The sequence below is a fragment of the Streptomyces sp. NPDC097107 genome, assembly GCF_044762405.1.
GTDB classification, from domain to species: Bacteria; Actinomycetota; Actinomycetes; order Streptomycetales; family Streptomycetaceae; genus Streptomyces; species Streptomyces thinghirensis.
This window is the reverse complement of record NZ_JBIWEF010000007.1, coordinates 237,051-292,026: the sequence shown is the minus strand read 5'-3', so window position 1 is coordinate 292,026 and position 54,976 is coordinate 237,051. Positions and strand designations below refer to the sequence as shown.

The window sequence follows — 54,976 nt, the reverse complement described above, 5'->3', positions numbered from 1 at the left end:
GATCTCGTTCTTGATCTGGCGCAGGTGGCGGACGGCCTCGACGACGTTGCCGGTACCGGCCTCGCCCTTGGAGCGGATCATCGCGGCGCCCTCGGCGATGCGGCGCAGGGCCTCACCGAGGTTGGTGGCGCCGCAGACGAAGGGGGTGGTGAAGGCGAACTTGTCGCTGTGGTTGACCTCGTCGGCCGGGGTGAGGACCTCGGACTCGTCGATGTAGTCGACGCCGAGGGACTGCAGGACCTGGGCCTCGACGAAGTGGCCGATGCGGGACTTGGCCATCACCGGGATGGAGACCGCGCCGATGATGCCCTCGATCATGTCCGGGTCGGACATCCGGGCCACGCCGCCGTCCTTGCGGATGTCGGCCGGGACCCGCTCCAGGGCCATGACGGCGACGGCGCCCGCGTCCTCGGCGATCTTCGCCTGCTCCGGCGTGACGACGTCCATGATCACGCCGCCCTTGAGCTGCTCGGCCATGCCGCGCTTCACGCGGGCGGTGCCGGTCTCGGGGGTCTGGTTCTCGGAGAGCGTGCTGGACACGGGTACCTCACTGAAGGAAGGGGGTCTGTGCAGCTCCGAGGAAACGCGAACGGACCAGGCCACAGCAAGGGCCAATGGACAGCCGGTGGATCCTTTTGGACGGACCGGGGCGTGGAGCGCCGGCCGGGGCGGCGGGGGACGTCGGCTCTACGCCGCCCTGTCCACCAGGGCCGCCGGCGACTCGTCGTCCATCTCGAAGGCCGGCGGGAAGGGAGCGTGGCCGGCGAGCCGGAACCAGCGGACCTTGCGGTGCTCGCGCAGCCTGCGCGCGGCTCCCACCGCGTCGTTGTGGAAACGCCGGGCCATCGGGACGCGCCGTACGGCCTCGGCCAGCTCGTGGATCGCCTCCTCTCCCCCGGGCGCCTCGCGCAGGACGTCCACCTGCTGCGGGTCGGCGAACACCGCCCGCAGTGCCTGGCTCAGCTCGCTCTCGGCGACCTCCCGGTGCTCCTCCTCGGCCTGCCGGGCGGCGTGCGCGGCCTCGTACAGGACGATGGAGGCGGCCGGGTCGAGCACGCCGGAGGTGGCGAGTTCCTGGGCCACGGACGCCCTGCGCAGCAGCTGCGCGTCGAGGGCGGCGCGGGCGGCGTCGATCCGGGCGTGCAGCCGGTCCAGCCGCCCCGCCGTCCAGCTCAGGTACAGGCCGATCGCCACGAGGACGACCAGGATCCAGATGAGGGTTGCGGTCACGGGGCGCAACCCTACGGGAGCGCTCCGCCGGGTCGGCGGGGTACCTCACGGTGACCGTCGCTGGGGGCTGCCGCCCCCAGGCACCCGCTTCGGCCTGGACGGCCTCGTCCTCGAACACGGGCTGAGGATGTCGGCTGAAGGCCCGGCCTCAGTCCCGCGCCAGGCCGAAGCGTGCCCTCAGTCCCGTCGCCCGGTCGTCCGTCGCCACCGCTGCCGCACCCGCCGTGACCGTCTCGTAGACCGACAGGATGTCCGCGCCGACCGTGGACCAGTCGAAGCGCCGTACGTGGGCGCTGCCCCGTTCCCGCAGGGCGGTGCGGCGCTGTGGGTCCGCGAGGAGCCGTACCGCCGCGTCGGCCAGGGCGTCGGCGTCCTCGTTGGGGAACAGCTCGCCGGCCGCCCCCCGGTCGAGGACCTGGGCGAAGGCGTCCAAATCCGAGGCGAGTACGGGGGCCCCGGCCGACATGGCCTCGACCAGGATGATGCCGAAGCTCTCGCCGCCGGTGTTGGGGGCCACGTACAGGTCGACGCTGCGCAGGAAGCGGGCCTTGTCCTCGTCGCTGACCATGCCGAGGAACTCCACCCGGGAGCGCAGCTCGGCGGGCAGGGAGGCGACGGCCTCCTTCTCGTCGCCGCGCCCGGCGACCACCAGCCGGGCCCCGGGGCGGGCGGCGAGGATCTTCGGCAGCGCCCGCATCAGCACCGGCAGGCCCTTGCGGGGTTCGTCGATGCGCCCTATGAAGCCGATCGTGTCGCCCTGCCACTCGGGCTTCGGCTCGGCACCCGCGAAGAAGTCGACGTCGACGCCGTTGGGGATGACGACCGCGTCCCCGCCGAGGTGCTCGACGAGGGTGCGGCGGGCGTACTCGCTCACCGCGATGCGGGCGCTGATCTTCTCCAGGGCGGCCTGGAGGATCGAGTACGCGGCGATCATCGCGCGGGAACGCGGGTTGGATGTGTGGAAGGTCGCCACGATCGGGCCCTGCGCCGCCCAGCAGGTCAGCAGGCCGAGCGAGGGCGAGGTCGGTTCGTGGATGTGGATGACGTCGAAGGCGCCGTCGTGTAGCCAGCGACGTACCCGGGCCGCCGACAGGAAGCCGAAGTTGAGGCGGGCCACCGAGCCGTTGTACGGGACCGGCACCGCGCGGCCGGCCGAGACGACGTACGGCGGCAGCGGGGTGTCGTCGTCGGCGGGGGCGAGGACGGAGACCTCGTGGCCGAGACGGATGAAGTACTCGGCCAGGTCCCGGATGTGGAACTGGACGCCGCCCGGCACGTCCCAGGAGTACGGGCAGACGATGCCGATTTTCACGAGGCGCCCTGCCCGTCGGCCGCGGCGGGGGCCTTGGCGGGGTCGAGGTCCTTCAGCCACAAGCGCTGGAGCATGTGCCAGTCCTCCGGGTGGTCGGCGATCCCCGTGGCGAAGGCATCGGCCAGCGCCTGTGTCATGACAGACGTCTTCTCGGCCCGGGTACCTGACTCGGGGACCTCGACCGGCGGATGCACCCGGCCTTTCATGACGGGCGAGTCGTCGTACCAGAGCGTCACCGGCAGCAGCCGTGCGCCGGTCTGCAGCGCCAGCAGGGCCGGCCCCGCGGGCATCCGGGCCGTCTCGCCGAAGAAGTCGACCTCCACGCCGGAGGCGGACAGGTCGCGGTCGGCGACCAGGCAGACCAGGCCGCCGTCGCGCAGCCGCCGGGCCAGTGTGCCGAACGCCGTGCCGCCGCTGTGCGGGAGTACCTCCATGCCGAGGCCCTCGCGGTAGGCGACGAAGCGGTCGTAGAGGGTCTCCGGCTTGAGGCGTTCGGCGACCGTGGTGAAGGGGATGCCCAGCTCGGTGGTGACCCAGGCGCCCGCGAGGTCCCAGTTGGCCAGGTGCGGGAGGGCGAGGACCACTCCCTTGCCCGCGTCCATGCCGTCGGTGAGGTGGTGCAGGTCCTCGGCTGCGAAGCCCGACCTGATCCGCCCGGTGCTCCACGCCGGGAGACGGAAGGACTCCATCCAGTAGCGCAGGTACGAGCGCATGCCCGCGCGCGACAGCGCGGCGAGCCGTTCCGGGCTCGCGTCCGGCACCACGCGCGCGTAGTTGCTCTCCAGGCGCCGTACGCCCGCGCCGCGCTGCTTCCAGGCGACGTCCGCGACGGTGCGGCCGAGCCGCACGGCGACCGGCTCGGGAAGCTTCCTCACGGTGCTCCACCCGGCGCCGTACAGGCCGTCGGCCAGCCGGTCCCGAGCGCTCACTTGGCCGCCTCGGTGCCCTGGCTCTCCTGCGCGGCGGCGTCCGCCTCGGCCGCCTCCCGGCGGACCGTGACGACCCGCTGGACGAGCGTGACGAGGCTGCCGACGGCGACGATCCACAGGGCGATCGGCAGGAGGTACTGGATGCCCGGTACCCCGAACTTGTGCAGCCCCGCGAGACCGGCCGCGACCAGCGAGACGACGAGTCGCTCGGCGCGCTCGACCAGCCCGTTGACGGCGACCGGCAGGCCGATCGACTCGCCGCGCGCCTTGGTGTACGACACCACCTGGCCGCTGGCCAGGCAGAAGATCGACACGGCGCACAGCACGATGTCGTCGCCGCCGCCCGCGTACCAGAGGGCGAAGCCGCCGAAGATCGCGCCGTCGGCGACCCGGTCCAGCGTGGAGTCCAGGAAGGCGCCCCAGCGGCTGGAGCGGCCGAGCTGGCGGGCCATGTTGCCGTCGACGAGGTCGGAGAAGACGAAGAGCGTGATCACGACCGTGCCCCAGAAGAGCTCACCCAGGGGGTAGAAGACCAGCGCACCCGCGACCACACCGGCGGTGCCGATCAGCGTGACCGTGTCCGGGCTGACGCCCCGGCGGATGAGAAACGCGGCGAACGGTGTGAGGACACGCGTAAAAAATGCACGCGCGTACTTGTTCAGCATGGCCTTCCCGACGGTCGGTGTGGCCGCGGCCCCTGCTGGCCACCGGCTGGCCCATCGTAGCCACGCGCGCGCGTGGGCGACGGACGGGCACCCTGAGCCCCTGGTGGGCGGCCGGTGGGCGGCGGGATCGGGCCGTCGTATGGACGCGGCGTGACGGGAGTGGAAAGCTCGAAGGACCGCGGGCGTCGCCGGAGCCGCCAGTGCACGCGGTCCCGCGTGTCCGCGCCCACAGTGACCTCACCGTGCACGGGAGGCAAGGACATGGGCGACAAGGCACACACCCATCCCGGAGCCGCCGGAAGGGCTACGGCGGCCGACCACCCCACGTCCGTACGGAATGTGGTGCTGGTCGGCCACTCCGGATCGGGCAAGACGACTCTGGTGGAAGCTCTCGCGCTGACGGCGGGAGCACTGAACCGGGCGGGCCGCGTGGAGGACGGCGGCTGCGTCTCGGACTACGACGAGATGGAGCACCGGCAGCAGCGCTCCGTACAGCTCTCCCTGGTGCCGGTCGAATGGGACGGCATCAAGATCAACCTTCTGGACACCCCCGGGTACGCCGACTTCGTCGGTGAGCTGAGGGCCGGTCTGCGGGCGGCGGACGCGGCCCTCTTCGTCGTCTCGGCCTCCGACGGGGTGGACGGCTCGACCCGCATGGTGTGGGAGGAGTGCGCCGCCGTCGGCATGCCGCGCGCCATCGTCATCACGCACCTGGAGGCCGCCCGCGCGGACTTCGAGGAGATGACGCGGATCTGCGCGGAGGCCTTCGGCGGGGACGACCCCGACGCCGTGCTGCCGCTGTACCTGCCGCTGCACGGGCCGCAGGCGCCCGACGGGCACGCACCCGTGACGGGACTCGTCGGGCTGCTGTCGCGGAAGCTGTTCGACTACGCGTCCGGCGAGCGCGACGAGTCCGAACCGGGCGAGGAACAATTGCCGTCGCTCGACGAGGCCCGCTCCATGCTGATCGAGGGAATCATCTCGGAGAGCGAGGACGAGACGCTCATGGAGCGCTATCTCGGCGGCGAGCAGGTGGACGTCAAGACGCTCATCGAGGATCTCGAACGGGCCGTGGCGCGCGGGGTGTTCTTTCCCGTGCTGGCCGCCGCCCCCGCGGCCGAGGGCGCCCGGCAGGGGATCGGCACGGTCGAGCTGCTGGAGCTCGTCACGCGCGGCTTCCCGACCCCCTTGGAGCGCGAGGCGCCCCGGGTCACCACGCCCGACGGCGCTCCGCGCGAGCTGCGGATGTGCGATCCCGACGAGTCGCTGGTCGCGGAGGTCGTCAAGACGTCCTCCGACCCGTACGTCGGCCGGATCTCGCTGGTCCGCGTGTTCTCCGGCACCCTGCGCGCCGACCAGACGGTGCACGTCTCCGGGCACGGACTGGCCGACCGCGGTCACGAGGGCCGTGCCCTCCACGAAGCGGACGAGCGGATCGGCGCCCTGTCGACCCCCTTCGGCAAGCAGCAGCGGCCGGTCTCGCACGTGATCGCGGGCGACCTGGCGTGCGTGGCCAAGCTGAGCCGCGCGGAGACCGGCGACACGCTCTCGGCCAAGGACGACCCGCTGCTGATGGCCCCGTGGGAGATGCCGGACCCGCTGCTGCCGCTCGCCATCCAGGCGCACAGCAAGCCCGACGAGGACAAACTCTCCCAGGGGCTTTCGCGGCTGGTCGCCGAGGACCCGACGATGCGCCTGGAGCAGAACCAGGACACGCACCAGGTGGTCCTGTGGTGCCTGGGCGAGGCCCACGCCGACGTGGCGCTCGAACGGCTGCGCAGCCGCTACGGCGTCCAGGTCGACGTCGTACCCCACCGGGTCTCCCTGCGGGAGACGTTCGGGGACCGGGCGGCCGGGCGCGGGCGCCACGTGAAGCAGTCCGGCGGGCACGGTCAGTACGCCATCTGCGAGATCGAGGTGGAGCCACTGCCGGGCGGTTCGGGCCTCGAGTTCGTGGACGAGGTGGTCGGCGGCGCGGTGCCCCGGCAGTTCGTCCCGTCCGTCGAGAAGGGCGTCCGCGCGCAGGCCGCCAAGGGCGTCGCCGCGGGGCATCCGCTGATCGACGTGCGGGTCACGCTGCGGGACGGCAAGGCGCACTCGGTGGACTCCTCCGACGCCGCCTTCCAGACGGCCGGCGCACTGGCGCTGCGGGAGGCCGCGGCCGCGGCGAGGATCCACCTGCTGGAGCCGGTGGCCGAGGTGAACGTGCTGATCGGCGACGACTACGTGGGCGCCGTGATGAGCGATCTGTCCGGTCGGCGCGGCAAGGTGCTCGGCACCGAGCAGACGAGCGGCGGGCGGACCCTCGTCCGGGCCGAGGTGCCGGAGATCGAGATCGGCCGGTACGCGGTGGACCTGCGCTCCCTGACGCACGGCACCGCGCGCTTCGACCGCCGTTACGCGCGGCACGAACCGATGCCGCCGCAGATCGCGGAACGCCTCCGGGAGGAGCTGCGGGCGGCGTCCTAGGGGTGCGCGGCAGAGGACCGGCGCGGACTTCCCCCGCGCCGGTCGTGCCTTCGACTCACACCGGGATGAGGCTCGTTACCGGTCTGCCGGGTCCGGGCGCACGACGGCGCAACACCGGGGCAAACCGCGCGCGCGGGGGCGCCTTTCGCCGTCCGGTGCCGCATGTCGGTGTCGGCGGATACGCTGATGACCTGATCAACAGGTGTGCCGGGCACCGAAGTCGGGAAGGCCGCAGGAGCGACAGTGGTGGCGATCGGGGGCGGGAATGACCGTTGACGGCGGTTACGCGGACTTCTTCGGACCGCAGGTGCCGCGTACGGACGACGGAGGCCAGACGGCCACCTTCGCGCTGGCCTCGGCCGCCTACCGGGACAGCGAGTTGCAGGAGATCAAGAAGGCCGACAACGAGTGGCACCAGACGTCCCTCAACGCGGGCCGGTCCTGGGCCACCATCTTCCGGCCCAACCTCGGCGAGGCCTTCTCCCGCGCGGTGGCCGACCGGATGCTGGGCAGCGGCCGCAAGCCCCTCATCCAGTCCTTCGGTGCCGAGCCGCAGGTGGTCGTCGAGCACTGCCTGGCGGCCAACGGCATCCGCAAGGCGCGCGACGCCCGGCTGTCCACGGTGATCGTGCTGTGCGGTCTGCTGTTCCTGCCCGGCATGCTGGTCTGGCTGCTCGGCTTCCAGATCCGCACCACCGTCGCCAAGGCGGAGAACAAACAGGCCGGGGCCCTGGGCACCGCGGTGCTCGTGGCGATCGCCGCGCTGGCCGTGCTGTTCCTCCTCAAGATGCCCTTCTCCGGCTTCTGGGCCTGGTACGCGCGCGCCGCGGTCGTCCTGCCCGTCGTCGGCTGGTTCTGGGCCAAGCGCATCTGCGAGGGCACGGCGAGGGACCTGCGGGAGCGCTGGGACGGCCTCCTGTCGGGCAGCGGCGTCGGCGCCAAGGTCCCCGAGGCGGTGCCCAGCAACCCGGGTGAGACCGCGGCCGAGCAGCTGCGCCAGTCACTGGCCAAGCTCGGCGCCGAGCAGCAGTCCAACTCGGTCTTCTACGCCGGCCCCAAGGGCATACTCGGCATGGGCACCCGCTGGGGCAGCTGGCAGCTCGCCGAGAACCTGGTGCCGGCCGACCCGACCCGGGAGATCCACCCCTTCCGCAGCTGGGACGTCGTCCGGGCCATCCACGACCAGCTGCGCATGCTGGAGCGCGGCCCGCTCAACACCGGCGGTTTCACGAAGCCCTCCATACGGCACTGGGTCGTGACGCCCATCGGGGAGAACGCCAAGGCGGTGTCCCGCCCGGAGGGCACGGACGTCGAGGCGTACCAGGTCAAGTCGCACGCGATTCAGGACATCTGCAACAAGCAGCAGTTCGGCGCCGGTGACCGGCACTACCTGGGCGTCCAGTGGACCCTGTGGGACGGCCAGCTGGTCATCACCATGCTGATCACGGTGACCGTGCTGCACGAGACGCTGCGCATCGAGGTCACCGGCCATGCCCTGGGCCCGGTGAACCCGCTGTTCACCACCAAGCCGGAGGCTCCCTCCAAGGAGGTCGCCAAGTCGTTCAAGCCGTGGGAGACGCGCAAGGTGATGCTCCCGCTGGTCACCGCGAACGAGGTCGTACGGCTCGCCGTCCGCGCCCCGCTCACCTGGTATCCGCCGCTGCTGAACTGGCTCGGCGGCACGATCGGCCTGCCGGAGCCGTTCGGGCTGCGCCACGCGTGGGCGGACCAGCCGTGGCGCCACCGCTTCATGGCCGACGACGCGTTGCGGGCGGCGGCGCCGGTGCTGCGGGTGGTGCACTCGTCGGCGATCAGGGTGCTGGAGGAGAACGGCGTGGACACGGAGAAGTTCGGGACGCGGTCGGCGTTCCTCAGTACGGCGGTGCAGGACCCGACGCCGGGTAAGGCGGACCTGTACAACGCGTAGGCCTGTCTTCAGGTGCCCGGGGCTGCGGCTCAGGGGTGGGACGCGCGGCCCGGCGCTGACGGGGGTGCCGCTGCGCCCACCCGTGCCGCCCCAGCGGCACGACTGCCCGCAGCTAGGCGGCGGGCCACGCCTCCGCCAGCATCTTGCGGGTGTCCCCCAGCAGCTGCGGCAGTACCTTCGTGTGGCCGACGACCGGCATGAAGTTGGTGTCGCCGCCCCAGCGGGGCACGACGTGCTGGTGGAGATGGGCGGCGATGCCCGCACCGGCCACCGTGCCCTGGTTCATGCCGATGTTGAAGCCGTGGGCGCCGGACGCGGTGCGCAGGGCCGTCATCGCCTGCTTGGTCAGCTCGGCGAGCTCCGCGGTCTCCACGTCGGTCAGCTCGGTGTAGTCGGCGACGTGGCGGTACGGGACGACCATGGTGTGACCGCCGGTGTAGGGGTACAAGTTGAGCACCGCGTAGACCAGCTCACCGCGCCGGATGACGAGACCGTCCTCGTCGGACTTGGCCGGGATCGAGCAGAAGGGGCAGCCGTCGTCGGCGCCGGGGCCGCTCGGCTTGTTCTCGCCCTGGATGTAGGCCATCCGGTGGGGCGTCCACAGGCGCTGGAACGCGTCCTGGGTCCCCACCCCCATCTGCTGCTCCGGCTCACTCGTCATGCGTGCAGCATATGGCGCGCGGGCTCGGGATCGAAAAGAGCCCCCGGGACCGCTCCCGGGGGCCGATCCCCGCTGGTGCGGGGAGCAGGTCGACATATGCCAGGTCCGACCGATCGCGTCCGGACCAGCCCCGCTCGTGCGGGGACAGCGTCACACCTGAATCCGGCGCTCCACCACATCAACGAGCTTCGCCAGCGCCTGGTCACGCGGAATGCCGTTCTCCTGCGAACCGTCGCGGTAGCGGAACGACACCGTGCCCCCGTGCATGTCCTCGTCACCGACGATGATCATGAAGGGAACCTTCTGCTTCTGCTGCGTCCGGATCTTCTTCTGCATCCGGTCCGAGGAGGAATCCACTTCGACACGCAGCCCCTTCCGCCGTGCCTCCGCCGCGAACTCCTCCAGGTACTGCACGTGAGCGTCCCCCACCGGGATACCCACCGCCTGCACCGGAGCGAGCCACGGCGGCATAGCGCCCGCGTAGTGCTCCAGGAGCACCGCGAAGAACCGCTCGATGGAGCCGAACAGCGCACGGTGGATCATGACCGGGCGGGTCTTCGAGCCGTCCGCAGCCGTGTACTCCAGGTCGAAGCGCTCCGGCAGGTTGAAGTCGAGCTGGATGGTCGACATCTGCCAGGTGCGCCCGATGGCATCGCGCGCTTGAACGGAGATTTTCGGGCCATAGAACGCGGCACCGCCCGGGTCCGCCACGAGCTCCAGGTTCTGCTTCTCGGCGACCTGGCGGAGCGTCTCGGTGGCCTCTTCCCAGGCCTCGTCGGAGCCGACGAACTTCTCCGGGTCCTTGGTGGACAGCTCCAGGTAGAAGTCGGTCAGGCCGTAGTCGCGCAGCAGGTTCAGCACGAAGGTGAGCGTCTTGTCGAGCTCCTCCGACATCTGCTCGCGGGTGCAGTAGATGTGCGCGTCGTCCTGGGTGAAGCCGCGGGCCCGGGTCAGGCCGTGCACGACGCCCGACTTCTCGTACCGGTACACGGTCCCGAACTCGAACAGGCGCAGCGGCAGTTCACGGTACGAGCGGCCGCGCGCGTCGAAGATCAGGTTGTGCATCGGGCAGTTCATGGGCTTGAGGTAGTAGTCCACGCCCTCGTCGAGCTGCATGGGCGGGTACATGCCGTCGGCGTACCAGTCCAGGTGCCCCGAGGTCTCGAAGAGCTTCCCCTTCGTCGCGTGGGGGGTGTAGACGAACTCGTACCCCTCCTCCTCGTGGCGGCGCCGCGAGTAGTCCTCCATGACCCGGCGGATCACGCCACCCTTGGGGTGGAAGACGGCGAGGCCGGAGCCGATCTGTTCGGGGACGGAGAACAGGTCCAGCTCGCTGCCGAGCTTGCGGTGGTCGCGCTTCTCGGCCTCGGCGAGGAACTCCAGGTGCGCCTTCAGCTCGTCCTTGGACGGCCAGGCGGTGCCGTAGATACGCTGGAGCATCGGGTTCTTCTCGCTGCCGCGCCAGTAGGCGGCGGCGTTGCGCATCAGCTTGAACGCCGGGATGTTCCGGGTGGTGGGCAGGTGGGGACCGCGGCAGAGGTCCTTCCAGCACAGCTCGCCGGTCTTGGCGTCCAGGTTGTCGTAGATCGTCAGCTCGCCGGCGCCGACCTCGACGTCCGCGCCGTCGTCGTGCGACGCGGAGCCCTTGAGGCCGATCAGCTCCAGCTTGTACGGCTCGCCGGCGAGCTCCTCGCGGGCGGCGTCGTCGGTGACGACGCGGCGCGAGAAGCGCTGGCCGCGCTTCTGGATCTCCTGCATCTTCTTCTCGATGGCCTTGAGGTCATCGGGGTGGAAGGGCTTCTCGACGTCGAAGTCGTAGTAGAAGCCGTCCTTGACGGGCGGACCGATGCCCAGCTTGGCCTCGGGGAACAGCTCCTGCACGGCCTGCGCCATGACGTGCGCGGTGGAGTGGCGCAGGATGTTCAGACCGTCCTCGGAGGAGATCTCGACACCCTCGACGGTCTCGCCGTCCTGGACCTCGTAGGCGAGGTCCTTCAGCTCACCGGACACGCGGGCGGCGACGATCGAGCGCTCGCCGGTGAAGAGCTCGGCGGCCGTCGTGCCCGTAGTCACCACGCGTTCTTCCCGCTCGGAATCGCGTTGGATGAACACACGGACGTCTGACACCGGTCTCTCCTGACTGAAGTGGGGCTGCGGCGCCATACCAAAGCGCACGCATGAGGGCGATCGTACCGACCCCGGCCCGCTCACCGCGAAATCAGTCCCCGCGGTCGCCGTCGTCCCCGCGGTCGCCGTCGTCCCCGCCGTCCCCTCCGCAGGTCTCCTCGAAGAAGGCCGCCACCTCCACGTGCTCCTGGACCGCCTTCAGCAGCCGGTCCCGCTCCGCGTCGTCGGCCGGTACGGGGGCGATCTCGCAGGCGCCGGTGAGCCGGCGGAAGCCGCCCCTGCTCTCCAGCCGGCCGAGCACCCGCACCGGCAGCCCGACGAGATGGGCGTGCCCGGCGATCCGGTACGCCTCCTCGTCCAGCGTGATCCGTACGTGCGGGACGTCCGCCCCGGCCAGCACCCGCAGCCGTACGGTGCCCGCGCCGCGCGGCCCGGGACGGCGCATGCGGACGACGGTGCCGGTGATCCGGACCGGTACGGAGGGCTCGGCGCGCAGGTAGCGGGCGGCGGCCTCGCGCAGGGCGGGCAGGTCGCCGGGCGAGAACTCGACGGGTTCGGCGTAGGCGGCGCAGCCCTCGGGGACCCCGGCGGCCGGTGCCCAGTCGACGGCGATCCGGGCGCCCTCCGTGCCGCGGACCAGGGCGACGAGCGCCTCGGTGAGCTCGTGGCTGACGCCCGCGGCGACGGCCGTGTCGAAGGCCTCCATGCCGCCGGTGGCCCGCCGGTAGTCGACGGCCTCACGGGCGGCGCAGAGGGCGTGGTGGAGGCGTACGGCGAGGGGGCGGCCGGTGGTGACGGGCACGAACGCGGTGAGCCGGCGGCCGCCGGGGGCGGGACCGACCAGGACGTTCTCCAGGGCCTCGGCGGCGGCGCGCCGGTGCCGCGCGCCGTAGTAGCCCGCACGCGCGCGTGTGGCGAGTGCTCCGGCGAGCAGCATCCGGCGCGCGGCGGAACGCAGCTGTTCCTCCACGGTCCAGGAGGCGGTGTCGCCGGGTCCGGTCGGTACGTCGCGCCCCCAGCGGATCTCGTCGCTGGGCACGGCGAGGGAGAGGAGGATCTCGCGGGCGGCGGGCGTGCCGCTGCGGGACAGCGCGAGCAGGGCCTCGCCGAGCAGGTCGTCGCTGTCGGGGAAGGCGCGGCTGACGGGCACCAGCAGGCTCGTGGCACCGGCGGCCGGGCCGGGCGGGGTCCAGCGGCCGTAGCGGCCCGGGGCGCCGCCGCGACGCCGCCATCCGTGCCGGTGGAGCAGGGCGGTCAGCACGGCCGGGTCGATGGTGCCGGACCCGGGCGGGCTGCCGTCGTCCCAGGCCGGGTCACCGGCGGTGTCGGCGGGGTGCGGCCGCACGGCGCGCAGGGGTTCACCGGTCGGGCGGTGCGTCATGGTTTCCCTCCCGTCCCGACCCGCGTCATGATCTCGCACAGCGCCCGGTCGTCGAAGACCCGCGCGGTCGGTATCCGCACGGTGGTACGCCGCCGGCCGGTGACCGGGTGTCCGGCGAGGTTGGTCCAGTAGCAGCAGTGCCTGAGACCGAGCCGGTCGTGCCCGGCCCGCAGCCACTGGCCCCGGGACCGGGGGACGATCATCACGACCAGGATCTTGTGCACGGAGACCGGGGTGCGGGCGAGCTTCGCCAGGTGGTCGTTGTCGAGCGTGAAGGAGAAGAAGCGGCCGGGTGGGCTGGGCGGGATCTGGTACGTCGCCTCGAGCTGCACCTTGATGGTGACCTCGTCGTCGACCGTGTGCCCGGGGGCGCTGTGGCTGACGTGCCAGTCGATGCCGTTGTCCGGGAAGGGCTGGGAGAGCGAGCAGCCCGCCGCCGCCGCGACCGCGTGGAGGTAGCCGACCTGCAAGGTCTCCATGCAGGCGGTGGTGGCGAGAGAGCCGCGAGAGGGGGCCGTGCGCTCGGGCAGCAGCCCGCCCCGTTCGGGCTGCGCCATGGCCATGGCCAACAGCCTTCCAGAACTGGTGTATCCCCACTGCGGGTCGCTGAACTGCGAGGACCCGTACTCCTGTTGTCTCCTTCCGGCGTACGCCGCAAACAGCCCGGGTATCACCGAATCGGGACAGTGGACGGCGCGTCAGCTGCCGTACGCGAACGAGGAGTTGAGTGCCCTATGACGAGCTGGTTCGAGGGGCCGCTGGCCGCCTTCGACACGGAGACGACGGGTGTGGACGTCGAGACCGACCGGATCGTGTCGGCGGCCCTCGTCGTGCAGGACGCGCCGGGGCTGAGGCCGCGCGTGACCCGGTGGCTGGTGAACCCGGGCGTGCCGGTGCCCGAGGCGGCGACCGCGGTGCACGGGCTGACGGAGGAGCATGTGCAGCGCCACGGCCGTTGGCCGGCGCCGGTGATGTACGAGATAGCGGAGGCGCTGGCCGAGCAGGCCCGCGCCGGACGCCCGCTCGTGGTGATGAACGCGCCGTTCGACCTGACACTGCTGGACCGGGAGTTGCGCCGGCACCGCGCCTCCTCCCTCGGCCGCTGGGTGGAGCGGACGTCGCTGCACGTCCTCGACCCGCGCGTGCTCGACAAACACCTGGACCGGTACCGCAAGGGCCGCCGCACCCTCACCGACCTGTGCGCGCACTACGGCGTGGAGCTGGCGGACGCGCACGACGCGGCGGCCGACGCGCAGGCCGCGCTGGAGGTCGTACGGGCGGTGGGGCGCCGCTTCCCGGGGCGGCTGGAACGCCTGTCCACCGCCGAGCTGCACACGCTCCAGGCCGTCTGGCACGCGGGGCAGGCACGGGGGCTGCAGGCGTGGTTCGCGCTCAACGGCACCGAGGAGGCGGTGGACCCGGCCTGGCCGCTGCGGCCGGACCTGCCGGCGGCGGCGTGAGCGAACCGCCCCGGCCACGGGCAACGCCGGGCACGAGGGTGTGGGTGGCGACCACTTCGCGCGGCGAAGCCGCGCACAACACGACGAGAGCGACGTGGTCCGCATTGTCTGCGGACGCACGTCGCTCTCGCGAACGTGGGCGATACTGGGTTCGAACCAGTGACCTCTTCGGTGTGAACGAAGCGCTCTCCCACTGAGCTAATCGCCCGGGAACGCACTGAACAATACAGGGCCCGGCGCGTTTCCTTCAAACCGCTTGGTGACCGCCCTCCAGGTGGGCGGCGAGTCCGCGCCGTCCCGCCCGCATCATCAGGCGGTGGTTGGCCCGGAACAGGAGCCGCCCCGGCACGGCGAGGCTGCGCAGCAGGGGCTTGCGTACGTCGACCTCCTGGTCGTAGCGGACGAGGGTGCCGGTGCCGCGCGGGGCGACCGTCCAGCGCGCCCAGCCCTCCATGTCACCGGTCATGGCGACCTCCAGCACCCCCGCCTCCGCATCGCGCCGGCCTTCGCGCAGGGTCGCGGTGAGGTCGTACGGGAGGAGTGAGCGGAACCGGACGACCCCGCTGGTGTCGTCGAGCCGGGTGACCTGGCGCACCTGGGGCCACCAGCGGGGATAGTCCTCGATCCGTTCCAGCGCGCGGTAGACGGCCGGGACGGGTGCGGGCAGGGCCCACAGGCTGCGGAATCGGTAATGGTTCCAGTCCACCTGTGGAGTGTGCCCGGGCCCGCGCCCCTCACATGCCGGTTACGGCATCCTGTCGCCCAGAAGTGCCAGGTTCTCGATGGCGGCGAGGCCGTAGAGCGCGGTGTCGTTGGTGGAGACCCAGCTCGCCTCGCTGCCCGGCACCAGCGTGACCGGGCCGCTCAGCTTCTCCGTCCGCCAAGGGGCCGACTCCTTGTAGCCGTCGGAGTCGTAGAACTTCTGCCACGCGCGCGTGGCGAGCTTCTCGTCCCCGGTCCGTACGGCCGCGTAGGCGTCGAGGCGCGAGTGGCCCTGGAAGAGGATCAGGCTGCCGAAGTTGCTGCCGTACCGTGCCGCCTGTTCGGCCTTGGAGGCGTTGAAGTAGCGGCAGTAGTCGTAGTACGCCTCGTCGAACTCCGGCATGTCGACGAGGTCGATCAGTTCGGCGCACAGTTCGTTCAGGCCGAAGACGGCCGACAGGTGGGAGACGTCCACCTTCGGGGTGTCGGCGACGGCGAACCTGCCGGTGTCCAGGTCGTACAGGCCGCTGCCCTGGACGAAGCCGTTGGGCTGGGCGGCGATGGTCTCCATGGTGGACAGGACGCGGGCCTTGGCCTTCTCCCACTTGGGGCCCTTGCGTTCCCACTCGGTCAGCCAGGCCGAGACCAGACCGCTCCAGTCGGTGCCGAAGCCGACCGACAGGGCGTGGCGGTCGGGGGTGTACGGCTCGGTGCGGATCTTGCGGAGCGGGTCGAGGGCGAGGAAGGTCTCGTCGGAGTCGACGTTGGCGTGCATGAGGTCGCCGACGCGTTCGTCGGCGGTGAGGAAGTAGTAGTAGCGCCGGTAGGTGGTGTTGGCGATGCGCTGCTGCTTGGCGCTGTCGGCGTAGTGCTGGACTCCGTGCCGGGTGCCGAGGCCGGCCCATTCGCCGAGGTGGTAGACGTCCACCTCGCCGGTGTGCCGGGTCATGGCCTCGGCGAAGCGGAAGATGTCGGCGCGGCCGGAGCGCAGGTAGGCGTACCAGAGCCAGAGGTCCGGGGAGAGTTCGGAGTTGTCCCAGGCGTAGCCGCCGATGTCGTAGCGCCACTGGTGCCGGGCGGGGTCGTAGGTGTGCATGATGTCGCCGTAGTCCCAGAAGCCGTACCAGCGGCGCTGCTCCACCTGGTCCTTGTAGTAGGTGAAGAGGAAGTCGAGGTGGTCCTCGATCTTCGCCTTGGCGGGGGTGGAGCGGTCGGGCTCGGAGTAGAGGCCGGGGCCGAAGACCTTGGACTTGATGAGCTGCGCCGGCGGGGCGGCCAGCTGGGGCAGTACGCGCACGGCCTCGACCTGTTCGGCGAGTGTCTCGGCGCTCGGGGTGGCGGCGTTGGCCCAGAACAGCAGCTCCGAGGTGCGGGCGATGCCGTAGGGGGTGCCGAAGCCGGGCTCGTAGTCCTCGTAGGTGATGTTGAGGCCTTCGAGCTGCTCGGGGAAGGTGTCCTGGCCCATGCCGTCGTGGTAGAAGCGCAGGTCCATGGGCTGGGCCTCGGGTGACCAGAGCCAGAGGGTGACCTCGGCCTCGTCGGTCTGGGCGTCGCGGATGTCGAGCTGGGCGGGGTGCTTCTCCCAGAAGTCGCGCAGGCCGAAGGAGAGTCCGCCGCTCGTTCCGCCGACGTAGCCGAAGCCGGAGGCGCGCCGGCCGCCGCCGGCGCCGATCCAGCCGTGGCCCTTCTTGGTGCGCTTGCGCAGGGAGAAGCCGTCGGCGGAGAGCTGGGAGAGGGTGTAGTCGCCCCACTCGGGGATGTACTTCAGGCGGGTGGTGACCCGCTGGTCCCAGGTGGCGGGGTCGGGCAGCCTCTCCCCCGCGAACTGCGCCGCCTGTACGGCCGCGCCGGGGTCGCGACGCAGGCCGGTGATGCCCTTGACGGCCTCGCGGAGCAGGCCGGTGCCCTCGCCGCCGATGCGGATGTGCCGGTCGTAGGACTCGTCGCGCATCGGGACGGTGAAGCGGACGCCGAGGCCGCGGATGAAGTCGCCGCTCGCCTTGCCGGGCTCCTGCTTCCCGTCGAACGTGATGGTGTGCACCATGCGGAAGGAGTCGGCGCCCGCGTAGAAGTAGAGACGGATGGAGAAGGGCAGCCAGCCGCGGTGGCCCTTGCGGTGCTTGCCGTCGATGCGTACGACGGCGCGGACCGGGCCGTCCTGCTCGACCTGCACCTCGTCGATGGCGCCGTCGAAGCGCTCGTACTTCACGGTGCCCTGGTCGCCGTCCTCGATCTCGGGCTGGCGCAGCAGGACGAGGCGGCCGTTCTTCGCGATCTCGGTGGAGCCTCTGGTGACCGACTTGATCAGGGCCGATCCGGATGTGCCGATTCTCGCGGTGATGACACCGGTCGATATGTCGATGGTGCCGCCGCGCCGGTCGACGGTGACCTTCTTCGCGGGCGCGGCGGGGGTGCCGGCGGTCAGAGTGAGTCTGCCGTTGCCGGAGCCGACGGCGTGCGCGGTCCACTTGAGGGAGCCGTCCGGCCAGTAGGCGAGGGGCCAGGACTGGGCGGGTACGGCCTTGCCGTCCGCGTCCGTGACCGCGAAGGACTGGTCCTGCTGGTAGGTGCCCTTGGGCCACGGGACGCCGACGGTGGAGCCGGGGGCGGCGCCGAGGCCACCGTCCTCGAGCCAGGTCAGGGTGACGGGGTCGGCGTCGGCGTCCTTGGCGGCGGGTGCGGCCTGGGCGTTCTTCGCGCCCAGCGCCCAGCTGAACTGGGCGGCGGCTCCGGCGACGGCGGCCGCCTTGAGGAGGGACCTGCGGGGGATGGGGGACATGGCCTTTCCTTTCCGTTCCGTGCGGGGCGGGGCGGGGCGGGTGCAGGGGGTGTCGAGGGAATGGCTCTGCGTGCGAGGGGTGCCTGTCACGGGCATGACACAGAGGTGCGGCGCCGGGACGCCGGCCCTGGGGGCAAAGGCGCCGCGTCAGCGGCGCCGGTAGCGCTCCTCCACGGCGACGGCCGCCGCGGCTACGGCGCCGAGGACGGCGACCGCCAGCGGCGCGCTGAACCAGGCCGAGCAGACCACGACTGCCAGCCCGCCGACGATCAGGAAGGAACCTGCGGGGTCGAGCACGGTGCGGCGGCCGGCCTGCGCGAGCAGCGACCGCCAGGAGGCGCCGGGCCGCCAGGCCGCCGCCGCGCGCAACCCGGCCACGGCCGCGCCGATCAGGGCGAGGATCCCTACGGCACCCACCAGGGGACCGCCCGGCAGACCGTTGCGTACGGCCTGCACGTCCACCCAGACCGCGGCCAGGGCGGCCCACCCGGCGAGCCCGACGAGCCAGCCGCGGCGCACCGCCGCCCGGAAGTCGGCCGTGAACTCCCGCCAGCCGCCGCGCTCGTGGGCGAGGCGGCGCCCGAGATGCCGAGCGCCGGCCGCGAACGCGGCGGGGTAGGTGACCAGCGGCAGCGAGGCCACCGCGATCCACACCCCGGTGAGCAGGCACTCGGCGAACAGGGCGAACCCCTCGGCGAAGCGTGACTCCCCCCGCTCCGTGCGGGCCTTGGCGCGTGCGTCGGTCACGATCGGTTCACCTCAGCCCTTCAGACCGGACGTCGCCATGCCGTCGATCAGATAGCGCTGGAAGGCCAGGAAGAAGGCGAGGACGGGCAGCAGGGCGACGAGCGACATGGCGATCATGCCGCCGTAGTTCGCCAGCCCTTCCTGGTCCACGAACATCTTCAGGCCGAGGGAGACGGTGTACTTGCCGGGCTCGTTGAGGTAGATCAGCGGGCCCATGAAGTCGTTCCACGAGTTGATGAAGGTGAAGATCGCGCTCGTGATCAGGGCCGGCCGGCACAGCGGGAGCACGATCGACCAGTAGATGCGGAAGTGCCCGCAGCCGTCGAGGCGGGCCGCCTCGTCCAGTTCCCTGGGCAGATTGCGCATGAACTGCACCATCAGGAAGACGAAGAAGGCCTCCGTGGCCAGGTACTTCCCCAGCAGCAGCGGGGTGTACGTGTTGATCATGTCCATGTTGCGGAACAGCACGTACTGCGGGATCAGCAGCACGTGGTACGGCAGCAGCAGTGTGCCGATCATCAGCGTGAACAGCAGGTTGCGGCCCGCGAACCGGATCTTCGCGAAGGCGTAGGCGGTCAGTGAGCAGGACACCACGATCCCGATCACCGAACCGACCGCGAGGAAGAGTGAGTTGAAGAAGAACGTGGAGATGGAGATGTCCGCGATGCCGTCGGCGAGGCTCGTGTAGTTGGAGAGGATCGGGTCGCCGGGGAAGAGGTCCAGGCTGCCGACGATGTCCCCGCTCTCCTTGAAGGAGCCGCCGATCACCCAGAGCACCGGGTAGAGGATCACCGCGAGGATCGCCAGCGACCCGAGATGCCAGGCGAGCGAACCCGGCAGCCTGCGCCGCAGGGCTCCCTTCGCGGGCGGGGCGGGCGTGACGTCGGTGGCCTGCGCGCTCATCGGCCGCCCTCCTCGTAGTGCACCCAGCGCTTCTGGGACCAGAACAGCACCGCGGTGACCAGGGCGACCGCGACCAGCAGCATCCAGGCCATGGCGGAGGCCAGGCCCATCCGGCTGTTCTCGAAGCCCTGGACGTACAGATAACAGGTGTAGACCATCGTGCCGTCCGCGGGACCGCAGGCGTTGCCGCCGGCGCCGCCGCCGACGATGTAGGCGGAGCTGAAGATCTGGAAGGAGTGGATCGTCTCCAGCAGGACGTTGAAGAAGAGGACCGGGGAGATCATCGGCAGCGTGATGTTCCAGAACTGCCGCAGCTTGCCCGCCCCGTCGACATCGGCCGCCTCGTACAGCTCGCGCGGCACCTGCTTGAGGCCGGCCAGGAAGATGACCATGGGGGCGCCGAACTGCCAGACGGTCAGGGCCACCAGGCTGTAGATGATCAGGTCCGGGTCGCCGGTCCAGCCGCCGGCGCCGATCCCGAAGAACTGCTGCGTACGGTCGACGACCGCGTCGTCCGAGAAGATCGCCTTCCACACGATGGCGACGGACACGCTCGCGCCGATCAGTGACGGGGCGTAGAAGGCGGCCCGGTAGAAGGCCTGCCCGCGCCGCTTCTGCGCCAGCAGGAGCGCGACACCCAGCGCCGCGATCAGCTTGATCGGCGTGCCGACGACGACGTACCACAGGGTGATCTGGACCGAGTGGCGCCAGCGCGGGTCGCCGAACATCTCGGAGAAGTTGTCCAGGCCGATCCACTTGGGAGCGTCGAACAGGTTGTAGTCGGTGAACGCGAAGTAGAGCGAGGCGACCATCGGTCCCGCAGTCAGCAGCAGGAATCCGGCGATCCAGGGGGACATGAAGAGGTAGCCGGCCAGATTCTCCCGGCGGCCCCGCCGCTTCAGCTCGGCGGGGCGCGGAGACTTCACCGGTCCGTGCCGCGGCTCGGCTTCCGCGGCCAGGCCCTCCCTCGCAGGGGCGTGTGTCACTGCGTTCCCCATCAGCCGACGAGAGCCGTCTTCGACTCGGAGAAGAACTGCTTCACGGCGTCCTCGACGGACCGCTCGCCGAGCGCCATCTCCTCGGCGATGCGCAGGAAGGCGGCCTCGCAGATGTCGGCACCGTTCGGGTGCGGGGTGATCTGCTCCAGGACGCCCGCCTCGACGAGGGACGCCTCGTAGGCGGCGATCGCCTTGTTGACCGGGTCGGTCGGCTGGTACGCGTCGTACTGGGCCTGCGTCGTCGGAACGCCGCGGTCGTAGCCCATGATCTTGGCGACCTCGGGGTCGTGGACCATGAAGTCGATGAACTGGGCGACTTCCTCGGGGTGCTCGGTGCGCTTGTAGGCACTGAGCATCAGCGAGCCGAGGTACTGGCCGGTGCGCTTGCCGTCGGTGGTGGGGATCGGCGCGAGACCGTACTCGCTCTTGCCCTCGGAGGTGTAGCGGACGGTGAAGTTGTCCCAGGTGAACTCGCTGCCCGCGAGCTCCGCGGAGAGCGCCGACTTGGGCTTGATCTGGGCGACCTTCTTCGGGTCGGCGAACAGGCCGGACTGCACGCCCTTCTCCGCCTTCGTCCACCAGGTGGTCAGGTCGGCCTCGGAGAAGCCGAGCCCGTCCTCGGTGAAGAATGCCTTGCCGTTCTGCCGCAGGTACAGGTCGTAGAGGTACATGACGCCGTACATGCCGCTGTCCCCGGCTCGCCCGGTCCTGTCCCGGATCCTCGTCATCGCCTCGTCGAAGTCGTCCCAGGTCCAGCCCTGTTCGGGCTTGCTGCCGGCCCTGGTGTAGACGGGCCTGTCGATGACGAGGGCCATCGAATTCGAACCGACGGGCACGCCGAGGAGTTTCCCGTCGATCTCACCGAACTTCTCCAGGCCGGCCCGGAAGCCGTCCATGGAGAGGTTTCCCGCCTTGGTCTGCTCGCTCAGGTCGAGCAGGACATTCTTCGCGTCGTATTTGCGGAGAAAGCCGATGGCATTCTGGAAGACGTCCGGCGGGTTCCCGCCGGAGGCCTGGGTGTTGAACTTCTTCCAGAAGTCGGTGTACGGCTGGAAGTCGGTCTTGACCTTGATCTTCGGGTACTTCTTCTCGAAGAGCGCAATGGTCTTGTTGATGCGTTCGGCCCGGTCCTCGGCGCCCCACCACGAGTAACGGATCGTCACCGTCCCATCCCCCGAGCCGCTGCCGCCGCCGCACGCGGTGGCCGTCGCACCCAGCCCCGCGACGGCCAGCGAGGCGCCCGCCGCTTTGAGGATCGTGCGCCTCCCGGTCCGCCTCTCCGCATTCCCGTCCTGCTGCATACGAGCCTCCCCGCGACGTCGCGTCCGCCTCATGAATCGTTTCAAGTAAGCGCTTGCTGGCACAAGTTACGGAGGGCCCGGGGGCACGTCAATGATTCGGACAGGAATTCATGGGCACGGGGCGCGGACAGAGCGGACGACCATCCCGGCCGCTCGGCCGACCGCACCGGAGAAGGCCGAGGTCGGCGCGGTGTGGCCGACGGACCGAACACCGATGGGCCCGCCGGGGCGGGCTGCGCGGAAGGTCACGGTTGGGTGAAGACGCGCGGAAGCGGAACGGCCGCCCGGCCGGCCCGGGAGGCGCCGCACGTGACTCTCGGGCACGCCTCGGGACCGCCCGGGCGCACGCACGACAGAACGGCCCGGCTCACGAGGGTGAGCCGGGCCGCCTGATGATCCGGTGGGCGATACTGGGTTCGAACCAGTGACCTCTTCGGTGTGAACGAAGCGCTCTCCCACTGAGCTAATCGCCCGGACGCAGGAAGAACATTACCCCATGTCAGGGGGTGCCTGTGACCAGCGGGGGCCGGGTCGCCGCGCCCTCGCCGCGGATCACTGGTCCTTGATCTTCCAGGGCATTTCGAGCCCGAACCTGTAGAGGTAGATTCCGGCCAGCACGGCCACGATCACCACGCCGATCGAGGTCAGGATGATGTTCCGGCGCCGCACCTTGGGATCCAGGGCGCGCTGCGCCGCCTCGGTGACCTTGCGCTTGGTCCAGCGCAGGACCAGCTGGGCCCAGACGAACTCGGTCGCCCAGATCGCCATGCCGCCGAAGATCACGACCCAGCCCGGTCCGGGCAGCACCAGCATGGCGACGCCGGCCACCACCACCGCGAGGCCGACGACGAATACGCCGACCTGCCAGCTCAGGTGGAGGGCGCGGCGCGCCCTGACGAATTCCGGTGCCCGTGAGCCCAGCGCGCGGCCGGCCGCGGCCTCGTCCGTCCCCGTACGGTCTTCCGCCGCGACTGCCTCGCCGGACGTGTTACTCCCCGTGTTCATACAGCCAAACACTACCGGAGCGAAACCTGTCACCGGAATGGGCGCACGACCCGAACGATCACTCGGCCGGAAGAGTTACGTAAACGCACGCAAAACACTCAGAGGGGTTTACAACGGCACCGTAGGTGGCATGTCGATTTCGCCGACGTGCGAATCCCCGAGCGCACACTGAGCGAAAGGCCCTGGCGCTTATGAACACCACGGTCAGCTGCGAGCTGCACCTGCGCCTCGTTGTGTCGAGCGAGTCCTCCCTGCCTGTCCCCGCAGGCCTGCGGTACGACACGGCCGACCCCTACGCCGTGCACGCCACCTTCCACACCGGAGCCGAGGAAACCGTCGAGTGGGTGTTCGCCCGCGACCTCCTCGCCGAAGGTCTCCACCGCCCCACCGGCACCGGCGACGTCCGTGTCTGGCCGTCCCGCAGTCATGGCCAGGGCGTCGTGTGCATCGCCCTGAGCTCCCCGGAGGGCGAGGCACTGCTCGAGGCCCCGGCACGAGCCCTGGAGTCCTTCCTGAAGCGCACAGACGCCGCCGTGCCGCCCGGCACGGAACACCGGCACTTCGATCTCGATCAGGAGCTCTCGCACATCCTGGCGGAAAGCTAGGGCGAGGCACCGTGAAGCCGCCCGTCGCCGTCGACTCGGGGTGACGGCACGGGCCCGGACAACCGCATACGGCACACACCGGCGTCGTCGCCGCGGGTCTCCGCGGGGGCGGCGCCGGTGCGCGTGCGGCGGCGGAACCCACACGGCCCGCCGCCTCGCGCTGCCACCTGCCACCTGCCACCTTCCGCCGCCTCATGCCGCCTCCCGGCGCCCTCTTCGGGAACGAAGGCAGTCCGGTCGCCGTTGTACCGGCAACCGACGGCCGGACCGCGATCGGAGCCGGTTGGCCCGCCGCGGAAGCCACTACCATCGGCCAGCATCGGCGGGCGCCCGCCCGACCCCAGGCCAGGGAGCGAAATGTGCTGATCACCCACGACACCCGGTGCGCCCTCGACACCGTGGTGGATCTGGTGAACACCGTGCCGGAGGACGAATCGGCGCCGGACGGACTGCCGGATGTGGCGGCCCTCCAGGAATTTGTGGGAACGCACGAAGTCAGCGACGTCGGTGTGCTCTCGGAGCTCGACCTCTCGGCGGTGCGCAAGATCCGCGGCCGGTTCGCGGCGGTCTTCGCGGCCCCCGAGGCCCGGGCCGCGGCGGGACTGATCAACGACCTGGTCGCCGCTGCCGGAACCACGCCCCGGCTCACCGACCACGACGGCTACGACTGGCACATCCACTACTTCGCGCCCGGCGCCTCCGTCGCGGACCACCTGGCCGCCGACTGCGGAATGGCGCTGGCGTTCTTCGTCGTCGCGGGGGAGCAGGAGCGGCTGCGGCGGTGCGAGGCGCCCGACTGCCGGCGCGCCTTCGTCGACCTGTCACGGAACCGCTCGCGGCGGTACTGCGACAGCCGCACGTGCGGAAACCGCTTGCACGTGGCCGCGTACCGGGCACGACGCAAAGAGGCGGCGGGCTGACACCGCCGTTCCCGGCCGGGGGGCCACCGATGCCTTGGTGGCGACGCGGTCCCCGGCGGATGGCGCCGGGGAACGCGGGTACGGCTCACAGCAACAGCAGATCGTGCAACGAAGCCATGAGCAGCAGACACCCGATCACCGCAAGGAAGATCATGAGCGGTGGCTGGGAAAGGGCGAAGAGGCAGCCGCGCGGTTCGCTGTGCGCCCGCGCGGTTTCGCTCTGTCTCGGGTCCAGCTGGGGGTCCAGCTGAGTGGTGTCCGGCATCTCGCCGCGATGATGACGCAGCACGCGGGGCCTGCGCGATCAACACGCCCGTAAAGACCGGGAGTTCGTTGAATGTCGCAATGTCCGGTCGGATCTTGATCATTCCGGAGCACGCTCTGACGGCCTCGGACCGCTGTGTCGTTTCAGTCCCGGGACGCCGATGGCCAGCCGACGGTCGGCCGACGGTCAGATCCCGTGCTTCTTCAGGATCGCCTCGATGTCGCTGAAGTCGTCCTCGCCGCGGGACGTCGTCGCAGGTCGGGACGCCGGCCGGGCGGCCGGGCGGGAGCCGGCACCCAGGGAGGGCTCCGAGGCCGCCGGGGCGACCGCGTCGCGCTGTGCGGCGGCGCGGGCCTCCTTGCGTTCCTTGCGGGTGCCGCCGCGGCGGCGCTCCACGGTGCGCGTGGTCATGAACAGCACCCAGGACACACCCAGCACCGCGAAGCCGGCCCAGGCCACCGGACTGAAGGCCGTGTCGGCCAGCCACTCGACGACCCCGGTCATCACCAGGCCGATCGGGACGAGGGAGTAGGCGGCGATGCGGGTCGCGGTGAGAAAACGCCTGCGGTACGCGGTGATCGCCGCGATGCCCAGGCCTGCCGCGGACACCGCGGAGCAGATGGTCTCGGCAATCATCCGGTCCTCCAGGCTGGGCTCGGTCGGGCATGAGTACTTCTGTCCCTTCCATCCTGCACCGTCCGGGCGCCGTGAGGCCATGCTCCGGCGCGAGATCAGGGAGATCTAGGGGGTCTCGTTCGGATCAGGCCGGCTCCGGGCGACGGTGTCCAGCGGCTGAGCCGAGCGGGGTCCGGTGCGTGCGGCTGCAAGGCGGAGGGGGGTGACAGGGTGGAGCCCTGGCAACCGACGACGACGCCGCTGGGGGCACCTCCCACGCCCTTCAGGCAGTGGGGGAGCGCGTGCCGGGCCCCGCGCCCCGGGGAGGATCCAAACGACACCCCTAAGGGTCGGCTCCTCCCCAGGTGCCGGCGGCTGTCGTACGGCTCCTCCCCAGGTGCCGGCGGCCGTCGTACGGCTCCTCCCCAGGTGCCGGCGGCCGTCGTACGACGGTGGTCGGGGTGCCGTCCCGCCGACTGGGAGAATGGCAGCATGAGCGACTCCTCCCCCGCCCGTCCCGCGCCCGTCCTCGACGTCTGGTGCGAGCTCCAGTGCCCGGACTGCCGCACCGCCCTGGACGACCTCCGCGCCCTGCGCGCCCGCTACGGCGACCGTCTGGAACTGCGGCTGCGGCACTTCCCCCTGGAGAAGCACAAGCACTCCTTCGCCGCCGCGCAGGCCGCCGAGGAGGCCGTCGCCCAGGGCCAGGGGTGGCCGTACGCCGAGGCCGTGCTGGACCGGGTGACGGAGCTGGACCGCAAGGGAGAGCCCTTCCTGGTGGAAGTGGCCCGGGAACTGGGACTGGACGCGGAGGAGTTCGACACCGCGCTGATCGACGGCCGGCACATCCTGATCGTCGACGCCGACCAGGCCGAGGGCAAGGCGATCGGCGTGACCGGCATCCCCACGTACGTGATCGGCGGCGAGCGCCTCGACGGCGGCAAGAGCCAGGAGGGCCTGCGCGAGCGCGTCGAGGAGATCGCGGACCGGCTGCTGGCCGAACAGCGGGACTGATCCGGGAACACTCCCCTCGGCCCCGCCCCGCCCCCGCCCCCGCCCGCTGTCAGAGCAGCGGCTTGTAGAAGCTGTACCGCGTCGTCCCGTAGCCGAGCGACTCGTAGAGGCGCTCGGCCGCGGTGTTCCCCGCGAAGACGTTGAGCCCGATCAGTGGCCGGCCCGCGGCGATCGCCTGCGCCTCGGCCAGCAGCATCAGCGTGCGGCCGTGTCCCCGGCCCCGGTGGGCCGCGTCGGCCTCGACGTCGAAGACGAAGGCGCGGCCCTCGTGCAGCGCCAGCCACAGGACGCCGACCCGCGCCCCCTTGTGCTCCAGGACGCTGAACAGCATGTTCTCCGTGTCCAGCCCCTGCGGCAACAGCAACTCGTGATCACTGCGCGCCTTCTCGCGAGCCTCCGCCTCGGGCATTCCCCGCTCGATCCAGGTCCGGGCGTACTGCGCCGACTCGTAGGCCCGCCAGACGTCGAACTCGTCCCGTGCCATGGGCCGCGCTCGGCTGTCCGCGGGCAGGGCGGGCCGGGTGTCGCCGAGCTGCTTGGTCATGCCTCGGGTGCGCAGGACGTAGCCGAGCGCGGCGGTGAGCCGCAGACCCGCCACGGCGTCGGGGCCGACGGTCGCCTCGATCTGCCCGCAGCCCCAGCCCCGCGCGATCTCCTCGGCCGCGAGGGCGGCCACCGTGCCCCGGCCGCGCCGGCGGTCCGGCTCGTCGATGCGCAGCTTGTGGATCACGGCCACCGAGTCGCCGAAGGTCTTCGACGTGCCGAGGTGTATCGCGCCGACTGGACGGCTGTTCACGCACACCTGGTAGTGGCGGGAACGCGTTCCGTCGGCGGCGCGGTGAAGCGGCTCGGTCGGCCGCAGGGTGGTGGTCATCACGGGTGTTCTACCCGCCAAAGGTGTGAAGCGCAGCCCAATATCCGCGCTTACGGGTCCAGGTCGTCCCCGGACCGCTCCTCGAAGATCCTCACGGCCTTCGCGGTCACCGGTCCCGGGGCGCCCGGCAGTTCGCGGTCGTCGACGCGGTGCACGGCCTGCACGTCCCGCAGTGTGGAGGTCAGGAAGACCTCGTCGGCGCGGTCCAGGACGTCCAGCGGCAGATCGGTCTCGCGGGCACCGGTCCACTCGGCGGCCAGGGCGCGGGTGATTCCGGCGAGGCAGCCGGAGGCGACCGGCGGGGTATGGATCTCGCCGTCGAGGACGACGAAGACGTTCGACCCCGTGCCCTCGCACAGCTGCCCCACCGTGTTGGCGAACAGCGCCTCGGAGGCGCCCCTTTCGCGGGCACGGGCGAGGGCGACGACGTTCTCGGCGTAGGAGGTGGTCTTCAGGCCGGTGAGCGCGCCGCGCTCGTTGCGGGTCCAGGGCACCGTGATGACGGCCGTGGAGTCGGGGCGGCGGCCGGTCTCGCCGAGGGCGACGACGAGGGTCGGGCCGTGCTCTCCGCGGTCGGAGCCGAGCGGGCCGTGCCCTCCGGTGTAGGTGACGCGCAGCCGGCCCAGCGGCATGGGGTTGGCTTCGAGGACGGCGGCGCAGGCGCGACGCACCTCGTCGAGGTCGGGATCGGGCAGCCCCAGGCCGCGCGCCGAACGGGTCAGCCGGTCGAGGTGCCGGGTCAGCGCGAAGGGCCTGCCGGCCACCGCCTTCACCGTCTCGAAGATGCCGTCGCCCACGGTCAGTCCGTGGTCGAGGACGGAGACGCGGGCGGACTCGATGTCCTGCAGCCCGCCGTCGAGCCAGATCTTCACGTCAGTAGCGCCTCTCCGCTTCCGTTCACCTCGTACGCACCCGACGCTACCGCGAGCAGCCGGGACGCCTTGAGTTCGGTCTCCCGCCACTCTCCCTCGGGATCGGAGCCCCAGGTGATGCCGGCGCCGGTGCCGAAACGCAGCAGCCCCGCGGCTCGGTCGATCCAGAAGGTGCGGATGCCGACGGCCAGCTCGCCGGTCCCCCGGTCGGCGTCGACCCAGCCGATGCCCCCGCAGTACGGGCCCCGGGGCGCGGTCTCCAGGGCGTCGATGATCCGCAGGGCGCTGGACTTGGGAGCGCCGGTGACGGACCCGGGCGGGAAGGCCGCGTCGAGCAGCTCCGGCCAGCCGGCGCCCGTGCGCAGCTCGCCGCGTACCGACGAGACCAGGTGCACGAGACCCGGGTGCTTCTCGACCGCGCACAGGTCGGGCACCGTCACGGTGCCCGTGGCGCAGACCCGCCCGATGTCGTTGCGGACCAGGTCCACGATCATGACGTTCTCGGCGTAGTCCTTCTCCAGCAGGTCGGCCTCGGTCCGCCCGGTGCCCTTGATCGGCCCGGACCCGACGACCCGGCCGTCCCGGCGCAGGAACAGCTCGGGCGAGGCGGTGGCGATCTCGACGCCGTACCCGGGCAGCCGGATCGTTCCGGCGTACGGCGCCGGGTTGCCGCGGGCCAGCAGGGCGGTGAGGGCGTCCACGTCGGCGCCTGGGGCGACGGGCGCCGAGAGCACCCGGCAGAGGTTGGCCTGGTAGACCTCGCCGGCGGCTATGTGCTCGCGGATGCGCCGTACGGCGGCCGTGTACGCGGTGCGGTCGAGGGAGGACGCCCAGTCACCGACGGCCGGCCCCCGCCACTCTCCCGGTACCGGCGCCGGTACCGGGGCTGTCCGCACCTCGGCGAAGCGTGCGCAGGTCAGACGGCCTTCGAAGTCCGCGCAGACGGACCAGAAGCCCCTGGAGTCAAGGGCGGCGGGATCGCTCGTGACGTCGAGGAGACCGGTGGCGAGGCGGTCGCCGAAGCGGGCGAGGGGAGGGAGGACGGGCACACTGTCGAGTCTAGGCCGGTGGCCCGGAGGTGACCCGAACCTGTCCTTCCGGGTGCCCTGACCAGGTCCGCGACCGGACGCACCGCAGCACGCTGCACAAACGCGTTTTTGTACTGGCCCCGGAATCCGCTAGAGTTCATGACGTCGCCGGGACGCGCAAGCGGACCGCACCGACAGGCGGACGTAGCTCAGTTGGTAGAGCGCAACCTTGCCAAGGTTGAGGTCGCGAGTTCGAACCTCGTCGTCCGCTCGCAGGAAACAGGGGGCCTCCCGGGTCCCCTACACTCCTGGTGGAGTGGCCGAGAGGCGAGGCAACGGCCTGCAAAGCCGTCTACACGGGTTCAAATCCCGTCTCCACCTCCAAGGACGATTAGCTCAGCGGGAGAGCGCTTCCCTGACACGGAAGAGGTCACTGGTTCAATCCCAGTATCGTCCACTGGTCCGCAAGGATCACCGATCCGTATGGATCCCGCGCGATTAGCTCAGCGGGAGAGCGCTTCCCTGACACGGAAGAGGTCACTGGTTCAATCCCAGTATCGCGCACGCAGCACTCGCACCACCCCCAGGACGATTAGCTCAGCGGGAGAGCGCTTCCCTGACACGGAAGAGGTCACTGGTTCAATCCCAGTATCGTCCACACACCGAAGCCCCGGCCGTTCCGTACGGCCGGGGCTTCGTCGTGCGTCCGCTCGCTCAGCTGGAGAAGAGCATGCGGCCGAAGCCCTTCTGACGGTGGTGACCGTAGTGGCCGTGGTGGCCGTGGTGGCCGCCGTGCGGGGCGCCCCAGGCGGGGGCCGGAGGAGTCGGGTAGGCCTGCGGAGCGCCGGCCGGGTAGGCCTGCGGAGCGGCGGGCGGGGCCGCCGGCGGCGGAGCGGACTGGGACCACTGGGCCTCCAGGCGGGTCAGCGACTCCAGCTCGCCGTAGTCGAGGAAGATTCCGCGGCAGCCACCGCACTGCTCGATCTGAACGCCGTTGCGGTTGTAGGTGTGCATCGGTGCGCGACACTTGGGGCACTGCATGCTCGGCTCAACTCCTCGCCGGTCGGTCCTGCTTCGCGTTTCGTCAGGACAGACTCTGTCCGGCCGCGAGTCGGTTGCACCCTGCTTCGCGAAACTCCGGCTCAACCGCGTGGGGCGCGGGGGCCGATGGAGGCCATCCGGGCGCAGGCGTCGACCAGTGACCGTTCCACCTCGTCCAGGGGCCGGTCCGCCGCGACCGCCTTGGCGACGGCCCGGGCGGCGGTCTGCGCGGTGAGGGTGCGGGCCGGGACGTCCAGGGCGGGCCAGGGGTCGCCGTGCGGCGGGACGGCCGGGCCACCCGCCGCGCGATAGGCGGTCAGGAAGCGGTGCCAGTCGTCGGGCGGCAGCAGCCCGCAGGCGTACCAGGCCGCCGGGCGGGCCAGGTCCCAGGCCGGGACGCCGGTGCCGAGGTCGTCGACGTCTATCAGCAGCCAGGGGCCGTCGGGCGCGGGGTGGCGGATGAACTGGCCGAGGTGGAGGTCGCCGTGGCAGAGGGTGGCCGTGTCCGGCATGGCGGCCTCCCCGCGGGCCCAGGCGGGGAGGGTGGCCCAGGCGTGCAGCACGGGGGCGGCGGCGGGGTGGTGCGGGGCGGCGGTCCGGAGGCGGGCGACGGCTTGCGCGGCCTTCGCGGGGCCGCGCATGGGGGGTACGGCGACGGGGGCCGGAGTCCGGTGGAGGCGGGCGACGAGGGTGGCCGCGGCCTCCCAGGGCGCCGCGTCCGGGTCCTCCGGGTCCACGGGGGTGCCGTACGGCCAGGACGTGACGAGCCGACCGTGCAGCGCGACGGGCGTCGGGTCGAGCGGGGGCAGGAGGATGCCGGGGAGGCGGGCGGCGACGGTGACACGGAGGGCCAGCTCGGCGGGGTCGGCGTCCGCCGCGTGGGCCTTGGCGACGATGCCGGCATGCCGGACGACGGTGGCGTCGGGGCGGTCGGCCAGGGTGGCCCCGGCGAGGGGGGCGCCGCCGCAGGGGCAGTCCGGGGCTCCGGCGTGGGCCCTCTCCCTGACGCGGGCCGTCAGGGCGGGCAGGAGGTCGTCCGTTGTCACGGGCCGAGGGTACGCAGGCGTGCGCCCGCCGCCCCTGGGGTGTCCTTGGGATCTTGCCGGGGTCGCGGGGTCCGGCACGCGCATCTGCGGCGTTGTGGTCGGTTGCCAGGGCCTCGGCCCTGGAGGCAAAAGCAATGCCGGCGCAGCTCCCCAGCTGCGCCGGCATTTTGCCGTCCGCCGCACCCCCGTCCCCACGGGGTTTCATGGATGGATGTCCCCGCCCGGACCGCTCTTCCGGGCCTGGGGTCGCCGCTCAGCGCCCCAGCATCACACCCACGGACGACGCCTGTGTGGCCACTGTCTCCCACCCGTCGAAGACGAGGAGGAGCAGGACCGCCAGGGGCAGGGCCATGAGCGTCGCCACCGCGGGGTGGCGTCGCCCCTGACGGCGGCTTCGCCGCGTGCGGACCAGCGTCCGCGGTACCGTCTGGGCCATGGTCCCTCTCCTGACCGGTTCCGTTGTCTTCTGGCAGCGGCGGGCGTCTGACCTCGGGGGACGAGTGCTGCACCCGCCGCTTGACCTCAAATCTAGGCGTCCGGAGCTCCCTGGACGTCATGCCCTCGTACCGATTGCCGGGCCTCCCGGAGGATGAGCCATGACCAGCGGTGTACTCCCCTGGGTGGAGACCGGGACCCGCATCTCGGGGTCTTCCCGGAGGGGGAGCCCGCCGTGCCCCGGTATCTCCGCGCCGCCCGGTGACTTCGCTCACTTCCGCCAGGTCCGGGCGCACCCCTGCCTCCGCCCCGCGCACGGCCTCGTCCGCCGCCACGCCACGGGCGGGGGTCGCCTTACCGGTGCCCTCCACCGCCTCCACCCGCTCCACCTCCCCCAACCCAATGGCCGCCCGGTGGCGGGCGGTTGGGATCACCGGCGGATCGGTGCCGAGCCGCTCCCACGTTTTCTGACCGCTCCTCAACTCTCGCACCCGGCACTGACAATCCGTCGTCGTGAGAGGGCGCGGCCTCTGCGCGCGGGCGGCCGTGGAAACGTAAGCTGTGGCTCGTCACAGGGACCGGGCAGCGGGGATGAACATGGCGATGATGCGCCTGAGGCGCGAGGACCCGCGCGTCGTCGGCTCGTTCAGGCTTCACAGGCGGCTCGGCGCGGGTGGAATGGGCGTGGTCTACCTGGGCTCCGACAAGAAGGGGCAGCGGGTCGCGCTCAAGGTCATCCGGCCCGACCTGGCCGAGGACCAGGAGTTCCGCTCACGGTTCGCCCGCGAGGTCTCGGCGGCCCGGCGCATCCGTGGCGGCTGCACCGCCCGGCTGGTCGCCGCGGACCTGGAGGCGGACCGGCCGTGGTTCGCCACGCAGTACGTGCCCGGCCCCTCCCTGCACGACAAGGTCGCCGACGGAGGCCCGCTCGGCGCGGCGGACGTCGCCGCGGTGGGAGCGGCCCTGTCCGAGGGACTGGTCGCCGTGCACGAGGCCGGGGTGGTGCACCGGGACCTGAAGCCGTCCAACATCCTGCTGTCCCCGAAGGGGCCTCGGATCATCGACTTCGGCATCGCCTGGGCGACGGGGGCCTCCACGCTCACGCACGTCGGCACCGCGGTCGGCTCCCCCGGGTTCCTCGCGCCGGAGCAGGTGCGCGGCGCGGCGGTCACACCGGCCACGGACGTGTTCTCGCTCGGCGCCACACTGGCGTACGCCTCGATGGGCGACTCTCCCTTCGGGCACGGCAGTTCCGAGGTGATGCTGTACCGCGTGGTGCATGAGGAGGCCCAGCTGCACGGCGTCCCCGACGCCGTCGCCCCGCTGGTACGGGCGTGCCTGGCCAAGGACCCGGAGGAGCGCCCCAGCACGCTGCAACTGTCCCTGCGGCTCAAGGAGATCGCCGCCCGGGAGGCCCAGGGCCTGGCCGACGTACGGCCGCCCGCGCCGCGCAGCGGAGAGGCGGACCTGCCCACGGGACGGCTCGCCGACACTTACCCCGAGCGTGCTCGGCGGCGGCCGCAGGGCCGTCCGGGCGCACCGGGCACGCCCGCGCCGCGGAGCGCGCCGGGGGCCCGGGGCCCGGCTGCGGCACGCGGTGGCGATCCGTCGCGCGGTGCCGACCCGGCACGCGGCGGTCCGCCCTCCCGCGGTGGCACGCCGTCCCGCAACGGGTCCGCCGCCCGGGGCGGCAGCGCCTCGCGCGGTGGCGGAGCGGGGGCGAGGTCCGGGTCGCGGCCCACTCCCGCCTCCCGCAACACCACCGGCCGGAACTCCTCCCGCCACGACAGCGGCGGACGCCCCGCGCCGCGCAGCGGAGCCGGCCGCACGGCACCGAGGACCACGGGAACCCGTTGGCGACGGCCCGCCAACCCGCGGCTGCTGCGGCAGCGGCTGTTCGTGTTCGTGGTCGTGACACTGCTGGTCGCGCTGGGCATCGCCGCCGCGCAGGGCTGCCAGGGGCCGGCGCGGGGTCTCGGCGACGACCGGGACGGGGTACGAGCGCAGCAGGAGCGGGTGGAGGTGCGGACGCAGCAGGAGCGGGCGGACGTGCGGACGCAGCAGGAGCGGGCGGACGTGCGGACGCAGCAGGAGCGGGCGGACGTGCGGACGCAGCAGGAGCGGGCGGACGTGCGGACGCAGCAGGAGCGGGTGGACGTGCGGAGCCACTCTTCCGGACGTCGGGCGTCCGGGCGGTAGACGGGCGGGGGCAGACCGTCGACGGACTGTGGACGGACCGGCCGGGGACGGTCGACGACCGGCCTGAGGTCCTCGGCCGGGTGGCAGAGTGGTCGGCGCACGGGCCGGTCGGCCGGTCGGTCTGCCGGTCGGTCGGTCGGTCGGTCGGTCGGTCTGCCGGTTCTACGCCGAGGGCCGGCCCGTCGCCACCGCGTAGAAGGCGACCGCCGCCGCCGCGCCCACGTTGAGGGAGTCGACGCCGTGGGACATCGGGATGCGGACCCACTCGTCGGAGGCCGCAAGGGCACGCCGGGAAAGGCCGTCGCCCTCGGCGCCCAGCATGAGGGCCACCCGGTCCATCCGGTGCGGGGCGACCTCGCCGAGGGCCTTGGCGCGGTCGTCGGGGGTGAGGGCGAGGAGCGTGAAGCCCGCCTCGCGGACCGTCTCCAGGCCGGTCGGCCAGGTGTCCAGGCGCGCGTACGGCACGGAGAAGACCGCGCCCATCGAGACCTTCACGCTGCGCCGGTACAGGGGGTCCGCGCAGTCCAGGGAGAGCAGGACCGCGTCCATGCCGAGGGCGGCCGCGGAGCGGAAGATCGCGCCGATGTTCGTGTGGTCGTTGACCGACTCCATCACGACGACCCGGCGGGCGGTGGTCAGGAGGCCGGCCGCCGTCGGCAGCGGCTTGCGCTGCACCGAGGCGAGCGCGCCGCGGTGGACGTGGTAGCCGGTGACCTGTTCGGCGAGCGCCGGGTCGACCACGTACACCGGGGCGGGGGCCTCGTCGATGATGTCGCGCATGGTGTCGACCCACTTGGCCGAGAGCAGCATCGAGCGCATGGTGTAGCCCGCTTCGCCGGCCCGCCGGATGACCTTCTCGCCCTCCGCGATGAACAGGCCCTCGGCGGGTTCGCGCCTGCGGCGCAGTTCGACGTCGGTCAGGCCGGTGTAGTCGTGCAGGCGCGGGTCGTCGGGCTCGTGGATCGTGATGAGGTCGGCCACGTCACGCCGCCCCGTGCGGGCCGACGCCGACGACATCGCCGACGACGATGACGGCGGGTGGCCTGACCTCCTGCGCGACGACCGTCTCGGCGACCGTGGCGAGAGTGGCGTCCACCCGCCGCTGGGCCGCCGTCGTGCCCTCCTGGACCAGGGCGACCGGGGTCTGCGGGGACTTGCCGTGCGCGACGAGGGTCTCGGCGATCCGGCCGATCTTGTCGACGCCCATGAGGATCACGAGCGTGCCGGTGAGTCTGGCGAGGGACGGCCAGTCGACCAGGGAGCGCTCGTCGTCGGGGGCGACGTGCCCGCTGACCACGGTGAACTCGTGGGCGACGCCCCGGTGGGTGACCGGGATGCCGGCCGCGCCGGGAACCGAGATGGAGCTGGAGATGCCGGGGACGACGGTGCACGGGATGCCCGCCTCGGCGAGCGCCTGCGCCTCCTCCATGCCCCGGCCGAAGACGAATGGGTCGCCGCCCTTGAGTCGTACGACCGCCTTGCCCTGCTTGGCGTGCTCGATCAGCGCGTTGTTGATGGCCTCCTGGGCCATGAAACGGCCGTACGGGATCTTCGCCGCGTCGATGACCTCGACGTGCGGCGGCAGTTCCGCGAGCAGGTCGCGCGGGCCGAGCCGGTCCGCGATGACGACGTCGGCCTCGGCGAGCAGGCGGCGGCCGCGGACGGTGATCAGGTCAGGGTCGCCGGGGCCGCCGCCGACCAGGGCGACGCCGGCGGTGCGGGTGCGCTGGTGCGGGGCGACGAGGGTGCCGTCGCGCAGGCCCTCCACGACCGCGTCGCGGATGGCGGCGGTGTGGCGGGGGTCACGGTGGCGCGCGCTCGTGGTGAGTACGGCGACGGTGACGCCCTCGCTGTGGCCGGTCGCCGGGGTCCACGCCGTGGCCTGGTCGGCGTCGTCGGACCGGACGCACCAGACGCGGTGGCGCTCGGCCTCGGCGGAGGCGGCGGCGTTGGCGTCGGTGTCGCTGGTGGCGATCAGGGCGTACCAGGCGTCCGCAAGGTCGCCGTCCGCGTACGGGCGCTGCTCCCAGGCGATTTCACCCGCGTCCGCCATGGCCTCGACAGAGGGGGTCGCCTCGGGAGAGACGAGGCGGATGGCCGCGCCCGCCGCGATGAGGGCGGGCAGGCGGCGCTGGGCGACCTGCCCGCCGCCGAGGACGACCACGCGGCGGCCGGTGAGGCGGAGGCCTACGGGGTAGGCGGGGTGTTCGGCCATGAGGGAGGGCTCCTCGTCCTGGCGTGCGGTGGGCGCTGCGGCGATGGAGCGGCCCTGACGTGGGGATACGTGCGGATTCTAGGAGACGTGCGGAGGTGGCACGAGGCCGGTCCAGCGTACGGCGGGGCCAGGGGCGGGACGGCGGTGACGGATCACCGGCCGCGCCGCCCCTCTCCCGCTCACCCGCGGGGCTACTTCTCGGTGACGCCCGCCGAGTCGAACGTCGCGACCTCGTGCATCGCCCGCGCGGTGCTCTGCACCATCGGCAGGGCGAGCAGCGCGCCCGTGCCCTCGCCGAGGCGGAGGTCGAGGTCGACCAGCGGGCGCAGGCCCAGCTTGTTGAGCGCGGCGACGTGGCCGGGCTCGGCGCTGCGGTGACCCGCGATGCAGGCAGCGAGGACCTCGGGGGCGATCGCGCGGGCCACCAGGGCGGCGGCGCCGGCGCTGACGCCGTCCAGGATCACCGGCGTGCGCAGGGAGGCGCCGCCGAGCAGCAGACCGACCATGGCCGCGTGCTCGAAGCCGCCGACCGACGCGAGGACGCCGATGGGGTCGGCCGGGTCGGGCTGGTGGACTTCCAGCGCGCGGCGAACGACCTCGGTCTTGCGGGCCAGCGTCTCGTCGTTGATGCCGGTGCCCCGGCCCGTGACCTCGGCCGGGTCGGCGCCGGTGAAGACGGAGATGAGCGCGGCGGACGCGGTGGTGTTCGCGATGCCCATCTCGCCGGTGAGCAGCGCCTTGTTTCCGGCCGCCACCAGGTCGCGGGCGGTCTCGATGCCGACCTCGATGGCCTGCTTGGCCTCCTCGCGGCTCATCGCGGGGCCGGTGGTCATGTCGGACGTGCCGGCGCGGACCTTGCGGGGCAGCAGGCCGGGCGTGGCGGGCAGGTCGGTGGCGACACCGACGTCCACGACGCACACCTCTGCGCCGACCTGGGAGGCGAAGGCGTTGCAGACCGCTCCCCCGCCCAGGAAGTTGGCCACCATCTGGGCGGTGACCTCCTGCGGCCAGGGGGTGACGCCCTGGGCGTGCACCCCGTGGTCGCCGGCGAAGACCGCGACGGCAGCGGGCTCCGGGATGGGCGGCGGGCACTGGCGGGACAGGCCGGAGAGCTGGGCGGAGATGATCTCCAGCATGCCGAGCGCACCGGCCGGCTTGGTCATGCGCTTCTGCCGCTCCCATGCCTCGCCGAGCGCCTTGGCGTCGAGCGGGCGGATCTGTGCGACGGTCTCGGCAAGCAGGTCGTGGGGGTCCTCTCCGGGCAGGGCGCGTCGGCCGTACGTCTCCTCGTGCACGACCCAGGACAGCGGGCGGCGCTTGGACCAGCCGGCCTGCATCAGCTCGGGCTCGTTTGGGAACTCGTCGACGTACCCGACGCACAGGTAGGCGACGACGTCCAGGTGTTCGGGCAGGCCGAGGGCGCGGACCATCTCGCGCTCGTCGAAGAAGCTGACCCAGCCGACGCCGAGGCCCTCGGCGCGGGCGGCGAGCCAGAGGTTCTCGACCGCGAGCGCGGAGGAGTACGGCGCCATCTGCGGCTGGGTGTGCCGGCCCAGGGTGTGCCGGCCGCCGCGCGTCCCGTCGGCGGTGACGACGATGTTGACCGGGGTGTCGAGGATGGCCTCGATCTTCAGTTCCTTGAACTGCTTGGCCCGGCCCTTGGGAAGGGACTTCGCGTACGCCTCGCGCTGACGCGTCGCCAGTTCGTGCATGGCGCGACGGGTGTCGGCGGAGCGGATGACGACGAAGTCCCAGGGCTGCGAGTGGCCGACGGAGGGCGCGGTGTGGGCAGCCTCCAGGACGCGGAGCAGCACCTCGTGCGGGATGGGGTCGCTGCGGAAGCCGTTGCGGATGTCACGGCGTTCGCGCATGACCTTCAGGACGGCCTCGCGTTCGACGTCGTCGTAGGCGGGTGCCGCCGGACCGGCGGACTGCCGTACTTGCGCCACGGCGGCCGGGTGCGCGTCGTGCGACTCTTCCTGATCGGCGGCGCGCGTCTCCAGGTCGTCGGCGCTTTGGGCGACCTCGGGGCCGGCCTCGCGCGGCGCGGGGACCGGGGCGACGGGGTCCGGCGCCTGGGCGTCCGCGCGGGCCTCCGGGGGGAGGAGGACGGACTCGGGCGGCGTCGGGGCGAGGTGCGGGGTGGTGGGCACCTGACCGCCGTCGACCGGCACGAACCGGCCGACGGGCTGAGCGTCGGGCGCGGGCTGAGCGTCGGGCCCGGGGCCGGGTTCTGCGTCGACGGTGCCCGTCGGTGTCACGTCGGACTCCACGGGTCCGGGCATGCCGTGGGGCACGTCCGCGTCCTGCGGTACGGCGACGTCAGCGAGGGACTGGGGGCCCTGGGCCGGCTGCGGCTCGTCCGGGAGGGGCTGGACTTCGGCGGCGGGCTGGACGTCCGGCTGCCGTCCGGTGTCCTCGGGCACGGACAGCGCCTCCGGCTCGGGCTGGACGTCCGACTGTCGTCCAGTGCCCTCGGGCACGGACAGCGCCTCCGGCTCGGGCTGGACGTCCGGCTGTCGTCCGGTGCCCTCGGGCACGGACAGCGCCTCCGGCTCGGACTGGACGTCCGACTGTCGTCCAGTGCCCTCGGGCACGGACAGCGCCTCCGGCTCAGGCTGGACGTCCGACTGTCGTCCAGTGCCCTCGGGCACGGACAGCGCCTCCGGCTCAGGCTGGACGTCCGGCTGTCGTCCAGTGCCCTCAGGCACGGACAGCGCCTCCGGCTCGGGCTGGACGTCCGGCTGTCGTCCGGTGCCCTCGGGCACGGACAGCGCCTCCGGCTGCGGGTGTGCCTGTGCCTGTGCCTGCATCGGCTGTACGGCCGTTGCCGGTACCGGCGCCTCCGGGGACGGCTCCGGTCCGGCGTGGTGGGACGGCGTGATCGCGTCGGGTGCCTGGCCGACCGCTGGTGCGTCGGGTGCCTGGGGGTCGAGGCCTGCGGGTGCCTCGGCGAGCGAGGGCCCGGGGGTCTCGGCCGGCTGGACGGGCTCGGGCGTGGGTGCTTCGGTGGCCTCGGCGAACTGCGGGTCCTCCGGCACCGGCTGCGCGAAGACCTCTTGGGCGGGCTGAGCGTCCTCGACGGGCTCGGGCGCGGGCTCCGGAGTGACCGCCTCGGGAACCGGTACGGCTCCCCCCACGGGGCCGGGGCCGGGTTCCGGGCCGAGCCCGGCGGCCTGCTCCGCCTCGGCCTGCGGGAGGGACGCCCCCTCCATCGCGGCCCCCGGCACTACTGCGGCCGCCGCCGGGCTCTCACCGTCGGCGTTCGGCGTCCCCGGGTCGGAGGTGGCCTCGTCACCCGGCACCGCGTCGGCACCCACGGGACCGACGGCACCGTCGGCCTCGGCCTCGGCGACGTCGTCGTCGGCGGCGGCGTCGTCGTCGTCGGCCACGGTCTCGGTCAGGGCTTCGGCGGCGGCGACGTCAGCGGCGGCGGCGACAGCCGGAACCCCGGCCTCGCCGGCTGCGCCGGACATGCCGACCTCACCGGGATCGCCGACTTCGCCGGTCGCGTCAGACGCACCGGAACCACCGACCTCGGCCTCTCCGGTCGCCCCGCCCGTCGCCGCCACGGCCTCCGTGGCCACACGGGCGACGGCCTCCGTAGCCACGGCCTCCGTGGCCACGCGGGTCACGAGTGCCTGGGCCGCGCCCACCGGCTCGGGCACCTGTTCCGGTACCGGAACAACCGTTTCCGCATGCGCCGCCCCGTGACTCACCGGGGACTGCGTTCCCCAGTGCGCCGCCCCCTGCGGTGGCATCACGGCCGCCTGCGGAACGTCGAGGTACTCGGGACCGGCGGTCGGCGGGCCGGAGTGCCGCACCGGCGCGTCGGCCGGGCCGCGGTCGGCGAGGGAACGGACCGGGCTCGCGGAGGTGTCGGGGATCGGCGGACCGAGGTGCAGCGGCCTGCGCGGCGGCACCGGCGCGGACGCGGGCTCGGGTGCCGCCTCCGGCTCCGGCAGGCGGACGCCGCCGAGGTCGACCGAGCCGCTGTCGCGGCCGGACATCTCGTGCGGGCCCGGCTGGTGCACGGTCTCGACGACCGGCTCCGGCGCGGGCGGCGCGACCTCGTTGCCCCAGGCGCTCTGGGCTCCCGGCAGCAACAACAGGTCCTCGTCCTCGGCGGTGGTCTCGGAGAGGTAGGTGTACGCGCCGGGTGCGGGGACGCCCGGCTGCTCCACCATGCCTGCGTTCTCCGGCAGCCCCTCGCCCGGGATCTGGCCGGTGTCGGTCATGCGTAACCCCTCGCCCATCGGTTAGTGCTTCTACGACCAGCTACACCCGGGACGGCGCACCGACCGCCCCGCAGTGAAGAACGAGCGTGCGTGCCCAGCGGCACGAACGACCCGCCGGAAAAGACGACAAAGCCATTGAGTGGCATTGTCGCGGTCGTTCCCCCGCCACGACAGCTTGATCCGCGACGGCCCGCTGTGGACTGCGCCACGTTGCGCGTCCTCCGGTTCTGCCGTACCACACCCAGCCCGGATGGGGCGGGTTTTTACGGACATTGACCGACGAAGTGCCGGGTGTCCGAGTGCGGTACAACAATCCGCCAGCCTACCCCGCGCGGTATGACAAGCCGATCACGGGGCGCGGTCCGGGAGGACCCCGCTGAGCAGGAATACGACGCTCCGCTCGGTCTCCGTCCAGGCCCGGGTGTCGAGTCCGACGGACTGCAGCAGGGCGCACTCGACCCGGTAGCCGTGCTCCGTCAGGTCCCTGCCGACGAGTTCGGCCGCGTCGCGGGTCGCGGCGTGCGCGACGATGCGCTGCGGCCGCCGGTCGGCGACCGCGGAGACGACGGCCGCTCCCCCGCCGCCGACCCGGACGACGTCGGGCTCGGGGAGGTTCTCCAGGACGTGCGGAGCGGTGCCGTGCACGATCTGGAGCTGGGCGCCGAAGTGCCGGGCGCCGGCCTCGGTGCGGGCGCAGGCGTCCGGGTCGCGGTCGACCGCGATGACCGCGGCACCCGCGCGGGCGGCCTCGGTGGCGAAGGCGCCGCTGCCGCAGCCGATGTCCCACACCAGGTCGCCGAGGCGCGGGCCGAGCCGGGCTAGTTGGGACACGCGGAGCAGATCGGTCTCGCCCTCGCCGAGTTCGCCGGCGTACGCCTCGGCGGGCAGGGCCCAGCCGCGCGGGCCGGCGGCGGGGTCGCGGCCGGCGACCCAGCCCGTGCCGTCGGTCGCGGTGCCGGGGCCGATGCTTCCGCCGGCGACGATGACGACGTTCGGGTCGCGCCAGGTGTGGTCGGCGGCCTTGTCGGAGGTGACGACGGTGACCCGTTCGCGGGTGGTGCCGAGTTCCTCGCAGATGACGAAGGTGCGGTGGACGCCCTCCATCAGCAGGCCGAGTTCGGCGGGGCCGGCGCCCGGGGAGGTGAGGACCGCGACCTTGGTGTGGGCCCGGCATACGTTCACCGCGCGCCGCAGGGTGCGGGGGTGGGCGACGACCACATGGGCGTCGTCCCAGGGCATTCCGGCGCGCGCGAAGGCGGCGGCCACGGCGGAGACGGCCGGGACGACTTCGACCTCCAGGCCGAACTCGGGTGCGCGCAGTGTGCGTACGACGCCGAAGAAGCCGGGGTCGCCGTCGGCCAGTACGACCGCCGTTCCGCGGTGGGCGGCGATGCGGCGGGCGGCGAGGGCGACGCTGCCGAGGCGGACGCGCTCGGCGGCGGGCGGTACCTCGGGAAGTGCCAGGTGGTGGCCGGCACCGGCCACCAGCGTGGCGGCGCCCAGTGCGGAACGTGCCGCGGCGGTCAGCGGCGAACCGTCCCATCCGATCACCGTGACCCGGTCGGCCATCGTCGTCAGTCTCCAGGGTTTCGCAGGTCGTGGTCGCGGAACCGTTGGCCGGCGCGCCCCGTGAGGGTACCTGGTGCGGCCTGGGGCGGGGCGGTGGCGCGGTCGGAGCCCCCGCGGATCAGTTCCAGTCGGTGAAGGTGGTGAAACCGTCGTTGTCGGTCAGTGGCCCGGCCGCGCCCTCGAGGTCCTCCGGCAGCAGGCTCCACACGATGAAGTCGGTGCGGACGTCCCTCCAGACACCGTCGTCGGTGCGGACGCGGGCTATGCAGGCGTTGCGCAGGACGCCCTCGCTGATGCAGCCGATCTTCTGGGCGACCTGCTGGGAGGCGGTGTTGCCGGCGGCGGTGCGCAGCTCGACACGTTCGAACTTCTGGTCGCCGAAGAGCCATTGGGCGGTGGCGAGCGCCGCCTCGGACGCGTATCCCTCACCCCGGGCCCAGGGGGCGACGATGTACCACAGCTCGGTGGACCGTACGTGCCAGTTGGTGCTGGCCAGCCGGATGACGCCGACCAGGCGCTGGGTGAGGAACTCGGTGACCGCGAGGTCGAGTCCCCGGCCGGATGTGCGCTCGGCGGGGGCGTGGTCGCCGATCCAGGTACCTGCGGCCTGCTCGGTGAAGGGCTGGGGAACGTGGGTCCAGGCGGCGACCTGCTCGTCGTTCATCATGGCGGCGAGGGCCGGGACGTCGTCCTCGTCGAGGGGGCGCAGCACCAACCGCTCCGTGCTGATGGAGATGTTGGGGAAGGTGCTCGTCATGCGCCGCTCCGTAACCTGTGTGACCGTCAGGGCCTACTCGAACTGCCCAGCATGCAGCATGAAAGCACTCAACCACACCACGGGGTCCGCCCCGGTGCGGAGCGGACCCCGTGCGCGACGGACCCCGTGCGGGACCGGCGGTGCGATCAGAAGGAGGGCAGGACGGCGCCGGCGTACTTGTCCTCGATGAACTTCTTCACCTCGGGCGAGTTGAGGAGCTCCGCGAGCTTCTTCACGCGCGGGTCGTCCTCCTGGCCCTCCTTGACGGCGAGGAGGTTGCTGTTCGGGTTGCCCTTGGCGCTCTCCAGCAGGAGGGAGTCCTTGGCCGGCTTCAGGTCGGCCTCGATGGCGTAGTTCCCGTTGACGACGGCCGCGTCCACGTCGTCCAGGGAGCGGGGGGTCTGGGCCGCCTCCAGCTCCTTGAACTTGAGGTTCTTCGGGTTCCCGGTGATGTCCGAGGGCGTCGCCGAGGTGCCGACGCCGTCCTTGAGCGTGATGAGCCCGTTGGCCGCGAGCAGTTGCAGGGCGCGGCCCTCGTTGACGGTGTCGTTCGGGACGGCGACGGTCGCGCCGCTCTTCAGGCCGTCCGCCTTGTCGACCTTGTGGGAGTAGAGGCCGAGGGGCTCCAGGTGCACGTCGACGACGGACACGATGTGAGTGCCGTTCTTCTTGTTGAAGTCGTCGAGGTACGGCTGGGTCTGGAAGTAGTTGGCCCCCACCGAGCCGTCCTCCGTCGCCGTGTTCGGCGTGACGTAGTCGGTGAACTCCTTGACCTCGAGGTCGAGGCCCGCGTCCTTCGCCAGGTCGTCCTTGACGTAGTTCAGGATCTCGGCGTGCGGGGTGGGGCTCGCGGCGACGATCAGCGGGCCGGAGGTGTCGGAGGCGGCGTCCTTGCCCGAGCCGCAGGCGGAGAGTCCGAGGGTGAGCGCCCCGGCGGCGAGGACAGCGGTGGTGATCTTGGCGGTGTTACGCACGAAAAGTGCCTTTCCTGATGAGGTGGTGCGACCCCGTCGCGGGTGGCGGGGAGTCCGGTGAAGATGTCGAGCGGCCGGTTACGCGGCCTTGCTCACGTCGGCTGCCGCGGGCTCCTCGGCACTGAGCAGCCGCAGCCTGGGCCCGGCGCCCCCGCGTCCGCCGCGGCGGTGCAGGGTACGGGCGGCGTAGTCGCCGGCGAACTGGATGAGCGAGATGACGACGGCGAGGATCGCGACCGTTATCCACATCAGCCCGGTCTCGAAGCGCTGGTAGCCGTAGCGGACGGCGAGGTCGCCGAGACCTCCGCCGCCGACGGTGCCGGCCATGGCCGAGTAGCCGATGAGGGCGATGATCGTGGTGGTGGTGCTGGCGATCAGCGACGGAAGCGCTTCGGGGACCAGGACCTTGCGGACGATGGTCCAACTGCTGCCGCCCATGGACTGGACGGCCTCGACGAGCCCTCCGTCGACTTCGCGTACGGCCGTCTCGACGAGTCGCGCGAAGAAGGGGATACCGCCGATGGCGAGCGGCACAATCGCGGCCTCGCTGCCGATGGTCGTGCCGGTGACCCAGCGGGTGAAGCTCATCAGCGCGACCATGAGGATGATGAACGGCATCGAGCGGCCGACGTTCACGATCTGGCCGATGACCTTGTTGACCAGGACGTTCTGCAGCAGGCCGCCCTTGTCGGTGAGGACGAGGAGTACTCCGAGCGGGAGCCCGGCCACCACGGCGATCAGGGTGGACCAGCCGACCATGATCAGGGTCTCCCAGGACGCCTGCTCCAGCAGTGGCTGCATCTCGGACCAGGTCACTTGGCACCTTCCTTCACCAGCGGGGACGGCTCCTCGGCCGCCTCGCTCACCACGTCGATCTGCAGGCCCTGTTCGCGCAGGAAGCCGACGGGCACCACGTTGTCCTCGTAGCGGCCGGGCAGTTCGATCCGCATCCGGCCGACCTGGAGGCCGCCGACGGTGTCGATGGCGGCACCGAGGATCGAAATGTCGATGTTGTAGGTGCGGGCCAGCTGGGAGATGACGGGCTGCGTGGCGGCCTCGCCGTGGAAGGTGACGTCGAGGACGGTGCGGTCGGCGCCGGACGCGTCGCCGCCGACCGGGAAGAGGGCGGCGGCCAGCTCGGAGCCCGGGGTGGCGAGCAGCTCGCCGACCGTGCCGGACTCGACGACGCGGCCCCGGTCCATGAGGGCTGCCGAGTCGCAGACGCTCTTGACGACGTCCATCTCGTGGGTGATGAGCAGGACGGTCAGGCCGAGCTGCCGGTTCAGGTCGCGCAGCAGCTGGAGGATGGAGCGGGTGGTCTCCGGGTCGAGGGCGCTGGTGGCCTCGTCGGAGAGCAGGACCTTGGGGTCGCCGGCCAGGGCGCGGGCGATGCCGACGCGCTGCTTCTGGCCGCCGGAGAGCTGGGCCGGGTAGGCGCCCGCCTTGTCGGCGAGACCGACGAGGTCGAGCAGCTCCAGCGCCTTGCGGGAACGTTCCTTCCCGGACTTGCCGAGGATCTCCAGCGGCAGTTCGACGTTGTCCTGCACGGTCCGGGAGGAGAGCAGGTTGAAGTGCTGGAAGACCATGCCGATACGGCTGCGCGCCTGCCGCAGTTCCTTGCCGGCGCGGGGGCCGCGGCCGGCGAGCGCGGTGAGGTCCTGGCCGGCGACGGTCACCGTGCCGGCGGTGGGGCGCTCCAGGAGGTTGACGCAGCGGATGAGCGAGGACTTGCCGGCGCCGGACTGGCCGATGACGCCGTACACCTCACCCTCACGGACGTGCAGGTCGACGCCGTCCAGGGCGGTGACCTCGCGGCCGCGTGAGCGATAGACCTTCGTGAGGCCCGATGTGGTGATCACGTGGGTTTCCGTCACTGTCGAGTGCGCGGCACAGTGGTGTGCGCCGGGCACGGGGCGTTGTTCTTCGGGGGCTTGGGGGTCCTTCGGAACGCGGCACGGTTCTCGCGGTGGCGATGCGCGGTGGCGTGGGAAACCGGGGAGAAACGTGTGCGCGGGGCGTGGCTCGGCCGCGTGCGCGGGGCGCGGTGGCGGGTACGAGCCGGCGCTCGCTTCGGGGCGCGAGGCTCAGGTGGTGCAGGGGCCCTCTAGAAGGCGCACATTCGGCACATACAACGAGCACCGGGCGTCATCGTCGCCTCGGTCGCAGGGGTGCGGTCGCTCGTCGTGCTCATGCGATCAGTAAAGCAGACGTGTGGTCCTGACCGGACACCGCTGTCCGGATGTTGGACAGCGGTGGACGGTGGCCGGTCGCGGGGCCGCCGATCAGCCCCGGACGGAGATCTCGACTCCCGCCTCGGTGACCAGTGCCGACAAGGCCGACAGGTCGGTGACCACCAGGTCGGCGTCGAGTTCGTCGGCCCGGTGGGTTGTGGCCAACGCCACGGTGGTCATGCCGGCGGCGCGGCCGGCCTGGAGTCCGACGGGGGCGTCCTCGAAGACCACGCAGGCGGCCGGGTCGACGCCGAGGGCGCGGGCGCCGAGCAGGTAGGGCTCGGGGTCGGGCTTGCCGCGGGTGATGTCGTCGGCGGCGACGAGTGTCTTGGGCAGGATGCCGACGGCGCCGAGCCGGGCCTCGGCGAGCCGGCGGGTCGCCGAGGTGACGACGGCCCAGCGGTCGGCCGGCAGGGCGTCGAGGAACTCCCAGGTGCCGGGCAGCAGGTGCACGCCCCCGCCCGGTACGTCCTCGACCTCGAGCTGCTCGATCCGCGCCACGGCTTCCGGCACCCTGGCCGCGGGGAGCAGGTCGGCGGCTATCTCCGCGGCCGGCCTCCCGTGCAGCTCGACCCGCGCGAACTCCTGCGCCGTGATCCCGTACTCACCGGCCCACCGCGTCCAGCAGCGGCGTACGGACTCGAGGGAGGAGACGAGGGTTCCGTCGTTGTCGAACAGGAGGGCTTGTGCGTGGATCTTCATGTCTCCGACCCTACGGCTCGACCGGTCCCCGCCGGACGGGGCCGGGGACGGCGGGCCTTTTGGGCCGTAATAGGGTCGCTGCCATGCTTGACGTCCTGACGCTGGTGACCGGCGTCGCCGCGCTGCTGCTCGCCGCCTGGTGCGGCTGGGCGGCCTACCGTGACCAGCCGACGAAGGACTGGCACTTCATCGGCATGGCCGTGGTCTCGGTGCTGGCGCTGGTCCAGCTCGTGGTCGGGATCGTGCAGCTGGCGCGCGGCGAGGAGCCCGGCCAGGGCACGACGATCTTCGTTGCCTATCTGCTGGGCGCCTTCGCCTGTGTCCCGGCGGCGGGGTTCATGTCGCTGGCCGAGCGCACTCGCTGGGGCTCGGTGACGGTCGCCGCCGGCGGTGTCGTCCTCGCCGTCCTCGAGGTGCGGCTGTATGACATCTGGGGAGGCTGAGATGGTGGCCGCGCAGGAGAAGACGGACCGGAAGCGGTTGATCAGCGGTCCCGGGATCCTGCTGGTGTGGCTGTACGGGGTGATGGTCGTCGGCGCCGTGTCCCGGTCCGCGTACCAGATCGCGACCGAGTTCGACCGGGCGCCGCTCCCCTACACGCTGTCGGCCGTCGCGGGCGTCGTCTACGGCTTCATCACGTACACCCTGGTGCGCGGCGGCGAGACGGCCCGCAAGGCGGCGCTGGTGTGCTGCGCCGCCGAGCTCGTGGGCGTCCTGACCGTCGGCACCTGGACGCTGGTGGAGCCGTCCGCCTTCGCCGACGCGACCGTGTGGTCGGACTACGGGATGGGGTACCTCTTCATCCCCGTGCTGCTGCCGCTGTCGGCCGTGTACTGGCTGCGCCGGGCCCGTACCGCGTAGCGGCGGGCGGGCCCGGTACCGCCGGCGGCTTCAGGCCGTGGTCGCGTACGCCTCGGCCGGCTTCTCCAGGACGATCATGGGCACGCCGTCCGCGCCCTGCGCGGTCCCCACCGTCTCGTAGCCGACCCGCCGGTACAGCCGCAGCTTGTTCTCGCTGCGGTGCCCGGTGTGCAGGCGGAAGCGCTTGGCGCCGCGCTCCTCGGCGAGGGCGGACTCGGCGGCGCGCAGCAGGCGGGCGCCGATGCCGTGTCCCTGGAGCCGAGGGTGGACACACAGCTTGCCGATGGACGCCGCCCCGTCGTCGGTGACCCGGCCGTGCACCGAGCCGACTACCTCGTCGCCGAGCCGCGCGACGAAGACGCAGTCGTCGGCGACCTCCTGGCGCACGGAGTCGAGGGTCTGGACGAGCGGATCGATGCGGTAGTTGCCGTACAGCGCCGCCTCGCTCTGGAAGCAGAGGTACTGCAGCCGGAAGATCTGCTCGCCATCCTGCTCGGTCGCCGCCGAGATGGTCACGCTCATGCCCATGTGTGCACGCCTCCCGCTCACCTGATCACCTGTGGTCCCCCACTCCTATCCCCGTCCTCAGCGGGCCGCAACCTCCGGCGTCAGCAATCGGCGCAGACATCCCAGACATCGGGAGCGTTCCGGGCCAAGACTGCCTTGTGAGATACCCAACTCCCCCGCGATTTCCCGGTATGTGAGGTCTTGGGGCGACAGCAGAGCCTCCATCAGCCGGGGGCAGCGGCCGGGCAGCCGGCGCACGGCGTCGCGCAGGGCGCGGTGCCTGGCCGCGGTGAGCGCGAGCTGCTCGGGCTCGTGCTCGGCCGCGCCGGCGGGTTCGGTCTCGTACGGCCGCTCGTCGCGGATCGTACGGCGGGTGCGGCGCGCCTCGGTGCGGACGGCGCTGCGCAGCCAGCGCTGCGGGTCACGGGGCGGGCCGTCGACCTCCAGGCGTTCCAGAAGGCGCAGCCAGACCGCCTGTTCGAGGTCGCCGGGCTCGGCCCCCGACGCATATGCCTCGGCCGATGCCTCGGCGGTGAGCAGGGGGCGCAGGGAGGTCACCAGATCGTGCGTCATATGCGGGCCAGACGCGGCCGCCCGGGCGCCGGGTTGCCCGGACGGCCGAAGGTCACCCCAACCGGGGGCGGTCGCTCAGTTGTTGACGAAGTCCTCGCGGGCCAGCAGGCCCGTGTCCGGGTGGTCGGTGAAGACGCCGTCGATGCCGGTTGCGAAGTAGGTCCGGAACGCGCCGAAGGCGTCGCCGTAGGCATCCGGGTCGCTGCCCTTGCGGAAGTCCGCGGGGAGGAAGGGGTTTTCGTTGCGCATGGTGTACGGGTGCAGGATCAGGCCCGCGCGGTGCGCGTCGCGTACCAGCGTGGTCGGTTCGGTGAGCCGGCCGGCGGAGTCCTTCGGGATGACCAGGTCCAGGGTGGGGCCGATGCCCTGCGCGTAGGAGGCGATCTCCTTCAGGCCCTTCGGCGTGATGAGGTCGGCCGTGGTGCGCGGGTCGCCGGTCTCGACGAAGTCCCAGGGACGGCTGTTCGCGCCGGAGAGCAGCACGGCGAGGGGGTTGCCGACGAGCTTGTTCATCCGCTGGATGCTGGTGGGCTCGAAGGACTGGATGATGACGGGCGAGTTCTTCCGGTCCTTGCCGTACTTGCGCAGCAGCCGCGCGAGGCGCTCCTCCGTACCGAGGCCCAGCTTTCGGAAGTAGGTGGGGTGCTTGAGCTCGGGGTAGATCCAGACCTGCTTGCCGCGCTTGCGGGTCTGCTCGTTCTGCCAGCGGAGCACCTCTTCGAAGGTGGGGATCTCCCAGCGGCCGTCGTAGAGGGTGTTGTGCGGGCGGTTGGCCGGGATGCGCTCGGTGGCGCGGAGCGTCTTGAGCTCGGCGAGCGTGAAGTCCTCGGTGAACCAGCCGGTGACGGAGACGCCGTCGAGTTGCTTCGTGCGCTTGCGGTCGGTGAACTCGGGGTGGTCGGCGACGTCCGTGGTGCCGCCGATCTCCGGCTCGTGCCGGCAGACGAGGTGACCGTCCCTGGTGGGGACCAGGTCACCGGCCTCGACGATGTCGGCGCCCATGTCGAGGGCCAGTTCGTAGGCGCCGAAGGTGTGCTCGGGGCGGTAGCCGCTGGCGCCGCGGTGGCCGATGACCGTCGGGACGGGCAGGCTCTTCACCCCGCCGCCGCGACCGCCGTGTCCGCCGCCGTGCCGGGCGTCGGCGGCTCTCGCTGTGCCGGACAGGCCGAGTACGGCTCCGCCCGCGCCGAGCACCGCCGCTCCGAGGAGCGCCCGCCGTCCGGTGCCGCCCGCCTGCTCGTCCGACTCCTGCGTTCCCATCAGGGCCCTCCTGCCGTTGACCGTCAGTGCGGGCCGATCGTAGGGGCGCGTACATGACGGGCGGGAGACCGTGGCCGGAACACGCGGGTGCGTGGGGATGTCGTATGGGCGCGGAGGGGCCGGTGGGGGGTGGGGCGGGATGCCTGACGTGCCGTCGGCTTCGGGGCGGCGGGCCGGGGTACTCGTCCAGTCGCCGTGGCCGGCGTGGGGCGCCCCGCGTGGCCGGCGGCCATGGCACAGGGGTCGGCCGCGCGGGTCCGGCGGCGCGCCTCACACGGTCCGCGTGTCGCGCGTGCTTCGATCCGGGCCGTGTCCGCACCTGCGGACCGGCGACGTCCGGGCCCCGGGGACGCGACCTGCCTCACATCCCCGGGTGGGAGTAAGGGCCGTGCGACCGCCTGCACCGCAGGTGAACGCCTGTCAACACTGGGTAACTCCCGGATGACCCGACGTGCGTGACCCCCTCGGCCGCGAGTAATGTCCTCACCTGCACAGACTCACACCGCATCCCCGACACCGGAGGACCCGTTGTCCCGCTTCGCGCTCATCAAGGCAGTGCTCGGCCCGATCATGCGCCTGATGTTCCGCCCACAGGTGGAGGGCGTGGAGAACATCCCGGGCGACGGCCCGGTGATCCTGGCCGGCAACCATCTCACCTTCATCGACTCGGTGATCATGCCCCTGAAGTGCGATCGGCAGGTCTTCTTCATCGGCAAGGACGAGTACGTCACCGGCAAGGGCCTCAAGGGACGGCTGATGGCCTGGTTCTTCACCGGCGTCGGCATGATTCCGGTCGACCGGGACGGCGGCCGGGGCGGGGTCGCGGCACTGATGACCGGCCGCCGCGTGCTGGACGAGGGCAGGGTCTTCGCCATCTACCCGGAGGGCACCCGCTCCCCCGACGGCCGCCTCTATCGCGGCCGCACCGGCATTGCCCGGCTCACCCTGATGACCGGCGCCCCCGTCGTACCGTTCGCCGTGATCGGCACCGACAAGCTCCAGCCGGGGGGCGCGGGCCTGCCCCGGCCGGGCAAGGTCACGGTGCGCTTCGGCGAGGCGATGGAGTTCTCCCGCTACGAGGGCATGGACCGCGACCGTTACGTCCTGCGGGCCGTGACCGACTCCGTGATGACCGAGGTCATGCGGCTGTCCGGCCAGGAGTACGTGGACATGTACGCGAGCAAGGCGAAGGCCGCGTAGGGCCGCGAAGCGTACGGAAACGGACGGCGGACCGCTCGATGAGCGGCCCGCCGTCCGTGCGTTGCGGACGCGGCACGGCGCCCCGGCGACGGTGGCGCTGCCGTCGGGGCGCCGTGCCGCGTCCGCCGGCGCGCCGTGTTCGCCTGCCCGGGCGCCGTATCCCGTGGACCGGGATCCGTGTCGCCCGCACGGGCGCCCTGCCGCGTGGACCGGCGACGTGTCGCTCACACCGGGCTGCGCATCGCCTGCGCGGGCGCCGAGTTCGGCTGGTCTGCGCGTTCCGGCCCGCCCAGTTCATGGCCGTCGGCACCGGCGCAACGGCGTCGTGCCGCGGGGACGGCGTCCCACAGCCGAGGTGCGGGGCACCTCCGGGGCCCGACCCGGCGGGTGCCGGACCGGCCGGGTGGCGGGGGCGACGCGGCCGACCCGGCGGCTGCCGGACCGGCCGGGTGGCGGGGGCGACGCGTAGCCGACCTTCCCGGCGCGTGTTTGCCGCGCACCCGGCCCGGCCGACCGGAATGCCGCCCCGGGCGGCTCGGGCGGGCACGGCCGGCTCATTCGGGTCGGGCGGCACGAGCGGCACGGCGGCTCGGGCGGCACGGCGGCTCGGGCGGCTCGGGCGGCTCGGGCGGCTCGGGCGGGCACGGCCGGCTCATTCGGGTCGGGCGGCACGGGCGGCACGGCGGCTCGGGCGGCACGGCGGCTCGGGCGGCACGGCGGCTCGGGCGGCACGGCGGCTCGGGCGGCACGGCGGCTCGGGCGGCACGGCGGCTCGGGCGGCTCATCCGGGTCGGGCGGCACGGCCAGCACCGGCGGCACGAGCGGCACCGGCGGCACGAGCGGCACCGGCGGCACGGCGGCACGGGCGGCTCGGGCGGCTCATCCGGGTCGGGCGGCACGGCCAGCACCGGCAGCACGAGCGGCACCGGCGGCACGGCGGCTCGGGCGGCACGGGCGGCTCATCCGGGTCGGGCAGCACGGCCGGCACGGCCCGCTCAAGCGGCACGGCCCGCTCGGCCGGCTCGGCTGAGTCGACCGAACCGGCCGAACCGGCCGGATCCCTACGGGTGTTCCACCCCGTCCTCCAGGCGCTGGCCACGCAGCAGGAACCAGGACGCCACGGCGGCGGCCAGGAGGACGGCCGCGCCTACGCCCGCCGCGAGGGTCAGGCCGTCGACGAAGGCCTGGCGGGCGGCGTTCAGCAGGGCCTCGGCCGTGTGCGCGGGGAGGTCGGAGGCGGCCTCCACCGCGCCGCCCAGCGACTCGTGTGCCGCGGCCGGGGTGCCGTCCGGACCGGTGAAGTCGCGGTAGACGCCGGTCACGATGGAGCCGAGCACCGCGATGCCGAGGGCGGCGCCGAGTTCGTACGCCGTCTCGGAGACCGCGGAGGCGGCTCCCGCCTGTTCGCCCGGCACGCCGGACAGGATCACGTCGGCGGTGACGGTGAACGAGAAGCCCGCGCCCACGCCGACGACGAGCAGGACCGCGCCGAGCAGCGGGTAGCCGGTGTTCTGGCCGACGACGGTCAGCGCGGCCAGCGCGAGACCCACGGCGGCGAGACCGCCGGAGACCACGGCACGGACCGAGAAGCGCCGGGCCGCACGGCCGGCGAGCAGGCCGGCCACCACCGCGCCGATGGCGGCGGGCAGTTCGGCCAGGCCCGCCTCGAACGGCCCCCTGCCCTGCACGAGTTGCAGGTACTGGGAGAGGAAGAACACCAGCCCCGACAGGCCCAGGATGGTCAGCAGGTCGGCCAGGACCGCGCCGCTGAAGCCACGGTTGCGGAACAGCCGCATGTCGAGCAGCGGGACCGGCATGGTCAGCTGGCGGCGGACGAAGCCGTGGAGCGCGGCGGCGCCGAGCAGACCCGCGGCGAGCGTGGCCCACGCGAACCCGTGCGCGGCTGCCTCCTTGACGGCGTACACGACGCCGACCATGCCGACCAGCGAGAGGGTGACACTGAGCAGGTCCCAGGGGCCCGGGTTCGGGTTGCGGGACTCGGGCAGCAGCTTGACGCCGACGACGACCAGGACCGCCATCACGGGCAGGTTGATGAGGAAGACCGAGCCCCACCAGAAGTGCTCCAGCAGGAAACCGCCGACGACCGGGCCGACCGCCGCACCGGCCGAGGCCGCGGCGCCCCATATGCCCACGGCGAGGCTGCGTTCGCGCGGGTCGTGGAAGAGGTTGCGGATCAGGGCCAGGGTGGCGGGCATCAGGGTGGCGCCCGCGACGCCGAGCAGGGCCCGGGCGACGATCATCAGCTCGGGCGTGGTCGCGTAGGCGTTGAGGACCGAGATCGCACCGAACGCCGTGGCGCCGATGAGCAGGATGCGCTTGCGGCCGATGCGGTCGCCGAGGCTGCCCATGGAGACCAGCAGACCGGCTATGACGAAGGAGTAGACGTCGCCGATCCAGAGCAACTGGGTGCCGGAGGGCGCGAGATCCTCACTGATGTAGGGGGTCGCGAGACCGAGCACGGTCGCGTCGACGGCCACCAGCAGCACGGCCAGCACGAGGACGGACAGCGCGAGCCAGCGGCCGGGGCGCTTCACCGCCTCGTTCGACTGCGCCGGCTGCAGGGTGCGGGTCATGGTTCACTCTCTCCGAAGTGCGCCGCCGAGCAGCAGCTCGACGATCATGTGGGTGAAGTCGTTGCGGGCCACACGGCCCTCCGTCACGGCCCAGGCGCAGGCGCCCAGCAGGCCGTACAGCGCCTCGGTGAGCCAGGCGGGGGTGAGGTCGATGCGGAACTCGCCGCTCTCCTGACCGCGGCGGAACACCGCGGCCATCCGGGCGTCGATGCGGGCCCAGCCCTCGTTCTGCTCCTCGCCCTCGAACAGCTGGTTCTCGGTGTAGAGGAAGGCGAGCAGGCCGGCGGCGGGCTCGATCTCGCGCACGAGCCGGCGCACCGCGTCGGCCGCCGGCCCGTCGTCGAGGCGGGCCGCGTCCAGGGCGGCCTCGCACTCGGCGATGCCTAGGGACTCCAGCGCCCGGACCAGGGCGTCGCGACCGGCGAAGTGCCGGTGCAGCGTGGCCCGGCTCAGCCCGGCCGCCCTGGCGACCTCGTCCATGGTCGCGGTGGCTCTGCGGGTCAGCAGGGCGGCGGCACTGCGCAGTACCTGGTCACGGTCAACAGCCATGAGACAACGATAACCCACCTGAGACACGTTTGTCTCACATGGGGCCTGCGTGACTCACCTCACGAGCGAGACCGCCCTGCGGGAGCAGTCAGTGCCAGGGCAGCTGCCCGCGCCGCGCCCAGTAGGCGTCCGGGTCCTCGACGAGCGCGCCGAGTCGCGCCACCTGGTCGTCGTCGAGGTCGACGGCGGCGGCGTGCAGGTTGGAGCCGAGCTGGTTGACGGTCGCGGCGCCGGAGAGGACTACGTCGGCCCAGGGCTGCCGCAGGATCAGCGCGAGGGCGACCGCGTCGCAGCCCAGGGCGGTCTCCTCCGCCACGGCCTTCAGGGCACCCGGCGCATGCGGCGCCGCGAGGCGGCCGTTGGCCATGCCCTCCTTGACGATCACGGTGAGGCCGGCCTCGTGCGCCTCGGCCAGCGCGGGCCCGGCGGAGGTGTCCAGCACGTTGTACGTCGACTGGACGGTACGGAAGAGGGGCTCGCCGTCGACGGTCACGGCGAGCGCGGTACGGATCGCGTCGGCCTGGGCGGGACCGCTGGTGGAGAAACCGATGGTGACCCCCCGCGCGGCGGCCTCGGCCAGCTTCGCGTGCAGTTCCTTGTCGGTCAGGGCCGGACTGCCGGGAGTCAGCGAATGGATCTGGTAGAGGTCGAGCCGGTCGCCGAGCAGAGCATCGGTCTCGGCGCGCTGGCGCTCGTACGTCGCCGCGCCGTGGTCCTTGACCTCGTGCCGCTCGGCCTCGGCCGACCAGTCGGCCGTGTAGGTGTAACCCCACTTGCTGCCGACGACCACGTCGTCCACGTCGGGACGCTCCCGGAGCCAGCCGGCGAGGAACTCCTCCGAGCGCCCGTAGGAGCGTGCCGCGTCGAAGTACCGGACCCCCTGCGCGTAGGCGGCGTCGAGGATGTCGTGGGTGCGCTCGCGCATCGCCTCGACGCTGCGGTCGGCCGGCAGGTCCCGGTCGCGGCCGAGGTTGATGTAGCCGGGGCGGCCGACGGCGGCGAGACCCAGGCCGATGTGGCAGGTGGGGGTCGTGGCCGCGGCCAGGCGGGCGAAGGGCATCGCGGGCTCCGTTCGGTCGGCTGCTGGAGCTGTGGAAGCTGCTGAGCTGTTGACCAACGTAACCGCGATGCCCCTCGGGCACACCGGCTGCTACTTCTTGGCGTTCGCCCACGCGTGCTGGCCGGCCACGTCCGCCTTGACCTCGGCGAGCTGGACGGCGACCGCACTGGGTGCCG

At 72.2% G+C, this 54,976-nt stretch carries 49 protein-coding genes, 7 tRNA genes and 1 pseudogene (2 of these 57 only partly in view); 15 read left to right on the top strand and 42 right to left on the bottom strand.

All coding sequences use genetic code 11. The features are described 5' to 3' along the window. The 5 genes from pdxS to pgsA form a co-directional block, all read right to left on the bottom strand. On the bottom strand, positions 1–540 hold the 5' portion of the coding sequence (pdxS, locus tag ACIQ1J_RS19115) for a pyridoxal 5'-phosphate synthase lyase subunit PdxS (protein WP_121745928.1). Its footprint begins 372 nt before the window's first position; the window shows 540 of its 912 coding nt (coding positions 1–540); it begins with the start codon at positions 538–540; its stop codon lies off the left edge, out of view. 147 nt (positions 541–687) lie between these two features. Next, the gene (locus tag ACIQ1J_RS19110; RefSeq protein ID WP_210961480.1) at positions 688–1,230 is read right to left on the bottom strand and encodes a hypothetical protein; all 543 of its coding nucleotides are present in this window, start codon (positions 1,228–1,230) and stop codon (positions 688–690) included. A 148-nt stretch (positions 1,231–1,378) separates the two neighbouring features. Next, on the bottom strand, positions 1,379–2,542 hold the full coding sequence (locus ACIQ1J_RS19105; RefSeq protein ID WP_403558018.1) for a glycosyltransferase family 4 protein: 1,164 nt from the start codon (positions 2,540–2,542) through the stop codon (positions 1,379–1,381). Continuing rightward, positions 2,539–3,471, bottom strand: a complete 933-nt coding sequence (locus tag ACIQ1J_RS19100) for a phosphatidylinositol mannoside acyltransferase (RefSeq protein WP_210961482.1) — start codon at positions 3,469–3,471, stop codon at positions 2,539–2,541. Before ACIQ1J_RS19100 ends, ACIQ1J_RS19105 begins: the two co-directional genes overlap by 4 nt. Continuing rightward, entirely contained in the window at positions 3,468–4,136 is a 669-nt protein-coding gene (pgsA, locus tag ACIQ1J_RS19095; protein ID WP_403558015.1) for a phosphatidylinositol phosphate synthase, read from the bottom strand. Before pgsA ends, ACIQ1J_RS19100 begins: the two co-directional genes overlap by 4 nt. 261 nt (positions 4,137–4,397) lie before the next feature. On the opposite strand from pgsA, the gene ACIQ1J_RS19090 reads away from it, so the two are divergent. Continuing rightward, entirely contained in the window at positions 4,398–6,605 is a 2,208-nt protein-coding gene (locus tag ACIQ1J_RS19090) for an elongation factor G-like protein EF-G2 (protein WP_403558013.1), read from the top strand. A 265-nt stretch (positions 6,606–6,870) separates the two neighbouring features. Then, positions 6,871–8,532, top strand: coding sequence for a hypothetical protein (locus ACIQ1J_RS19085; RefSeq protein WP_403558011.1), 1,662 nt, complete (start codon positions 6,871–6,873; stop codon positions 8,530–8,532). Positions 8,533–8,644: 112 nt separating this feature from the next. On the opposite strand, the gene ACIQ1J_RS19080 is transcribed toward ACIQ1J_RS19085, so the two are convergent. The 4 genes from ACIQ1J_RS19080 to ACIQ1J_RS19065 form a co-directional block, all read right to left on the bottom strand. Then, the gene (locus ACIQ1J_RS19080) at positions 8,645–9,193 is read right to left on the bottom strand and encodes an HIT family protein (RefSeq protein ID WP_403558009.1); all 549 of its coding nucleotides are present in this window, start codon (positions 9,191–9,193) and stop codon (positions 8,645–8,647) included. A gap of 150 nt (positions 9,194–9,343) precedes the next feature. Further along, positions 9,344–11,320 (bottom strand): threonine--tRNA ligase, encoded by a 1,977-nt coding sequence (thrS, locus tag ACIQ1J_RS19075; protein ID WP_403558007.1) that lies wholly within the window; start codon positions 11,318–11,320, stop codon positions 9,344–9,346. Between the two features lie 91 nt (positions 11,321–11,411). After that, positions 11,412–12,701: a hypothetical protein gene (locus ACIQ1J_RS19070; RefSeq protein WP_403558005.1), complete on the bottom strand. Its 1,290-nt coding sequence runs from the start codon at positions 12,699–12,701 to the stop codon at positions 11,412–11,414. Next, the gene (locus tag ACIQ1J_RS19065; RefSeq protein WP_403558003.1) at positions 12,698–13,264 is read right to left on the bottom strand and encodes a DUF4365 domain-containing protein; all 567 of its coding nucleotides are present in this window, start codon (positions 13,262–13,264) and stop codon (positions 12,698–12,700) included. The genes ACIQ1J_RS19070 and ACIQ1J_RS19065 overlap by 4 nt, the downstream gene beginning before the upstream one ends. A 171-nt stretch (positions 13,265–13,435) precedes the next feature. On the opposite strand from ACIQ1J_RS19065, the gene ACIQ1J_RS19060 reads away from it, so the two are divergent. Then, on the top strand, positions 13,436–14,161 hold the full coding sequence (locus ACIQ1J_RS19060) for a 3'-5' exonuclease (protein WP_210961490.1): 726 nt from the start codon (positions 13,436–13,438) through the stop codon (positions 14,159–14,161). A gap of 136 nt (positions 14,162–14,297) precedes the next feature. Here the strand turns inward: ACIQ1J_RS19060 and ACIQ1J_RS19055 are convergent. The 9 genes from ACIQ1J_RS19055 to ACIQ1J_RS19015 all read right to left on the bottom strand — a co-directional run bounded on the left by ACIQ1J_RS19055 (position 14,298) and on the right by ACIQ1J_RS19015 (position 22,596). Beyond that, positions 14,298–14,369: transfer RNA gene (locus ACIQ1J_RS19055), tRNA-Val, on the bottom strand. Between the two features lie 39 nt (positions 14,370–14,408). Then, positions 14,409–14,867, bottom strand: a complete 459-nt coding sequence (locus tag ACIQ1J_RS19050) for an SRPBCC family protein (RefSeq protein WP_403558000.1) — start codon at positions 14,865–14,867, stop codon at positions 14,409–14,411. Positions 14,868–14,906: 39 nt separating this feature from the next. Beyond that, positions 14,907–17,642 (bottom strand): Tat pathway signal sequence domain protein, encoded by a 2,736-nt coding sequence (locus ACIQ1J_RS19045; RefSeq protein WP_403557998.1) that lies wholly within the window; start codon positions 17,640–17,642, stop codon positions 14,907–14,909. A gap of 147 nt (positions 17,643–17,789) precedes the next feature. After that, positions 17,790–18,389, bottom strand: coding sequence for a hypothetical protein (locus tag ACIQ1J_RS19040; RefSeq protein WP_403557996.1), 600 nt, complete (start codon positions 18,387–18,389; stop codon positions 17,790–17,792). 12 nt (positions 18,390–18,401) lie between these two features. After that, positions 18,402–19,292 (bottom strand): carbohydrate ABC transporter permease, encoded by an 891-nt coding sequence (locus tag ACIQ1J_RS19035; RefSeq protein ID WP_210961494.1) that lies wholly within the window; start codon positions 19,290–19,292, stop codon positions 18,402–18,404. Next, complete coding sequence (locus ACIQ1J_RS19030) at positions 19,289–20,290, bottom strand: carbohydrate ABC transporter permease (protein WP_403557994.1); 1,002 nt, start codon at positions 20,288–20,290, stop codon at positions 19,289–19,291. Before ACIQ1J_RS19030 ends, ACIQ1J_RS19035 begins: the two co-directional genes overlap by 4 nt. Continuing rightward, positions 20,290–21,591 (bottom strand): ABC transporter substrate-binding protein, encoded by a 1,302-nt coding sequence (locus ACIQ1J_RS19025; protein WP_403557992.1) that lies wholly within the window; start codon positions 21,589–21,591, stop codon positions 20,290–20,292. The genes ACIQ1J_RS19030 and ACIQ1J_RS19025 overlap by 1 nt, the downstream gene beginning before the upstream one ends. Before the next feature lie 401 nt (positions 21,592–21,992). Further along, positions 21,993–22,064 (bottom strand) — tRNA-Val (locus tag ACIQ1J_RS19020). A 79-nt stretch (positions 22,065–22,143) separates the two neighbouring features. Next, positions 22,144–22,596: a TIGR02611 family protein gene (locus ACIQ1J_RS19015; RefSeq protein ID WP_403557990.1), complete on the bottom strand. Its 453-nt coding sequence runs from the start codon at positions 22,594–22,596 to the stop codon at positions 22,144–22,146. Between the two features lie 191 nt (positions 22,597–22,787). Here ACIQ1J_RS19015 and ACIQ1J_RS19010 point away from each other — a divergent pair, with 191 nt between their 5' ends. Beyond that, positions 22,788–23,201 carry an SsgA family sporulation/cell division regulator gene (locus ACIQ1J_RS19010; RefSeq protein ID WP_004002642.1) on the top strand — a complete coding sequence of 138 codons (414 nt, stop codon included), beginning with the start codon at positions 22,788–22,790 and terminating at the stop codon, positions 23,199–23,201. A 359-nt stretch (positions 23,202–23,560) separates the two neighbouring features. Further along, positions 23,561–24,121, top strand: coding sequence for a CGNR zinc finger domain-containing protein (locus ACIQ1J_RS19005; protein ID WP_403557988.1), 561 nt, complete (start codon positions 23,561–23,563; stop codon positions 24,119–24,121). Positions 24,122–24,206: 85 nt separating this feature from the next. On the opposite strand, the gene ACIQ1J_RS19000 is transcribed toward ACIQ1J_RS19005, so the two are convergent. Continuing rightward, on the bottom strand, positions 24,207–24,386 hold the full coding sequence (locus tag ACIQ1J_RS19000; protein ID WP_121745947.1) for a hypothetical protein: 180 nt from the start codon (positions 24,384–24,386) through the stop codon (positions 24,207–24,209). Positions 24,387–24,572: 186 nt separating this feature from the next. After that, the gene (locus tag ACIQ1J_RS18995; RefSeq protein WP_403557986.1) at positions 24,573–25,022 is read right to left on the bottom strand and encodes a hypothetical protein; all 450 of its coding nucleotides are present in this window, start codon (positions 25,020–25,022) and stop codon (positions 24,573–24,575) included. Between the two features lie 471 nt (positions 25,023–25,493). Between ACIQ1J_RS18995 and ACIQ1J_RS18990 the strand changes: the two genes are divergently transcribed. Then, positions 25,494–26,015: a DsbA family protein gene (locus ACIQ1J_RS18990; protein ID WP_403557984.1), complete on the top strand. Its 522-nt coding sequence runs from the start codon at positions 25,494–25,496 to the stop codon at positions 26,013–26,015. 49 nt (positions 26,016–26,064) lie between these two features. On the opposite strand, the gene ACIQ1J_RS18985 is transcribed toward ACIQ1J_RS18990, so the two are convergent. Genes ACIQ1J_RS18985 through ACIQ1J_RS18975 form a run of 3 tightly spaced genes read right to left on the bottom strand, consistent with a single transcriptional unit; the run spans position 26,065 to position 28,810 of the window. Continuing rightward, positions 26,065–26,889, bottom strand: a complete 825-nt coding sequence (locus tag ACIQ1J_RS18985) for a GNAT family N-acetyltransferase (RefSeq protein WP_403557982.1) — start codon at positions 26,887–26,889, stop codon at positions 26,065–26,067. 50 nt (positions 26,890–26,939) lie between these two features. Next, the gene (locus ACIQ1J_RS18980; protein ID WP_403557980.1) at positions 26,940–27,761 is read right to left on the bottom strand and encodes an aminotransferase class IV; all 822 of its coding nucleotides are present in this window, start codon (positions 27,759–27,761) and stop codon (positions 26,940–26,942) included. Beyond that, a complete protein-coding gene (locus ACIQ1J_RS18975; protein WP_403557978.1) occupies positions 27,758–28,810 on the bottom strand; it encodes a chorismate-binding protein in 1,053 nt (350 codons plus the stop codon). The genes ACIQ1J_RS18980 and ACIQ1J_RS18975 overlap by 4 nt, the downstream gene beginning before the upstream one ends. 177 nt (positions 28,811–28,987) lie before the next feature. On the opposite strand from ACIQ1J_RS18975, the gene ACIQ1J_RS18970 reads away from it, so the two are divergent. From ACIQ1J_RS18970 to ACIQ1J_RS18950, 5 genes are all read left to right on the top strand, one after another. After that, positions 28,988–29,060: transfer RNA gene (locus ACIQ1J_RS18970), tRNA-Gly, on the top strand. Between the two features lie 39 nt (positions 29,061–29,099). Beyond that, positions 29,100–29,173: transfer RNA gene (locus ACIQ1J_RS18965), tRNA-Cys, on the top strand. A 1-nt stretch (position 29,174) separates the two neighbouring features. Next, positions 29,175–29,246: transfer RNA gene (locus ACIQ1J_RS18960), tRNA-Val, on the top strand. 35 nt (positions 29,247–29,281) lie between these two features. Next, a tRNA-Val gene (locus ACIQ1J_RS18955) sits at positions 29,282–29,353 on the top strand. Positions 29,354–29,375: 22 nt separating this feature from the next. Then, positions 29,376–29,447, top strand: a tRNA-Val gene (locus ACIQ1J_RS18950). Between the two features lie 56 nt (positions 29,448–29,503). On the opposite strand, the gene ACIQ1J_RS18945 is transcribed toward ACIQ1J_RS18950, so the two are convergent. The 3 genes from ACIQ1J_RS18945 to ACIQ1J_RS18935 form a co-directional block, all read right to left on the bottom strand. Then, positions 29,504–29,830 carry a zf-TFIIB domain-containing protein gene (locus tag ACIQ1J_RS18945; protein WP_403557976.1) on the bottom strand — a complete coding sequence of 109 codons (327 nt, stop codon included), beginning with the start codon at positions 29,828–29,830 and terminating at the stop codon, positions 29,504–29,506. 101 nt (positions 29,831–29,931) lie between these two features. Next, positions 29,932–30,876 carry a phosphotransferase family protein gene (locus tag ACIQ1J_RS18940; RefSeq protein ID WP_403557974.1) on the bottom strand — a complete coding sequence of 315 codons (945 nt, stop codon included), beginning with the start codon at positions 30,874–30,876 and terminating at the stop codon, positions 29,932–29,934. Positions 30,877–31,129: 253 nt separating this feature from the next. Beyond that, the gene (locus tag ACIQ1J_RS18935; RefSeq protein ID WP_310874268.1) at positions 31,130–31,312 is read right to left on the bottom strand and encodes a hypothetical protein; all 183 of its coding nucleotides are present in this window, start codon (positions 31,310–31,312) and stop codon (positions 31,130–31,132) included. A 590-nt stretch (positions 31,313–31,902) separates the two neighbouring features. Between ACIQ1J_RS18935 and ACIQ1J_RS18930 the strand changes: the two genes are divergently transcribed. Continuing rightward, positions 31,903–33,510 (top strand): protein kinase, encoded by a 1,608-nt coding sequence (locus tag ACIQ1J_RS18930; RefSeq protein WP_403557971.1) that lies wholly within the window; start codon positions 31,903–31,905, stop codon positions 33,508–33,510. A gap of 162 nt (positions 33,511–33,672) precedes the next feature. Here the strand turns inward: ACIQ1J_RS18930 and ACIQ1J_RS18925 are convergent, their stop codons facing one another. The 9 genes from ACIQ1J_RS18925 to ACIQ1J_RS18885 all read right to left on the bottom strand — a co-directional run bounded on the left by ACIQ1J_RS18925 (position 33,673) and on the right by ACIQ1J_RS18885 (position 46,196). Further along, positions 33,673–34,491, bottom strand: coding sequence for a TrmH family RNA methyltransferase (locus tag ACIQ1J_RS18925; protein ID WP_403558238.1), 819 nt, complete (start codon positions 34,489–34,491; stop codon positions 33,673–33,675). Position 34,492: 1 nt separating this feature from the next. Beyond that, entirely contained in the window at positions 34,493–35,725 is a 1,233-nt protein-coding gene (cobA, locus tag ACIQ1J_RS18920; protein ID WP_403557969.1) for a uroporphyrinogen-III C-methyltransferase, read from the bottom strand. Between the two features lie 191 nt (positions 35,726–35,916). Continuing rightward, entirely contained in the window at positions 35,917–39,963 is a 4,047-nt protein-coding gene (gene cobT, locus ACIQ1J_RS18915) for a nicotinate-nucleotide--dimethylbenzimidazole phosphoribosyltransferase (protein WP_403557967.1), read from the bottom strand. Between the two features lie 348 nt (positions 39,964–40,311). Beyond that, entirely contained in the window at positions 40,312–41,532 is a 1,221-nt protein-coding gene (cbiE, locus tag ACIQ1J_RS18910) for a precorrin-6y C5,15-methyltransferase (decarboxylating) subunit CbiE (protein WP_403557965.1), read from the bottom strand. Between the two features lie 118 nt (positions 41,533–41,650). Beyond that, positions 41,651–42,289, bottom strand: a complete 639-nt coding sequence (locus tag ACIQ1J_RS18905; RefSeq protein ID WP_403557963.1) for a GNAT family N-acetyltransferase — start codon at positions 42,287–42,289, stop codon at positions 41,651–41,653. A 146-nt stretch (positions 42,290–42,435) separates the two neighbouring features. Beyond that, on the bottom strand, positions 42,436–43,263 hold the full coding sequence (locus tag ACIQ1J_RS18900; protein ID WP_403557961.1) for a MetQ/NlpA family ABC transporter substrate-binding protein: 828 nt from the start codon (positions 43,261–43,263) through the stop codon (positions 42,436–42,438). 78 nt (positions 43,264–43,341) lie between these two features. After that, positions 43,342–44,079 carry a methionine ABC transporter permease gene (locus ACIQ1J_RS18895; protein WP_403557959.1) on the bottom strand — a complete coding sequence of 246 codons (738 nt, stop codon included), beginning with the start codon at positions 44,077–44,079 and terminating at the stop codon, positions 43,342–43,344. After that, entirely contained in the window at positions 44,076–45,122 is a 1,047-nt protein-coding gene (locus ACIQ1J_RS18890; protein WP_210961512.1) for a methionine ABC transporter ATP-binding protein, read from the bottom strand. The genes ACIQ1J_RS18895 and ACIQ1J_RS18890 overlap by 4 nt, the downstream gene beginning before the upstream one ends. 423 nt (positions 45,123–45,545) lie before the next feature. Next, a complete protein-coding gene (locus ACIQ1J_RS18885) occupies positions 45,546–46,196 on the bottom strand; it encodes an HAD family hydrolase (RefSeq protein WP_403557956.1) in 651 nt (216 codons plus the stop codon). A gap of 83 nt (positions 46,197–46,279) precedes the next feature. On the opposite strand from ACIQ1J_RS18885, the gene ACIQ1J_RS18880 reads away from it, so the two are divergent. Further along, complete coding sequence (locus ACIQ1J_RS18880; RefSeq protein ID WP_210961514.1) at positions 46,280–46,639, top strand: hypothetical protein; 360 nt, start codon at positions 46,280–46,282, stop codon at positions 46,637–46,639. A 1-nt stretch (position 46,640) separates the two neighbouring features. Further along, a complete protein-coding gene (locus ACIQ1J_RS18875) occupies positions 46,641–47,057 on the top strand; it encodes a hypothetical protein (protein ID WP_121745961.1) in 417 nt (138 codons plus the stop codon). 30 nt (positions 47,058–47,087) lie between these two features. Here the strand turns inward: ACIQ1J_RS18875 and ACIQ1J_RS18870 are convergent, their stop codons facing one another. The 3 genes from ACIQ1J_RS18870 to ACIQ1J_RS18860 all read right to left on the bottom strand — a co-directional run bounded on the left by ACIQ1J_RS18870 (position 47,088) and on the right by ACIQ1J_RS18860 (position 49,397). Next, positions 47,088–47,585 carry a GNAT family N-acetyltransferase gene (locus tag ACIQ1J_RS18870; RefSeq protein WP_403557953.1) on the bottom strand — a complete coding sequence of 166 codons (498 nt, stop codon included), beginning with the start codon at positions 47,583–47,585 and terminating at the stop codon, positions 47,088–47,090. A 57-nt stretch (positions 47,586–47,642) separates the two neighbouring features. Then, positions 47,643–48,137, bottom strand: a complete 495-nt coding sequence (locus ACIQ1J_RS18865) for an RNA polymerase sigma factor (protein ID WP_210961517.1) — start codon at positions 48,135–48,137, stop codon at positions 47,643–47,645. A gap of 75 nt (positions 48,138–48,212) precedes the next feature. Beyond that, positions 48,213–49,397 carry a glycerophosphodiester phosphodiesterase gene (locus ACIQ1J_RS18860; RefSeq protein WP_403557950.1) on the bottom strand — a complete coding sequence of 395 codons (1,185 nt, stop codon included), beginning with the start codon at positions 49,395–49,397 and terminating at the stop codon, positions 48,213–48,215. Positions 49,398–49,852: 455 nt separating this feature from the next. On the opposite strand from ACIQ1J_RS18860, the pseudogene ACIQ1J_RS18855 reads away from it, so the two are divergent. Further along, positions 49,853–50,597: pseudogene (locus ACIQ1J_RS18855) on the top strand (lysophospholipid acyltransferase family protein). Positions 50,598–51,658: 1,061 nt separating this feature from the next. Here ACIQ1J_RS18855 and ACIQ1J_RS18850 read toward each other — a convergent pair. From ACIQ1J_RS18850 to argH, 4 genes are all read right to left on the bottom strand, one after another. After that, on the bottom strand, positions 51,659–53,191 hold the full coding sequence (locus tag ACIQ1J_RS18850) for an MFS transporter (RefSeq protein ID WP_403557948.1): 1,533 nt from the start codon (positions 53,189–53,191) through the stop codon (positions 51,659–51,661). 3 nt (positions 53,192–53,194) lie between these two features. Further along, the gene (locus tag ACIQ1J_RS18845; protein WP_210961521.1) at positions 53,195–53,740 is read right to left on the bottom strand and encodes a TetR/AcrR family transcriptional regulator; all 546 of its coding nucleotides are present in this window, start codon (positions 53,738–53,740) and stop codon (positions 53,195–53,197) included. An 88-nt stretch (positions 53,741–53,828) separates the two neighbouring features. Then, positions 53,829–54,800, bottom strand: a complete 972-nt coding sequence (locus ACIQ1J_RS18840) for an aldo/keto reductase (RefSeq protein ID WP_403557946.1) — start codon at positions 54,798–54,800, stop codon at positions 53,829–53,831. A gap of 90 nt (positions 54,801–54,890) precedes the next feature. Then, a protein-coding gene (gene argH / locus ACIQ1J_RS18835; protein WP_403557944.1) for an argininosuccinate lyase crosses the window boundary here: on the bottom strand, positions 54,891–54,976 show its 3' end. Its footprint extends 1,342 nt past the window's final position; 86 of the gene's 1,428 nt are visible here — the last part of the coding sequence; its start codon lies beyond the right edge, outside the window — the gene reads right to left on this strand; it ends in the stop codon at positions 54,891–54,893.

Excerpts from the sequence above, each read along its gene's own strand:
- pgsA (WP_403558015.1), bottom strand. The coding sequence starts at position 4,136 with ATGCTGAACAAGTACGCGCGTGCATTTTTTACGCGTGTCCTCACACCG.
- ACIQ1J_RS19090 (WP_403558013.1), top strand. The coding sequence starts at position 4,398 with ATGGGCGACAAGGCACACACCCATCCCGGAGCCGCCGGAAGGGCTACG.
- ACIQ1J_RS19085 (WP_403558011.1), top strand. The coding sequence starts at position 6,871 with ATGACCGTTGACGGCGGTTACGCGGACTTCTTCGGACCGCAGGTGCCG.
- ACIQ1J_RS19080 (WP_403558009.1), bottom strand. The coding sequence starts at position 9,193 with ATGACGAGTGAGCCGGAGCAGCAGATGGGGGTGGGGACCCAGGACGCG.
- ACIQ1J_RS19070 (WP_403558005.1), bottom strand. The coding sequence starts at position 12,701 with ATGACGCACCGCCCGACCGGTGAACCCCTGCGCGCCGTGCGGCCGCAC.
- ACIQ1J_RS19065 (WP_403558003.1), bottom strand. The coding sequence starts at position 13,264 with ATGGCCATGGCGCAGCCCGAACGGGGCGGGCTGCTGCCCGAGCGCACG.
- ACIQ1J_RS19060 (WP_210961490.1), top strand. The coding sequence starts at position 13,436 with ATGACGAGCTGGTTCGAGGGGCCGCTGGCCGCCTTCGACACGGAGACG.
- ACIQ1J_RS19045 (WP_403557998.1), bottom strand. The coding sequence starts at position 17,642 with ATGTCCCCCATCCCCCGCAGGTCCCTCCTCAAGGCGGCCGCCGTCGCC.
- ACIQ1J_RS19035 (WP_210961494.1), bottom strand. The coding sequence starts at position 19,292 with ATGAGCGCGCAGGCCACCGACGTCACGCCCGCCCCGCCCGCGAAGGGA.
- ACIQ1J_RS19030 (WP_403557994.1), bottom strand. The coding sequence starts at position 20,290 with ATGGGGAACGCAGTGACACACGCCCCTGCGAGGGAGGGCCTGGCCGCG.
- ACIQ1J_RS19025 (WP_403557992.1), bottom strand. The coding sequence starts at position 21,591 with ATGCAGCAGGACGGGAATGCGGAGAGGCGGACCGGGAGGCGCACGATC.
- ACIQ1J_RS19015 (WP_403557990.1), bottom strand. The coding sequence starts at position 22,596 with ATGAACACGGGGAGTAACACGTCCGGCGAGGCAGTCGCGGCGGAAGAC.
- ACIQ1J_RS19010 (WP_004002642.1), top strand. The coding sequence starts at position 22,788 with ATGAACACCACGGTCAGCTGCGAGCTGCACCTGCGCCTCGTTGTGTCG.
- ACIQ1J_RS19000 (WP_121745947.1), bottom strand. The coding sequence starts at position 24,386 with ATGCCGGACACCACTCAGCTGGACCCCCAGCTGGACCCGAGACAGAGC.
- ACIQ1J_RS18995 (WP_403557986.1), bottom strand. The coding sequence starts at position 25,022 with ATGATTGCCGAGACCATCTGCTCCGCGGTGTCCGCGGCAGGCCTGGGC.
- ACIQ1J_RS18990 (WP_403557984.1), top strand. The coding sequence starts at position 25,494 with ATGAGCGACTCCTCCCCCGCCCGTCCCGCGCCCGTCCTCGACGTCTGG.
- ACIQ1J_RS18985 (WP_403557982.1), bottom strand. The coding sequence starts at position 26,889 with ATGACCACCACCCTGCGGCCGACCGAGCCGCTTCACCGCGCCGCCGAC.
- ACIQ1J_RS18945 (WP_403557976.1), bottom strand. The coding sequence starts at position 29,830 with ATGCAGTGCCCCAAGTGTCGCGCACCGATGCACACCTACAACCGCAAC.
- ACIQ1J_RS18935 (WP_310874268.1), bottom strand. The coding sequence starts at position 31,312 with ATGGCCCAGACGGTACCGCGGACGCTGGTCCGCACGCGGCGAAGCCGC.
- ACIQ1J_RS18930 (WP_403557971.1), top strand. The coding sequence starts at position 31,903 with ATGAACATGGCGATGATGCGCCTGAGGCGCGAGGACCCGCGCGTCGTC.
- cobA (WP_403557969.1), bottom strand. The coding sequence starts at position 35,725 with ATGGCCGAACACCCCGCCTACCCCGTAGGCCTCCGCCTCACCGGCCGC.
- cobT (WP_403557967.1), bottom strand. The coding sequence starts at position 39,963 with ATGACCGACACCGGCCAGATCCCGGGCGAGGGGCTGCCGGAGAACGCA.
- cbiE (WP_403557965.1), bottom strand. The coding sequence starts at position 41,532 with ATGGCCGACCGGGTCACGGTGATCGGATGGGACGGTTCGCCGCTGACC.
- ACIQ1J_RS18905 (WP_403557963.1), bottom strand. The coding sequence starts at position 42,289 with ATGACGAGCACCTTCCCCAACATCTCCATCAGCACGGAGCGGTTGGTG.
- ACIQ1J_RS18885 (WP_403557956.1), bottom strand. The coding sequence starts at position 46,196 with ATGAAGATCCACGCACAAGCCCTCCTGTTCGACAACGACGGAACCCTC.
- ACIQ1J_RS18880 (WP_210961514.1), top strand. The coding sequence starts at position 46,280 with ATGCTTGACGTCCTGACGCTGGTGACCGGCGTCGCCGCGCTGCTGCTC.
- ACIQ1J_RS18875 (WP_121745961.1), top strand. The coding sequence starts at position 46,641 with ATGGTGGCCGCGCAGGAGAAGACGGACCGGAAGCGGTTGATCAGCGGT.
- ACIQ1J_RS18870 (WP_403557953.1), bottom strand. The coding sequence starts at position 47,585 with ATGGGCATGAGCGTGACCATCTCGGCGGCGACCGAGCAGGATGGCGAG.
- ACIQ1J_RS18865 (WP_210961517.1), bottom strand. The coding sequence starts at position 48,137 with ATGACGCACGATCTGGTGACCTCCCTGCGCCCCCTGCTCACCGCCGAG.
- ACIQ1J_RS18860 (WP_403557950.1), bottom strand. The coding sequence starts at position 49,397 with ATGGGAACGCAGGAGTCGGACGAGCAGGCGGGCGGCACCGGACGGCGG.
- ACIQ1J_RS18850 (WP_403557948.1), bottom strand. The coding sequence starts at position 53,191 with ATGACCCGCACCCTGCAGCCGGCGCAGTCGAACGAGGCGGTGAAGCGC.
- ACIQ1J_RS18845 (WP_210961521.1), bottom strand. The coding sequence starts at position 53,740 with ATGGCTGTTGACCGTGACCAGGTACTGCGCAGTGCCGCCGCCCTGCTG.
- ACIQ1J_RS18840 (WP_403557946.1), bottom strand. The coding sequence starts at position 54,800 with ATGCCCTTCGCCCGCCTGGCCGCGGCCACGACCCCCACCTGCCACATC.